General features: G+C 69.8%; 55 protein-coding genes and 2 pseudogenes (1 of these 57 only partly in view). 15 read left to right on the top strand and 42 right to left on the bottom strand.

Annotation, left to right across the window (positions count from 1 at the left end):
• Positions 1–265 precede the first annotated feature (265 nt).
• Positions 266–1,591 carry a PhoH family protein gene (locus ABZT04_RS06675; RefSeq protein WP_356053673.1) on the bottom strand — a complete coding sequence of 442 codons (1,326 nt, stop codon included), beginning with the start codon at positions 1,589–1,591 and terminating at the stop codon, positions 266–268.
• 320 nt (positions 1,592–1,911) lie between these two features.
• Complete coding sequence (locus ABZT04_RS06670) at positions 1,912–2,685, bottom strand: isoprenyl transferase (RefSeq protein ID WP_355903549.1); 774 nt, start codon at positions 2,683–2,685, stop codon at positions 1,912–1,914.
• A gap of 623 nt (positions 2,686–3,308) precedes the next feature.
• Here ABZT04_RS06670 and ABZT04_RS06665 point away from each other — a divergent pair.
• Complete coding sequence (locus ABZT04_RS06665; RefSeq protein ID WP_356053670.1) at positions 3,309–4,469, top strand: winged helix DNA-binding domain-containing protein; 1,161 nt, start codon at positions 3,309–3,311, stop codon at positions 4,467–4,469.
• 765 nt (positions 4,470–5,234) lie between these two features.
• On the opposite strand, the gene ABZT04_RS06660 is transcribed toward ABZT04_RS06665, so the two are convergent.
• Entirely contained in the window at positions 5,235–6,020 is a 786-nt protein-coding gene (locus tag ABZT04_RS06660) for a class I SAM-dependent methyltransferase (protein WP_356053668.1), read from the bottom strand.
• Positions 6,021–6,070: 50 nt separating this feature from the next.
• Here ABZT04_RS06660 and ABZT04_RS06655 point away from each other — a divergent pair, with 50 nt between their 5' ends.
• Complete coding sequence (locus tag ABZT04_RS06655) at positions 6,071–6,601, top strand: DinB family protein (RefSeq protein WP_356053666.1); 531 nt, start codon at positions 6,071–6,073, stop codon at positions 6,599–6,601.
• 8 nt (positions 6,602–6,609) lie between these two features.
• On the opposite strand, the gene ABZT04_RS06650 is transcribed toward ABZT04_RS06655, so the two are convergent.
• Genes ABZT04_RS06650 through ABZT04_RS06640 form a run of 3 tightly spaced genes read right to left on the bottom strand, consistent with a single transcriptional unit; the run spans position 6,610 to position 8,889 of the window.
• Positions 6,610–7,482, bottom strand: coding sequence for an LLM class flavin-dependent oxidoreductase (locus tag ABZT04_RS06650; protein WP_356053664.1), 873 nt, complete (start codon positions 7,480–7,482; stop codon positions 6,610–6,612).
• 36 nt (positions 7,483–7,518) lie between these two features.
• Entirely contained in the window at positions 7,519–8,100 is a 582-nt protein-coding gene (locus ABZT04_RS06645; RefSeq protein WP_356053662.1) for a dihydrofolate reductase family protein, read from the bottom strand.
• Between the two features lie 57 nt (positions 8,101–8,157).
• Complete coding sequence (locus tag ABZT04_RS06640; protein WP_356053660.1) at positions 8,158–8,889, bottom strand: A24 family peptidase; 732 nt, start codon at positions 8,887–8,889, stop codon at positions 8,158–8,160.
• Between the two features lie 122 nt (positions 8,890–9,011).
• Between ABZT04_RS06640 and ABZT04_RS06635 the strand changes: the two genes are divergently transcribed.
• Positions 9,012–9,383, top strand: coding sequence for a DUF192 domain-containing protein (locus tag ABZT04_RS06635; protein ID WP_356053658.1), 372 nt, complete (start codon positions 9,012–9,014; stop codon positions 9,381–9,383).
• Here ABZT04_RS06635 and ABZT04_RS06630 read toward each other — a convergent pair.
• From ABZT04_RS06630 to ABZT04_RS06545, 18 genes are all read right to left on the bottom strand, one after another.
• Positions 9,322–9,876, bottom strand: a complete 555-nt coding sequence (locus ABZT04_RS06630) for a hypothetical protein (RefSeq protein WP_356053656.1) — start codon at positions 9,874–9,876, stop codon at positions 9,322–9,324. The two genes, ABZT04_RS06635 and ABZT04_RS06630, sit on opposite strands and share 62 nt — an antisense overlap.
• Positions 9,873–10,883, bottom strand: coding sequence for a hypothetical protein (locus tag ABZT04_RS06625; protein WP_356053655.1), 1,011 nt, complete (start codon positions 10,881–10,883; stop codon positions 9,873–9,875). The genes ABZT04_RS06630 and ABZT04_RS06625 overlap by 4 nt, the downstream gene beginning before the upstream one ends.
• Entirely contained in the window at positions 10,880–12,154 is a 1,275-nt protein-coding gene (locus ABZT04_RS06620; protein WP_356053654.1) for a hypothetical protein, read from the bottom strand. The genes ABZT04_RS06625 and ABZT04_RS06620 overlap by 4 nt, the downstream gene beginning before the upstream one ends.
• Positions 12,155–12,201: 47 nt before the next feature.
• Positions 12,202–14,697: a hypothetical protein gene (locus tag ABZT04_RS06615; protein ID WP_356053653.1), complete on the bottom strand. Its 2,496-nt coding sequence runs from the start codon at positions 14,695–14,697 to the stop codon at positions 12,202–12,204.
• Between the two features lie 543 nt (positions 14,698–15,240).
• Positions 15,241–15,876, bottom strand: coding sequence for an OmpA family protein (locus tag ABZT04_RS06610; protein ID WP_356053652.1), 636 nt, complete (start codon positions 15,874–15,876; stop codon positions 15,241–15,243).
• A gap of 7 nt (positions 15,877–15,883) precedes the next feature.
• Positions 15,884–16,462, bottom strand: a complete 579-nt coding sequence (locus ABZT04_RS06605) for a hypothetical protein (protein WP_356053650.1) — start codon at positions 16,460–16,462, stop codon at positions 15,884–15,886.
• A 34-nt stretch (positions 16,463–16,496) separates the two neighbouring features.
• Complete coding sequence (locus ABZT04_RS06600) at positions 16,497–17,099, bottom strand: pilus assembly protein TadG-related protein (RefSeq protein WP_356053648.1); 603 nt, start codon at positions 17,097–17,099, stop codon at positions 16,497–16,499.
• Complete coding sequence (locus tag ABZT04_RS06595; RefSeq protein ID WP_356053646.1) at positions 17,096–17,329, bottom strand: hypothetical protein; 234 nt, start codon at positions 17,327–17,329, stop codon at positions 17,096–17,098. Before ABZT04_RS06595 ends, ABZT04_RS06600 begins: the two co-directional genes overlap by 4 nt.
• Before the next feature lie 160 nt (positions 17,330–17,489).
• Positions 17,490–18,344 (bottom strand): response regulator transcription factor, encoded by an 855-nt coding sequence (locus ABZT04_RS06590; RefSeq protein WP_356053644.1) that lies wholly within the window; start codon positions 18,342–18,344, stop codon positions 17,490–17,492.
• 59 nt (positions 18,345–18,403) lie between these two features.
• Positions 18,404–19,954, bottom strand: coding sequence for a histidine kinase (locus ABZT04_RS06585; protein WP_356053642.1), 1,551 nt, complete (start codon positions 19,952–19,954; stop codon positions 18,404–18,406).
• 24 nt (positions 19,955–19,978) lie between these two features.
• On the bottom strand, positions 19,979–20,866 hold the full coding sequence (locus tag ABZT04_RS06580) for a DUF5936 domain-containing protein (RefSeq protein ID WP_356053640.1): 888 nt from the start codon (positions 20,864–20,866) through the stop codon (positions 19,979–19,981).
• A gap of 13 nt (positions 20,867–20,879) precedes the next feature.
• Complete coding sequence (locus tag ABZT04_RS06575) at positions 20,880–21,821, bottom strand: type II secretion system F family protein (protein ID WP_356053638.1); 942 nt, start codon at positions 21,819–21,821, stop codon at positions 20,880–20,882.
• A gap of 11 nt (positions 21,822–21,832) precedes the next feature.
• Positions 21,833–23,173, bottom strand: a complete 1,341-nt coding sequence (locus tag ABZT04_RS06570) for a CpaF family protein (RefSeq protein WP_355903502.1) — start codon at positions 23,171–23,173, stop codon at positions 21,833–21,835.
• A gap of 25 nt (positions 23,174–23,198) precedes the next feature.
• The gene (locus ABZT04_RS06565) at positions 23,199–23,552 is read right to left on the bottom strand and encodes a TadE family protein (protein WP_356053636.1); all 354 of its coding nucleotides are present in this window, start codon (positions 23,550–23,552) and stop codon (positions 23,199–23,201) included.
• Between the two features lies 1 nt (position 23,553).
• A complete protein-coding gene (locus tag ABZT04_RS06560; protein WP_356053634.1) occupies positions 23,554–23,958 on the bottom strand; it encodes a TadE family protein in 405 nt (134 codons plus the stop codon).
• Between the two features lie 4 nt (positions 23,959–23,962).
• Entirely contained in the window at positions 23,963–25,213 is a 1,251-nt protein-coding gene (locus ABZT04_RS06555) for an AAA family ATPase (protein ID WP_355903494.1), read from the bottom strand.
• A 9-nt stretch (positions 25,214–25,222) separates the two neighbouring features.
• The gene (gene cpaB, locus ABZT04_RS06550; protein ID WP_356053632.1) at positions 25,223–25,936 is read right to left on the bottom strand and encodes a Flp pilus assembly protein CpaB; all 714 of its coding nucleotides are present in this window, start codon (positions 25,934–25,936) and stop codon (positions 25,223–25,225) included.
• Positions 25,937–26,058: 122 nt separating this feature from the next.
• Positions 26,059–26,868: a hypothetical protein gene (locus tag ABZT04_RS06545; protein WP_356053856.1), complete on the bottom strand. Its 810-nt coding sequence runs from the start codon at positions 26,866–26,868 to the stop codon at positions 26,059–26,061.
• Positions 26,869–27,279: 411 nt separating this feature from the next.
• Between ABZT04_RS06545 and ABZT04_RS06540 the strand changes: the two genes are divergently transcribed.
• The gene (locus tag ABZT04_RS06540; protein ID WP_356053854.1) at positions 27,280–28,926 is read left to right on the top strand and encodes a glycoside hydrolase family 18 protein; all 1,647 of its coding nucleotides are present in this window, start codon (positions 27,280–27,282) and stop codon (positions 28,924–28,926) included.
• A gap of 91 nt (positions 28,927–29,017) precedes the next feature.
• Here ABZT04_RS06540 and ABZT04_RS06535 read toward each other — a convergent pair whose 3' ends face one another.
• The 4 genes and pseudogenes from ABZT04_RS06535 to ABZT04_RS06520 form a co-directional block, all read right to left on the bottom strand.
• Positions 29,018–29,548 carry a hypothetical protein gene (locus tag ABZT04_RS06535; RefSeq protein WP_356053630.1) on the bottom strand — a complete coding sequence of 177 codons (531 nt, stop codon included), beginning with the start codon at positions 29,546–29,548 and terminating at the stop codon, positions 29,018–29,020.
• Between the two features lie 30 nt (positions 29,549–29,578).
• Positions 29,579–31,384 (bottom strand): alpha/beta hydrolase, encoded by a 1,806-nt coding sequence (locus tag ABZT04_RS06530; protein WP_356053628.1) that lies wholly within the window; start codon positions 31,382–31,384, stop codon positions 29,579–29,581.
• A gap of 9 nt (positions 31,385–31,393) precedes the next feature.
• Complete coding sequence (locus ABZT04_RS06525; RefSeq protein WP_356053626.1) at positions 31,394–31,837, bottom strand: hypothetical protein; 444 nt, start codon at positions 31,835–31,837, stop codon at positions 31,394–31,396.
• A gap of 206 nt (positions 31,838–32,043) precedes the next feature.
• Positions 32,044–32,474 (bottom strand): annotated as a pseudogene (locus tag ABZT04_RS06520) (ATP-binding protein).
• Between the two features lie 215 nt (positions 32,475–32,689).
• On the opposite strand from ABZT04_RS06520, the pseudogene ABZT04_RS06515 reads away from it, so the two are divergent.
• Positions 32,690–33,071: pseudogene (locus tag ABZT04_RS06515) on the top strand (Scr1 family TA system antitoxin-like transcriptional regulator); the annotation flags it as partial.
• 48 nt (positions 33,072–33,119) lie between these two features.
• On the opposite strand, the gene ABZT04_RS06510 reads toward ABZT04_RS06515, so the two are convergent.
• Positions 33,120–33,626, bottom strand: coding sequence for an SMI1/KNR4 family protein (locus ABZT04_RS06510; protein ID WP_356053868.1), 507 nt, complete (start codon positions 33,624–33,626; stop codon positions 33,120–33,122).
• 153 nt (positions 33,627–33,779) lie between these two features.
• Between ABZT04_RS06510 and ABZT04_RS06505 the strand changes: the two genes are divergently transcribed.
• Together ABZT04_RS06505 and ABZT04_RS06500 are read left to right on the top strand one after the other, a co-directional pair.
• Positions 33,780–34,298 (top strand): SigE family RNA polymerase sigma factor, encoded by a 519-nt coding sequence (locus ABZT04_RS06505; protein ID WP_356053624.1) that lies wholly within the window; start codon positions 33,780–33,782, stop codon positions 34,296–34,298.
• Positions 34,299–34,347: 49 nt separating this feature from the next.
• The gene (locus tag ABZT04_RS06500) at positions 34,348–35,604 is read left to right on the top strand and encodes a hypothetical protein (protein ID WP_356053622.1); all 1,257 of its coding nucleotides are present in this window, start codon (positions 34,348–34,350) and stop codon (positions 35,602–35,604) included.
• A gap of 14 nt (positions 35,605–35,618) precedes the next feature.
• Here ABZT04_RS06500 and ABZT04_RS06495 read toward each other — a convergent pair whose 3' ends face one another.
• From ABZT04_RS06495 to ABZT04_RS06475, 5 genes are all read right to left on the bottom strand, one after another.
• Positions 35,619–36,245: a hypothetical protein gene (locus ABZT04_RS06495; protein WP_356053620.1), complete on the bottom strand. Its 627-nt coding sequence runs from the start codon at positions 36,243–36,245 to the stop codon at positions 35,619–35,621.
• Positions 36,246–36,336: 91 nt separating this feature from the next.
• On the bottom strand, positions 36,337–37,812 hold the full coding sequence (locus ABZT04_RS06490; RefSeq protein WP_356053618.1) for a gluconate:H+ symporter: 1,476 nt from the start codon (positions 37,810–37,812) through the stop codon (positions 36,337–36,339).
• Between the two features lie 111 nt (positions 37,813–37,923).
• Positions 37,924–38,334, bottom strand: coding sequence for a RidA family protein (locus ABZT04_RS06485; RefSeq protein ID WP_356053615.1), 411 nt, complete (start codon positions 38,332–38,334; stop codon positions 37,924–37,926).
• Positions 38,331–39,095, bottom strand: coding sequence for an IclR family transcriptional regulator (locus tag ABZT04_RS06480; protein ID WP_356053613.1), 765 nt, complete (start codon positions 39,093–39,095; stop codon positions 38,331–38,333). The genes ABZT04_RS06485 and ABZT04_RS06480 overlap by 4 nt, the downstream gene beginning before the upstream one ends.
• The gene (locus tag ABZT04_RS06475; RefSeq protein ID WP_356053611.1) at positions 39,092–40,138 is read right to left on the bottom strand and encodes a sugar kinase; all 1,047 of its coding nucleotides are present in this window, start codon (positions 40,136–40,138) and stop codon (positions 39,092–39,094) included. The genes ABZT04_RS06480 and ABZT04_RS06475 overlap by 4 nt, the downstream gene beginning before the upstream one ends.
• Positions 40,139–40,297: 159 nt before the next feature.
• On the opposite strand from ABZT04_RS06475, the gene ABZT04_RS06470 reads away from it, so the two are divergent.
• Both ABZT04_RS06470 and ABZT04_RS06465 read left to right on the top strand, forming a co-directional pair.
• Complete coding sequence (locus ABZT04_RS06470; RefSeq protein WP_356053609.1) at positions 40,298–41,581, top strand: amino acid deaminase; 1,284 nt, start codon at positions 40,298–40,300, stop codon at positions 41,579–41,581.
• A gap of 25 nt (positions 41,582–41,606) precedes the next feature.
• Positions 41,607–43,214: a D-aminoacylase gene (locus ABZT04_RS06465; protein WP_356053607.1), complete on the top strand. Its 1,608-nt coding sequence runs from the start codon at positions 41,607–41,609 to the stop codon at positions 43,212–43,214.
• A gap of 1 nt (position 43,215) precedes the next feature.
• Here the strand turns inward: ABZT04_RS06465 and ABZT04_RS06460 are convergent, their stop codons facing one another.
• Positions 43,216–44,040 carry a serine protease gene (locus ABZT04_RS06460; protein WP_356053605.1) on the bottom strand — a complete coding sequence of 275 codons (825 nt, stop codon included), beginning with the start codon at positions 44,038–44,040 and terminating at the stop codon, positions 43,216–43,218.
• A gap of 119 nt (positions 44,041–44,159) precedes the next feature.
• Complete coding sequence (locus ABZT04_RS06455) at positions 44,160–44,822, bottom strand: hypothetical protein (protein WP_356053603.1); 663 nt, start codon at positions 44,820–44,822, stop codon at positions 44,160–44,162.
• A 126-nt stretch (positions 44,823–44,948) separates the two neighbouring features.
• Between ABZT04_RS06455 and ABZT04_RS06450 the strand changes: the two genes are divergently transcribed.
• From ABZT04_RS06450 to ABZT04_RS06425, 6 genes are all read left to right on the top strand, one after another.
• Positions 44,949–46,160, top strand: a complete 1,212-nt coding sequence (locus ABZT04_RS06450; protein ID WP_356053581.1) for a pyridoxal phosphate-dependent aminotransferase — start codon at positions 44,949–44,951, stop codon at positions 46,158–46,160.
• A gap of 112 nt (positions 46,161–46,272) precedes the next feature.
• Positions 46,273–46,671, top strand: a complete 399-nt coding sequence (locus ABZT04_RS06445) for a hypothetical protein (RefSeq protein ID WP_356053564.1) — start codon at positions 46,273–46,275, stop codon at positions 46,669–46,671.
• 114 nt (positions 46,672–46,785) lie between these two features.
• Positions 46,786–47,865 carry a substrate-binding domain-containing protein gene (locus ABZT04_RS06440; protein ID WP_356053563.1) on the top strand — a complete coding sequence of 360 codons (1,080 nt, stop codon included), beginning with the start codon at positions 46,786–46,788 and terminating at the stop codon, positions 47,863–47,865.
• A gap of 13 nt (positions 47,866–47,878) precedes the next feature.
• Positions 47,879–49,096, top strand: coding sequence for a toxic anion resistance protein (locus ABZT04_RS06435; RefSeq protein ID WP_356053561.1), 1,218 nt, complete (start codon positions 47,879–47,881; stop codon positions 49,094–49,096).
• The gene (locus ABZT04_RS06430) at positions 49,093–50,631 is read left to right on the top strand and encodes a VWA domain-containing protein (RefSeq protein WP_356053559.1); all 1,539 of its coding nucleotides are present in this window, start codon (positions 49,093–49,095) and stop codon (positions 50,629–50,631) included. The genes ABZT04_RS06435 and ABZT04_RS06430 overlap by 4 nt, the downstream gene beginning before the upstream one ends.
• Complete coding sequence (locus tag ABZT04_RS06425; RefSeq protein WP_356053557.1) at positions 50,618–51,229, top strand: hypothetical protein; 612 nt, start codon at positions 50,618–50,620, stop codon at positions 51,227–51,229. The genes ABZT04_RS06430 and ABZT04_RS06425 overlap by 14 nt, the downstream gene beginning before the upstream one ends.
• Here the strand turns inward: ABZT04_RS06425 and ABZT04_RS06420 are convergent.
• The 6 genes from ABZT04_RS06420 to ABZT04_RS06395 form a co-directional block, all read right to left on the bottom strand.
• The gene (locus ABZT04_RS06420; RefSeq protein ID WP_356053555.1) at positions 51,217–52,383 is read right to left on the bottom strand and encodes a hypothetical protein; all 1,167 of its coding nucleotides are present in this window, start codon (positions 52,381–52,383) and stop codon (positions 51,217–51,219) included. The two genes, ABZT04_RS06425 and ABZT04_RS06420, sit on opposite strands and share 13 nt — an antisense overlap.
• A complete protein-coding gene (locus ABZT04_RS06415; protein ID WP_356053553.1) occupies positions 52,380–53,171 on the bottom strand; it encodes a PP2C family serine/threonine-protein phosphatase in 792 nt (263 codons plus the stop codon). The genes ABZT04_RS06420 and ABZT04_RS06415 overlap by 4 nt, the downstream gene beginning before the upstream one ends.
• A 3-nt stretch (positions 53,172–53,174) precedes the next feature.
• On the bottom strand, positions 53,175–53,936 hold the full coding sequence (locus ABZT04_RS06410) for a VWA domain-containing protein (protein WP_355903431.1): 762 nt from the start codon (positions 53,934–53,936) through the stop codon (positions 53,175–53,177).
• Between the two features lie 24 nt (positions 53,937–53,960).
• On the bottom strand, positions 53,961–54,869 hold the full coding sequence (locus ABZT04_RS06405; RefSeq protein ID WP_356053551.1) for a hypothetical protein: 909 nt from the start codon (positions 54,867–54,869) through the stop codon (positions 53,961–53,963).
• Between the two features lie 80 nt (positions 54,870–54,949).
• Positions 54,950–55,411, bottom strand: a complete 462-nt coding sequence (locus tag ABZT04_RS06400; RefSeq protein WP_356053549.1) for a hypothetical protein — start codon at positions 55,409–55,411, stop codon at positions 54,950–54,952.
• On the bottom strand, positions 55,398–56,031 hold the 3' portion of the coding sequence (locus tag ABZT04_RS06395) for a serine/threonine-protein kinase (RefSeq protein ID WP_356053546.1). It continues 350 nt past the right edge of the window; 634 of the gene's 984 nt are visible here — the last part of the coding sequence; its start codon lies off the right edge, out of view — the gene reads right to left on this strand; it ends in the stop codon at positions 55,398–55,400. Before ABZT04_RS06395 ends, ABZT04_RS06400 begins: the two co-directional genes overlap by 14 nt.

Genomic DNA, 56,031 nt, shown 5'->3' with positions numbered 1-56,031 from the left:
GGAGAGCGGGCGGCATACGACTTCGCTGTGGAGTTGGTGGTGGTGCCTATGTGGTGCGTACCGCTGGGGGTACACGTGTGTCGTATGCGGGGCCTGACAGGAGTGAGACTCTGCCGTAACCGGACGCCGGGTGGCAATTCTGAGTTGCGTGTGAAAGCTCACATCCCGTTTGCCCCCTGGGATTTGGAGAAACAGCGGGACGCGAAAGCGCCGCCCCGCTAAGCTTTTCGGCTTCGCGGGACGGCGCCAACTGGTCAGGAACGGCTCAGATTTGGCCGTCCTCCAGCATTTCGGTCACAAGCGCCGCGATCTGGGACCTCTCGGACCTCGTCAGGGTCACATGCGCGAAGAGCGGATGGCCCTTGAGCTTCTCGACCACGGCGACGACCCCGTCGTAGCGGCCGACCCTCAGGTTGTCCCGCTGGGCCACGTCATGGGTGAGGACCACCCGTGAGTTGGCGCCGATCCGGGACAGCACGGTCAGCAGGACGTTCCGCTCCAGGGACTGCGCCTCGTCCACGATCACGAACGCGTCGTGCAGCGAACGGCCGCGGATGTGGGTGAGCGGCAGGACCTCCAGCATCCCGCGGGCGGTGACCTCCTCGATGACCTCGCGGCTGGTGACCGCGGACAGCGTGTCGAAGACCGCCTGGGCCCAGGGGCCCATCTTGTCGGCCTCGGAGCCGGGCAGATAGCCCAACTCCTGCCCGCCCACCGCGTACAGCGGCCGGAAGACCATCACCTTCTTGTGCTGGCGGCGCTCCAGGACCGCCTCCAGGCCCGCGCAGAGCGCGAGCGCGGACTTGCCGGTGCCTGCCCGGCCTCCCATGGACAGGATCCCGATGTCCGGGTCGAGCAGCAGATCCAGCGCGATGCGCTGCTCCGCGCTGCGGCCCTTGATGCCGAACGCCTCCCGGTCGCCGCGGACGAGGCGGACATTGCCCTCGGCCGTGATCCGGCCCAGCGCCTTGCCGCGCTCGGATTGGATGGTGAGACCGGTGTGGACGGGAAGGTCGGCCGCCTCCGGGACGTAGACGTGGCCGTCCTCGAAGAGGATGTCCACCTGTTCGCCCGGCAGGGTCAGTTCGGTCATTCCGGTCCAGCCGGAGGAGCCCGTGATGGCGAGTTCCGCGCGGTACTCCTCGGCGAGGAGTCCGACGGACGATGCCTTGATCCTGAGCGGAAGGTCCTTCGACACGACAGTGACGTCGTACCCCTCGGCCTGCAGGTTGCGGGCGACCGCGAGGATGCGGGAGTCGTTGTCCCCCAGGCGGTACCCACTGGGCAGCACGCTGGGGTCCGAGTGGTTGAGCTCGACCCTGACGGTGCCGCCGAGTTCCCCGATCGGGATGGGGGCGTCGAGGCGACCGTGCCGGACCCGGAACTCGTCCAGCAGGCGCAGGGCCTGGCGGGCGAAGTAGCCGAGCTCGGGATGGTGCCGTTTGGCCTCCAGCTCTGTGACCACGACGATCGGCAGCACGACTTCGTGCTCGTCGAAGCGGCTCAGTGCGTTCGGGTCGGCCAGCAGGACGCTGGTGTCGAGAACATAGGTGCGCCGGTCAGGCATACGGCGCTTTGTGCTGGTCACCACGGAAGGACGTACCCCCTCGGAAGAGGTCGGGGAGCGACGGAGAGGAGCTGGACCGGTCCAGGCCGCATTGCGCGGGCCGGGGACCGGCCCTCCGTCTCGCCCGTACTGACCGCACGGTCGGGCTGGTGCAAAGGGCCTCCCGGGCGGGTGGCCCCGTGCCACCCGCTGAGATCCGACACCCGTGGTTCGGGCGTCGACCTGCTTGGCTTATGCCCTCGAACATGCGCCGCCATGCCACGGCATATGACGGCGCCCCGGTGAACTCCTTGTTACGCGTGCACCAAACGGGGTAGTCGGGGCGGGCTCGGGCGACTCGCCCGTCACCCGCCGTAACGCCGGTGTCGCGCCGCGTAGTCACGCATCGCGCGCAGGAAGTCGACCTTGCGGAAGGCCGGCCAGAAGACCTCACAGAAGTAGTACTCGGAGTGGGCCGTCTGCCAGAGCATGAATCCGGACAGCCGCTGCTCGCCGCTGGTACGGATCACCAGGTCGGGGTCGGGCTGGTCGCCCGTGTAGAGGTGCCTGCCGATGAGGTCGACGTCCACGTGCTCGGCGAGCTCCTCCATCGAGGTGCCCTTGTCGGCGGCGTCCAGGATCATCGAGCGGACCGCGTCGGCGATCTCCTGGCGGCCGCCGTAGCCGATGGCGACGTTGACGAGTATCCCGTCGACGTGCGCGGTGGACTCCTCCGCCTCCTTGAGGACGGACTGCATCCGCGAGGGCAGGAGGTCGAGGGTGCCGACGTGGTGCACGCGCCAACGGCCGTCCGCGGCGAGGGAACTGACGACGTTCTCGATGATGCCGAGCAGCGGGCCGAGTTCTTCCGCGGGGCGGTCGAAGTTGTCCGTCGACAGCAGCCACAGGGTGACGACCTCGACGTCCGTCTCGCTGCACCAGCCGAGAAACTCCTCGATCTTGTCGCCGCCGGCCTGGTGCCCCTGGACGGTGGTGGAGCCGGCTGCCTTCGCCCAGCGTCGATTGCCGTCCATGATGACGCCGATGTGCTTGGGCACCTGGGCGTGGTCGAGATGGCCTCCCACCCTGCGTACGTAGAACCTGACCAGCAGGCGGCGCAGGGTGTCGCGCAGGTTCACGTGTTGTCAGCCCCTCCGTGGATGGCAGTCCCCGGCTGTGCAGCCTACCCCCGCTGGAGCCCTGTTCCCCCAAGGGGTGTCTGGGCTCATCCCGGTTCGGCACGAAGGTCGGGCTCGGGGTCGCACGGCATCGCGCGGCACCGCACCGCACGGCACAAAAAATCGGGCCGGTCCGTGGGGGGGATACGGACCGGCCCGAGGGGGGGTTTCCACCATAACCCTTCGTAAGTGATGCTGCGTGCATCGGCGTGCCACAACTACTCTCCGGAGTCGGCCGACAACGCGTCGAGGGGTCCGGAAGCCCTGATTCCGGCCCCGATCATGGCTGGTTCACAGCGGATTCCAAGGAGAACGTGGAGGCTTTCCGCCGCGCGTCGGCGCTTCACTCTCATGGGTGACACCGTCAGCGAACGTCCGCTTGACGGGCAGGGGCACCGCGCAGCCCCCTCCGCCGCGCGGTGCCGACCGCGCAGCTTTGCTCACGCGAATTACCTTGGTCTGAACTTACGTGAGAAGCCTGGCGGGACGCGAGTCGATCTCGATAACGATGTGGAAACCGCGTGCACATCGGGTGCGCGTATGGCGGACGCGGTACGACCTACTTCGGCCCTAGCGTGCGCGGCATGACCTCGACGATCACGTGGAGTCGGGCGAGCGCCCGCCGACTCGAACGACAGTTCCTGGACACACCGGCCGAGACCGGCACACCGGTCGCCGACGTGGTGTCCGCGATGCTCGGCGCACATGCGCAAGTGCTGTCCGCGGCAGAGGTGTCGGTAGGGGTGCGGGCGGCGGACCGCACCAGGGCGGACGTACGTACGGCGCTCCGTCCGGACGACGGTTCCCCCGCCTCCCTCCTGAAGACCCACGGCCCGCGCGGCACCGTCCATCTGCTGCCCACGCGCGAACTGCCCCTGTGGAGCGCCGCGTTGCCCGCGATCCCGGGCACGGGCCGGTTCGCCCCCGACATCCGCCTCACCGACGAGCAGGCCACGGAGGTGGTCGAGGCCATCGCCGACGCCCTGACCGACTCGACGCTGACCATCGACGAACTGGACGAGGAGGTCGTCGCCCGCACCGGCCCATGGGCGGGCGACCGCGTCATGCCGGCCTTCCAGGACATGTGGCCCCGCTGGCGCCAGGTCCTGCACCGGGCCGGCCAGTCCGGCGCCCTCTGCTTCGGCCCGAACCGAGGCCGCAAAGTCACGTACACCCGCCCACCCCGCTTCACCCCCCTCCCCACGACCGAGGCCCTACGAACCCTGGTCCACCGCTACCTGCACGCCTACGGCCCGGCGACCCCACGGGATTTCGCCAAATGGCTGGCGGCGCCGGTCACTTGGGCGACGGCCCTCTTCGAGACCGCCACCGCCGAGGCCGCCATCGAGGAGGTCGACTTCGATGGCACCCGCGCGTGGGTGGCGGCGGGCGACACGGAGTTCCCCGACCGCCCGGTCCAGGGCGTACGACTGCTGCCCTACTTCGATGCCTACGCCATCGCCGCCCAGCCCCGCGAAAAACTGTTCCCGGGCACCGCATACGAACGGGCCCTGGCGGGCGGCCAGGCCGGCAACTACCCCGTGCTGCTGCTGGACGGGGTGGTCGCGGGGGTCTGGCACCAACGCCGGCGGGGGCGGCGGACGACGGTCACGGTGGAGCCCCTGGGGGAGCTCACGACGCGGCAGGTACGGGAGTTGGGGGTGCGGGTGGAGCGGGTGGGTGAAGTGCTGGAGGCTCGGGCGGAGTTGGTGATCGGGGAGGTGAAGTCTGGGGCGCATGCGTGAGGTTGGGGGGCTTGGGCGAGGTGGGTGCAGGGCGGTCGGGCGGCACGGCTATGCGGGCAGGCGGGAGAACGACGGGAGCGGCTGGGGGTGCTTGGACGACTCGGCGTCGGTGGGGGCGCTCAGGGGCGGTGGCGGCGGGGGCTCGCTGAGGCACGGCGGCGGTAGGGCGGTCGGGCCGTGTGTCGGAGCCGGGGCGCTCCGGGGGCATCACGGGCGCGGGCCGGCCGGTGGCTTGCGGACACCCGATCGTTCAGGCGACTCGCGAACGCCGGGGCGGGCCGGACGGCTCGCGGGCCCCTGGGGCGCTCAGACGGCACGCGGGCGCCGAGCCGGCCAGGAACCCGGAACTCCGACATGCGACCACTCGGACGGCACGTGTAGGTGCCGAGGCGCTATGGCGGCTCCTGGGCACCGAATTACCCGGGCGGCCCACGGACGCCGCAGCCAACCGGGGCCTCTCAGGCACCGGACGCAGGGACGGCTCACGGACCCGGGGCGCTCAGAGGGCCTGCGGGCGCCGAAGCGATCGGGCGGCTCACAGGCACGAGGTGAGTCGGGTGGCCGGCGGGCACCGGGGCAGCCAAAGGCCTGCTACTGCCGGGGCACTCAGACGGTCTTCGGACCACAGGCCCGGCCGCAGGCTCACGGGCACCGGATCGCTCCAACCGCTGCCAAGCACCGGGCAACCGGACGGCTCGCGGGGGCCGAGGTGCTTCGGCCGGTCCCGGGGCACCGGGCCAGTGCGACGCCTGCCTCACGCCTGAGTCACCCGATCGGTTTGCGGGCGTCGAACAGGTGGCGGGTGCTGTGGGCCACGAACGGGCCCTTGGTCTGGATCTGGTCGTGCAGTGTGCGCAGTTGGGGCTCGTAGGACTCGACCGTGAAGTCGGGGACCATCCAGATGACCTTGCGGAGGAAGTGGACGACGGCCGCGATGTCGTAGAACTCCATGCGCAGGCGCTCCGCGCGCAGGTCGGCGATCTGGAGGCCCGCGGACTCGGCGTCCGTCCGTTCGCGTTCGGGGTCGCGGGCGCTGCTCACGTCCTCCGGCTGACGGCCGAGGAAGTGCTCGACGAGTTCGACAGCGCTGCGGGGGCCGACGTGTTGGGCGAAGTAGGTGCCGCCGGGGCGCAGGACGCGGGCGATCTCGGGCCAGTTGGCGCGGACCGGGTGGCGGCTCAGGACGAGGTCGAAGGAGGCGTCGGCGAAGGGCAGCGGGGCGTCCTCGGTCGCGGCGACCACCACGACACCGCGCGAGCGGAGCAAGGCGGTGGCCCTGGCGACGTTCGGCGGCCAGCCCTCGGTGGCGGCGACGAGCATCGGGGGCTGCGCGGCGGCCCGGCCCAGCGCGAAGTCGAGGACCTCCCCGCCCCCGGTCTGGACGTCCAGGGCGGTCGTCGCGCGGGTGAGGCGGTCCCCGGCCGAGCGCGCGTACCCCCACGAGGGGCGTGCCTCGGTGGCCCGGCCCTCGAACCAGGAGAAGTCCCAGCCCTCGGTGGGGACGGCGGCGCCTTCCGCGACGAGGTCCTCGAAGCTCCTGTTGTTGTCCATGGGGCGATGGTCGCAGGGCGTTGTCAGTGGGCGCTGCTAATTTCCGAGGCATGGCCAACGACGGAGCTGACGGCATGCCGTACCACGGCGACGAGAAGGCGATGCTGCGCGCGAGCCTGGACCGGGTCCGGGACGCGGTGCTGTGGAAGCTCGACGGGCTGGACGAGGAGCAGGTCAGACGGCCGATGACGCCGTCCGGTACGAGTCTGCTCGGGCTGGTCAAACATCTGGCGTCGGTGGAGTACGGCTGGTTCGTGGAGAGCTTCGGACGCGAGGTCGAGCCGCTGTGGTTCGACCCGTACAAGGACGAGGACATGAGGGCCGCGCCGGACGAGACGACCGAACAGATCGTCGCCTTGTACGGCCGTGCGCGCGCCGCCGCCGACCGCGTGATCGCGGAACTGCCGCTGGACGCGGTCGGCCGGCCGGTGTGGCGCGAGCACTCGGTGTCGCTGCGCTGGGTGCTGGTCGATCTGATCGAGGAGACGGCGAGACACGCGGGCCACATGGACATCGTGCGGGAGCTCATCGACGGCGCGGCCGGGGACCATCGGCCTGCGGATCAGTCTTCGCAGGCGTAGCGCGCGGGTCAGGGGACCAGCGCCCTGACCTCCTCCGCCGCGAAGCGTACGAAGCCCTCCGGGTCGGGTTCGTCGCCGGTGGGCTGGAGGACGACCGTGTCGGCGCCGGCCTCCGCGAGCCGTTCGACCGCCTTCGCGACCGTGCCCGCGTCACCGGCGACACCGAGGTCGGGGACCGACTCCAGTCCCTCGTCGGCGAGTTCGGCACGGAGTCGGGCGGCGGCGTCGGGCCCGGTGGCGGTGAGGAGATAGACGACGACCTTGTGCGGCTCGGTGCGGCCGGCCGACTCCCGCCCCTCGTCGATGAGTTGACGGGCCCTGCGGACGCCGTCCGGTGCGGTGGACGCGGTGAGGATCGTGCCGTCGGCCGCGGCCCCGGAGAGGCGGAGGGTACGGGGGCCGCCGGCACCGGCGAGGATCTCGACGGGACCGTCCGGCGGCCAGTCGAGGCCGACGTCGTCGAGATGGACGTAGCGTCCCTCGGTCGTGAGCCGCTCGCCGCGCAACAGGGCGCGCAGCACGTCGAGATGCTCATGCAGCAGGGTCACCGGGGACTCGACGCGCGCCCCGATCTGCCCCATCCAGTCCTGTACGCCGTGCCCGACGCCGAGGATCGCGCGCCCCGGGAACAGCCGGTACAGCGTGGCCGCCTCCATCGCGGTGATGGCGACGTTCCGCAGCGGGACCGGCAGCAGCCCGACCCCGACCCGCACCCGCTCGCTCCAGGCGAGCGCCGCCGCGGCGGCGGAGATCCCGCCCTCGCGGAAACAGTCCTCCCAGAGCCACAGCTCTTCGAGCCCCGAGGCGTCGGCGAGCCGCACCACCTCTCGGAGCCGCTCGGGAGGTAGTTGGGGCCGGAACACCGCGCCGAGTCCAGTCATGGGTCTCTTCCTACCGGTCGGAGGCACGGCGGACAACTACGCGTCGCCGTCGCGTGCCCGCTCGTAGCGCAGCAGCACGACCCCGTTGCCGAAGGTGCGGTTCTCGACGAGGCGGAGGGCGATGCGGGTGTCGGCGACGGGGAACATCGGTTTGCCGCGGCCGAGGAGGATGGGGTCGACGTACACCTTGATCTCGTCGACGAGGTCCAGCCGGAGGAAGGTGGCGGCGAGGTCGGCGCCGCCGAGGCCCAGGTCGCCGCCGGGTTGTTCCTTGAGGGCCCGCACCTCCTCCGCGACGACCTCGGGCACGATGGTCGTGTTCCAGTCGGCGGGGCCGGGTGGCAGGGTCCGCGAGTACACGATCTTCGGCTTGTCCCGCCAGATGGCGGCGAACTCCTTGATGGGCGCGGGGGCTTCGGGGTCGGCGTCGGCGGTGGGCCAGAAGTCGGCCATCAGTTCGTGGGTGACACGGCCGTCGAGAAAGGCGCCCAGGGGCCTGAGGGTGTCGTTGAAGTGCTGGTGGAGTTCCTCGTCGACCATGTGCCAGCCGATGTCGCGGTCGGGGCCCTCCATATAGCCGTCGAGGGACATGGTCATCATCAGACTGATCTTCCGCACGCTCAGATCACCTCGTTCGTCGCCGACCGCTACCCGGGATGCGGGTTCGCCACCGTCTCACGCCGCCGCGAACGCGCCCAGCACCAGGCCCGTGAACGCGCCGCCGAGCATGAACGGCCCCAACGGAATCGCAGTCTTACGGCCCGCCCGGCGCAGGGCGACCATGCCGAGGCCGTAGAGCGCGCCGTACAGCACCCCCGCGAAGGCGCCCGCGACGAGCACCGGCCAGCCGTACCAGCCGAGGGCCGTGCCGAGGGCGAGGGCCAGCTTCACATCGCCGAAGCCCATGCCGGCCGGGTTGATGAGGTACAGCACCAAGTACCCGGCTCCGAGGGCGAGTCCGCCGAACAGCGCGGTGGGCCAGGAGCCGGCGTCGGCGGGCAGCGCGGCCGCGATGCCGAGGAGGGCGAGGGTGGCGGCGGCGAGCGGGAGCGTGAGGATGTCGGGGAGCCGGTGGACCCGGTAGTCGACCAGCGCGAGCAGGACGGCGACGGGGGCGGCGAGCAGCCAGACGACGAGTTCGGGGCGGGGGCCGGTGGCCGCGGCGAGGGCCGCGCAGATGAGGGCGGTCGCGGTGGACACGGCGGGGGTGCTGGGGCCGTAGCCACCGCAGGAGCAGCGGGCCCGACCCAGCCACCCGCCGAACCTGCCGGTGATCGGATGACCGTCGGGGCACTCCCCGCTCCAGGGTTCCTCGGGTTCCACGGCGAGGCGGTGGGCGGCGCGGGGCAGCAGCAGGCCCGACCACGCGCCCCACAGGGCACCCACGACGATCAGAATCAGGCGCACGCGGGGACGATATCCGGGGTGCGGCGGGCGGGCATGGGTCCGTGGGCCCATGTGGGGCCCACTGCCGGGTGGATACGGTCGGTCGACACCGGATCCGTTGTGGCGCAGGAGGGGGACCCGACATGGGACGACACTGGAGTGACGGGCGGGGGAAGCTGGTTGTGCAGGGGGCCTCGGGCGCGGTCACCGTTCCGCTGGAGCTCGCGACCTCGTACCGGGCCCGCGCGAAGGGGCTGCTCGGCCGGGACGCCATCGACGGGGCGATGCTGCTGTCACCGGCGAGCAGCGTGCACACCTTCCGGATGCGGTTCCCGATCGACGTGGCGTACCTGGACCGGAACTTGAAGGTGATCGCCGTCCGCACGATGAGGCCGGGGCGGCTGGGGTTGCCTCGGCTGCGGTCGCGGCATGTGGTGGAGGCGGGGGCGGGGGTCATGGCGGGGTGGGGGGTGAGGGTGGGGGTGGAGGTTCTGGTGTCGGTGGAGAGGGAGTAGGCGGAGTGGGTGGAATGTGGGGTGGGGGCGGCAGGTCCGGCACCGGTTCTGCCGTCTCGTACACGCGGAACGGGAAGAGGGCGGCGTCCGTGCCGTACCCCGTCTCGATCGGCTCGATGCTGCACCTGACCGAGCGCCCGTCGGGGACCGCCGCCCAATACGCGCTCGGCGGGTACGACTCCGCGGGGTAGAGCACCGAACTCCCCACTCCGGCCGCGATACCGCGGGCGAGGTCCGCCTCCGTGAGGTCGCCGGCGGCGGAGGCGGTGACGCTGATGTCCAGGGAGAGCGCCAGGTCGCCCGGCGGCAGCGGGCAGTAGGTGCAGAGCACGGGGGCTGCCCAGTTACGGCCTTCCATATCCCAGTCCTGGTGCGCCACGTCGACCGCCTCCTCGGGCAGGCCGAGCAACTCGGCGAGGGCGCGGCGGAGTTCGGCGGGGTGCGGCTCCGCCACTACGAAGAGGTTCGCCAGGAGCAACTCCAACAACTTCATCCGTCCAGGCCGGGTTGAGTGGGGTCGGGCAGGACTTCGGTGACCGGGTGGTCGGCGACGACGGCGCACAGGATCATGGGGGCGTCGCCGTCGGACTGGTTGAGGGAGACGGCCAGCCAGCGTGTGGGGATCGGCCCCCAGACCGTCAGGTCGCCCAACAGATCCTCGTCGCACAATGCTTGGAAGAGGGCGGGCATCGGAGTTCCCGCGATGTGGCGGAAGAGCGGTTCGCGCATGCCGACTTGGCGGTGCGGGCCGTATCGCGCATCCAACTCGCCTACGAGGGAAGCCAGTTGGGTCTCAGCAGCCTCCTCCGCCTTGTTCCACTCGGGTGCGTACACACCGGTGAGGGCCCTGCCCACAAGGAGCGGTGCGATCACGAAGCCCTCGCCTCGCGTGGCGGTCCACTCCCCCGTGACCGGATCGCCCTCGCTCGTCGTCGGCCCGGTCGTCGGAAGGAGTCCGGCGAGCAGCGCGTCGATGTCCCGAAGCAGCCCATCAGCCGTACCGGTCTGCCCTCCGTACTCCGACTCCCACCGGCGTATGTCCTCGGCGTTGCCGACTCTGATGCCGAAGGGCCACGTCGGGTCGAAGAACAGCCAGTAACGGGACTCCAGTTCGAGGGCGAGGCACTTGACCACACCCTCCTCGGGCCTGGAGTCGGCGTCCGTGACGGGGCGGACGGTCGTGCAGAGGCGGTCCCAACTGTCGCCGAAGAGCTGCTCGCTCTGGGAGGCGAGGGCGAGTTCGTCCTCCTCTTGCTCCTCGATGGCTGCGAAGAGTTCGACACCGTCCAGGGTGACCGAGTTGACCACCCTGACCTCCAACTGGCCGAACCCCCCGACCGATTCCAGCCGCAGGGCTCCGTCGTCGAGGAGGACGAAGACGACGAGCGGCTGCGGGGCGAAGCGGGGGATCGTCCCATCCCGGTCGATCCGTCCCGGGATCAGGACGTCGGTGACGTACCGCTCCCGCAGGACGTCCGCGATCCGCTGCCAGGAGGTCATCGCTCCTCCGGCGGCAGTAAGCCCTCGGCCACCAGCCGGGCCAGGGCCTCACGGCTCGCGGGTACGGTGCCGTGCCAGCGCAGCATCGCCACGGCCCGCTCGGTGGCGACGCCGTAGCGGGCGTACCGCTCGGCGAGTTCCATCGCCCACGGGGTGACGAGGGTCTCGTCGTCGACGCATTTGCCGAGCCAGGTGAAGACCTCCCCGGCGACCCAGTCGCCGATCCACCTCACCCACACCTCGACGAAACGCGCGGCCTCCGCGCTGTCGGGGTCGTGCGGTACTCCGGGGACACCGAGCAGCGCGCACTCCTCCAGGGCCTCGGCCATACGCTCCTGGGTGACCAGACGGGCGTAGGGCATCAACTCCCGCATGATTTGCCGGACTTCGAGCCAGGCGGGGGGCTCCTCGTCCTCGGCGCCGGTCCAGTCGGGGTCCGGGGCCGGGTCGGGCACGGGCTCGGTCGGTGCGCCGGCCTGGAGGATCGCGCGGGCGTGGGTGATGTTGTCGTCGGTCTCCGGGAGTTCGGCAGGCCACTGGAAGCCTGCGCCCCAGCTGTAGGGGAGTTCGCGTACGGCGGGGGGCAGCAGGGGGTGTTCGGCCTGCGCCGGTTGCCGTGCGCGGGCCTCATAGCCGGGGCGGCGCAGCAGCATCAGGGAGTCCCTCGCCCAGGCGCGACTGTCCTCGCTCACTCTGCCGTCCCGGACGAGACGCAGCAAGGACCGCTCACCGTGGGGCGTACCGAGGTGCCGCAGGAGGCTCACCGCGTCGTGGGCCGCGAGCCCGTTCACAACACACCGCTCGGCGGCCGCGGCGATACCTGCCTCGTCGTAGGGCTGCTGTTGGAGCCAGTGCAGCACGTCATGGGTCCAGCCTGAGAGTACGCCGCGGGTCAACTCACCTGTGATCAGGTCGAGTTGGTCCTCGATCCACCAGGTCGGCACCGGCGGCCGCGCCGTGACCGCCCATTCCCTCAGTACGGCGCTGACGCGCTCACGGGTGAACTGGTCCACCGTCGGCATGACTTGGGCCAGCCGGTGTCCGGCCTCCTGGCGGATACGGTCGTAGAGTTCCCATGACTCATCGCTCCAGACGCGCGCGGGCGACGGCGACGGGTCGACGAGCGCGGCGGCCAGCGCGTCGAGAGCGGCACGCTCGTTCGTCTCCGTGTGCGCCAGGTCGTGCAGCTTCTGCCGCCGCCCCCGGGTCAGGTCGTTCCACGGGGGCGGCAGCCGACGCATGGCCGAGGGCAGCAGGTGTTGTGCGGTCACGGTCCGGCCGCTCCGTTCCTCTCGTCGTCCGCTGTGTCCACGCCGCATCAGGAAACACCCAGGTACTGCATGGCGGTCTTCGGGTCCTTCATCTTGCCCGAGTCCCGTGCCGCCTGCCGTTCGGCCGGAGTCTTGCTGCTCCACGCGTCGTTCATCGCCCTGAGCTGCTGCGGCGAGATGTCCTGACCGGCGACGCGCAGGTCGAGGCCGTTGTCGGCGAGGGTCTGGGCCGGCGTACCGTCCGGAACGGTGCCGGTCTTCCTGTCCTTCTGGAAGCCGTCGAACACCTTGTCCCAGCCGTCCTGCGTCTCGATCTCGTAGCGGGCCCTGCGGCCGGGGTCCGCCTTCTGCCAGTCGGCCAGTTTCTGGGCCTGGGCACGGATCGAGGCCTGCGTGGCGGCCTGTCCCGTGTTCTTGACCTCGACGACGTTGAGGGTGCCGTCCTTGCCCTTGTAGACCACGTCGGCGTCGTCGACGCCGCTGAGATCGGCGGTGGTGCCGTCGCCCATGTCCACCGTCTGGCGGCCCTTCTTCGCACCGACTCCGGCGTAGACCTTGGTGCCCTCGGCGGCGTCGTCCGCGGCGCGCGTCGCGGCCTTCACCTCAGCCATGGCTTCAGCCAGTTGGTGGCGGTCGCCGGCCCTGAGCACGGGGCCGCCGAGCGAACCACGGCTCTGGCTGTCGATGGTCGTGTTCTTCAGCATGTCCGCCAAGTCCTTGAGGGACTGGGTGAGTTCGACCTTCCCGATCTCCCCCTTGCTCAGGTCCGGGCTGTCCTTGGCCTTGGCGACGAGGTCGTCGATCTTCTTCTCGTCGAGCTGGAACCGGTCGCCCTTGGGCGTCTTCGCCTTGTCCTTGGCATCCGTGATGACCTTCTTCGCCTCGTCGGCGGCATGTTGCAAGTCCGCGGTACGGGCTGCCGCGTCGGCCTCGTCCGCCTGCTTACGGGCCTCCTCGGCCTCCTTCTTCGCGTCCTCGTCGCAGCCGTCCTCGGCGAGTACGACGTACGGGGAGCCGCCGGCGGCGAGGACGGTGGTGCCTGTGCCGGAGGAACCGGTGAGGCCGCCGTCGCTCTTCGGGCCGTTGCCCTCGTACGGGATCCGGCGGCTGGGCGCGCCGATCGTGCAGCCGGTCTTCTCGGCCTTCTTCTCCGCTTCCTCGGCGGCGGCGTCGGCTTCCTTGGCCGCCTTCTCGGCGCCCTCCACGTCACCGACCTTGGCCGCCTTCTTAGCGTCGTCCGCCGCCTTGGCCGCCTTCTCGGCGAGTTCGCCGAGCTTCCCCAACTTGCCGATCTTGCCGAGGTCGCCGACCTTTTCGACGATCTTGGCGCCGTCGTAGCCCGGAATGAAGATTGAGCCGACGTTCCAGAGGACGTGGCTGACGGCGCGGGTCTTGTGGCCGTTCTTCCAGTCCTTGGCGACGTCGTCGCCGATGAACACGTCGTAGAGAACCGTGCCACCGGTCTTCACCGAGGCACTGCCCCAGTCCCACAGGGCCCCGCCGTAGTCGCCGTCGGACCACTTCTTGCCGGCGTCCTTGGAGTTCTTCACCCAGTCGTCGCCGAGCTGCTTGCCGTAGTCGCCGATGCCCTTCACGGTGTCGATCGGGTGGCGGACCATGTCGTAGATGCCGGTGAGGTCGCCCCAGACACCGTCGACGAACAGACCTTGGCCGACTTGTTTGACCTGGTCGCCTGCGCAGCCGAAGAAGGCACCGACGCCGGAGAAGCAGCCGTCGTCTTTGTCTTTGTCCTTGTCCTTCTTGTCGTCGCCCGGGTCGGTGGTGGTGGTCGTACCTGTGCCCGTATCTGTGCCTGTGCCGTCTGTGGTTCCGGTGCCGCCCGTGGAGCCGCCGTTGCTGTTGCCATTGCCGTTGCCGTTCTGGGCGGTCGCGTCCGTGGTACCGCCGGTCGGAGCCGGGCAGGCCATGCCGGTGACCTTGCAGACCTCCGACTGGATGCCGCTGAAGATCTGCGTGCCGAGGCCGGTGACGAGCAGGGCGGTGATGATGGCGGCGACGATGGCTATGAACCCGGCGTACTCGACCGCCGTCTGCCCCTCGTCCCGCCGCCAACGGATCAGCCGGGCCAGGGAGAACGGGCGGCGCTCGACGCGTTCCAGTCTGGCGAGGCCGTACCACTGACGGCTTTCCGGGCGGAACAGGAAGGAGAGGATGACGATCGGGAGGAAGAGCTGGAGGCCGCCGCGGGCGGATCCGGAGGCGAGGTTGACGACACCGCCGAGGATCAACCAGCCCTGTACGGCGACGAGTCCGAGCCTGACCCGGACCCCGCCCTCCCAACTCCGCCGGGCCAGCCACCCGCCGAGGACACCGGGTGCGGCGGCGTACGCGACGAGGGCGATGACCTGTCCGTCGAGCACGTCGTACGACGCGGCGGTCATCAGCAGACCGAGCCCGCCGACGACGGTGACCGCGAGGAGCGCGTACACCAGCACCAGCGCGGTGGCGAGCGGCACCGGCATCTCCTGCCGCCCACCCGTCCCACCACGCCCGCCGACTCCGACTCCCCCGATCGAGGCCATGACTCCCCCGTCCTCTGCCATCGCTCGACTTCGCTCGACTTCGCTCACAAGTCCACTGGAGCTTCCAGAGGTTAGGGACGGGACGGATGCCCGGGATGGGCCCGTGGGCCCAAATCGGTACCCAAGTCTTGGGCGGGCCTGGAGTGGTACGACCGTGTGGCGGGGCGGCGTTGCTCGGTCTCAACCGGTCCGAGGTTCCGTGCCTCGTCCGTTACGGCGGCGGTGAGCAGGGCGACCTACTGGCGGAGTGGCGGTTGACGGAACCCGCCTGGGAGCAGGTTTTCGTCCGGTCCCAGATCACTCAAGCCGTCCGGATCAGGATGCGGCTGGACGACAAGGAGCACGAGGTGCGTGCTCTTGAGGAGCAGTGGGAGCTGAGTCGGGTCGGAAGTTCGGCGAGGCTTCAGGTGACGTCGGAGCCAACGGTCGTCTTGAGGCGGCGGAGACCCTTCGTTTCGAGTGGTCTTCGGGGAGTTGTGATGTCCTCAGGCGCGGCAAAGGCGCCCTCGTCGTGAGCGAGAGCGCCTGTTCGCGGGGGTCCGGTCAGCTCTCCGTGCGTGGGAACGTCACCTCGACCCTTCGGTTCTTCTTGCGGCCGGCCTCCGTGGAGTTGTCGGCGATCGGGTACTGCTCGCCGTAGCCGCGTACCTCGAAGGTGATGCTCGGGTTGTTCAAGTCCGAGTCCAGGACCGCCTGTACGGCGTCCGCGCGCTGCTTGGACAGGACGTCGCCGTGTGCGGACGAGCCGAGGTTGTCCGTGAAGCCGAAGACGCGGACCGTGGTCGCGTTCTGCTTCTTGATCTCCTCGGCGATCGCGTCGATACGGGACTTCGCCTCGGCGCTCAGTTTGGCGCTGTCCTTGCTGAAGAGGACCTCGGCCTGGAGGGCGAAGGTGACGTCCGAGTTGGTGTCCTCCCGGCGTTCCTCACCGCCCTGGTCCTCCACGACGGACTTGATGTCCAGGACCTTGGGGTCGGCGAGCGTCGCGCCTTCGGGGAGTTTCAGGTCGGGGTCGTTCGGGTCGACCTTCACCGGGGCGGAGGCGGAGACCTCGGTGCCGGGTGGGACGCTCGGGCTCGGGGTGTCGTCGGCGTGGGCCGCGACCGCGCCGACGATGTTCGCGGCGACCATGATGGTGGCGGCGGTGACGACGAGGGCGAGGCGGGGAGTGGTGGTCACTGTGGCCTCACCCGGAGATCTTGATGGTGCCGCTGGCGAAGGTGGGCAATTGCAGGGTGACTTCGGACGTGGTCGACGGCGGCGCCGGGAACTGCATGAAGACGGGGAGGGTCTGACCCGCGTCGAGGGTCCCGAAGTCCGTCGTCGTCAGCGGCCGGCCGTCCGTGTCGCGCAGTACGTAGTAGCGCTTCTTCTCCTTGGAGTCCACCAAGGTCGCACCGCCGAGCGACGTTCCGTGCTGAAGGATCTCGGTTTCGTCGCCCCGCAGCGCCACGGGGATCACCACGGACTTGTCGCCGTCGTTCTTCATGATGCCGTTCACCGTGATGAACCCGCCCGAGTCGCGAGCGGCGGAGGTGATCTGGAGGAGCAGCCCGTCCGGGCCGTTGAGTTCGGCCAGCGGCGCCTGGGATTGCCCTTCCTGAGCACTCGGCTGGGATCCACCGGTCTTCGACGAGGGCGACGCCGAAGTCTCCGGCTTTTTGGCGTCGTTCCCGCCGCAGCCGGCCACCCCGATGGCCAGTCCGGCCGCGACAGCCAACGCGACCATCCCCCTGCGGGCCTTCGCAGTGAACCGAATGCTCATCACTCTGCTTCCTTCGTCACTCGTCGTTCGCTTGTCAGTCGGCCAGATGGACGTCGAAGAGGTCCTCGGGCCCCGGGAGATCGGTCAGATCGGCCGGGTCCAAGTCCCAGTTCCTGCCGTCCTTGCAGGTGAGTTGAGGCAGCACATCGTCCCCGGCGTCCGCACCGGGGAGCTTGAACGTACAGAGCGGCTCGATGACCGCTGCGGCGAAAGCCTTCGACTTCTTGCTCGCCGTGACGGGGACGATGGACTCTCCCATCGTCTTCCTGGTCTGCACGTTGACGTCGTAGCGCAGAAGGGACGGGTTCCCCGCGCACGTCAGCACATCGGCGTCGTTCTGGGCCGCGAGTTGGTCGGCCCGGTTGCACCCGCCGAACGCCACGCCCTGACCGCCGAAAATGGCCTGCCACTGGGTGGGGTCGAGTACGTCCTGCACCCACTCGCCCGCGAGTTTGTCCCGGGTGTCCTGCGCCGCCGCGAGCGCCGCGGCGTCAGCGGCTGTCTGGGCGCCATTCCGGTTCACTGCGGCCTGGCCGACCGCGAAATACGCCAACGCAAGGAAGAGCAGACCCCCCACCACCGTGATGTAGATGGGGAAAGCCTGCCCTGCATCGCCGTACCGACGCGGTCGCGTCAATTGCCGACCTTGTTGATCAGACCGGTGATCTTGCCCAGGATCGTCGACCCGATGGACGTACCCGTGATCGCCAGCACAATAGCCACCACCACCGCGATGATGCCCAGGTACTCCACCGCGGTCTGCCCCTTGTCGCCCGCGCGCCGCTGCACCGCCGTGACGGTGGTGTTCTTCCAGCCGTTCACCCGCACCTTGGTCGCAACGGCGGTCTTCAGCATCAGGTCGCTCATGGTGTTCCCCTCCGAATGACGCGTAACCGGCTTCCTCGTCGCCGGTGCCGCTTTCGACACCAGAACGGTATTCCCGGAAACCCGGTGCGCAAGAGGGCCCCAGGGCCCAATCCCGGGCCCAATAAGCGTCCCGACCGGTGTGCCGTCCCCTCATCGCCGCTCACCCCAGCCCTCGGGCCGAACCCGGCGCCGTACCGAGCCACTTGGCGGCGGCCTCGGAGCGGCTGGTGCTGTGGAGTTTGGCGAAGATGCGGTTGATGTGGTTCTTGACGGTCTTCTCGGAGATGAAGCAGGTGGCGGCGATCTGCTGGTTGTTCATGCCGGACGCGATGTGGTCCATGATCTCCGCCTCCCTCGTGCTCAGTTGGAACCTCGCCCTGTATGACGACGACTGTCCCACATCTGGTTGCACTTGCGAAAGGTTTTCCGAAGAACTTGATGGCGCGAATGTGGAGCCAACGGCCATGGAGCCCAAGCCTTCCGGCAAAAGACCGACCGAACCTTGCGCTTGCCTGAGTTGCGCCAGCAACGCCCCCGCCGCCGACGGTGTGAAGTGGGCCCTGCCCTGCTTGATGTCCCTTACGGCGGCGACCAGTTCGTCCGCCGTGAACTCGCCGTGGACCAGATAGCCGCCCGCCCCTCGGCGCAGCGCCTCCTGGACGATCTCCGACTCCCTGCTGTACGTGAGCATCACGACCGGGGCGATCCGCACCAGGTACGGGAGCGCCGAGATACCGTCCACGCCCGGCATCCGTACGTCCAGCAGGACCACGTCGGGGCGTTGGAGATGAGTCGCCTCGTACGCCTCGCGGCCGTCCGCCGCCTCCGCTACGACCGTGATGTCCGCGCGGCCCGACAACAGGGCCGTCAGCCCGGCCCGGACCACCGGGTTGTCGTCGGCCACCACGACCCGGAGGGGCGAAGTCGGCGTCGGGGGCGGGAAGTTCGGGAACGGGTTCGGTGGTGTCGGTGGCGGCTGCGGAGCGCCGGGGTGGGGCGTCGTCTGGTCCGGCATGGCTGCCTCCTCTCGGGTCGGCTGTGGGGGGATGAGTACGGTTTGCTACGGCTTCCTGCTCATGTCATCGCTGTTATCGCTGTCGTCGCTGATGTCAGCGCTCCGAGGGGGAGTTCGAGGCGGACCTCCGTGCCGCTCGCGTGGCCGCCCCTGCCGATCCGGATGCGGGCGCCCACCGACGCCGCCCGCTCGACCATGCCGACCAGGCCGAAGTGGCCTGCTCTGCGGAGCTGTTCGAGGGTGGTGCCCGGGGGCAGGCCGCGGCCGTCGTCGTAGACGCTGATGCGGAGGAGGTTGTCGTGGACTCCGGCCCGTACGTCGACCTTGGTGGGGGCCGCGTGGCGGTGGGCGTTCTCCATCGCCTCCGTCGCGATGGTGAGGAGTTGGCGGGCCACGGCGGGCGGGACCGGGGGTACGCCGTGGTCGCCGGTGGGGCGGTAGGTGGTGGGGAGGCCCGTTCGGGTGTTGAAGTCCCTTGTGCGGGCGGCCAGTTCCACCAGGACGTCCGTTCCCTGGTCGGGGTCTGCCTCGCGGCGTAGGTCCGCCAGGAGTTCACGGGATTCCGCCGCCGCCCTGCGGGCCGAGCGGGCCACCAGTTCGGCCTGTTGTCTGATCAGGGTCGGGTTCATGCGGTCCGCGCCCGCCGAGCCCGCCAGGCCGTCCGCCGCGAGCGCCACGCCGTGCAGGGTCTTCGCCACCGAGTCGTGCAACTCGCGGGCCAGGCGCGCCCGTTCGGCCCCCACCGCCTCCGTCACGGCGAGCCGGGCCTGGACGGTCGTCAGGGCGGTCGTGGCCTCGCCGAAGCGGAGCATCAGGTTGCGCAGGGTGACCCCCACCGCGCCGGCGATGACGCACAGGCCGGGGAGCAGGAACGTCTGCGCCACGACCCGGTGGGCGTCGGCCGCGGCGGTCTGGGCCAGCAGCAGGATCAGGGCCTGGAGGCTCGCGAAGCAGCCGGCGCCCCGCCAGCCGTAGACGATGCCGGCGAGCAGCGGGGTGCAGACGCTGACGTAGGCGAGGGTGCTGGTGGGGCCCGCGGAGACCAGGAGCAGGGAGCCGAAGAGGGTGTCCAGGGCGAGGAGGGAGGGGTGGCGCAGGAGGAGGGGGCCGAAGCGTTCCCAGTCCCGGAAGAGGACGTAGGAGGCCATGAAGGTGACCACCACGGCCGCGCCCACCAGGCGGGTGGCGAGGCCCGGGTTGGCGTTGAGGAGGGCGGAGGGGGCGGCCAGAGCGATCATCGCGAGGCGGAAGCCGAAGACCTGCCTGCACATCGCCTGCAGGGCGCTGACCTGGATGGGGAGAGCGATCCGGTCGTCGGCGTCCGGGCCGGGTGCGGTGAGCGGCTCCGGTGGGGCGGGAGCGGGAGCGGCTTCGGCGGGCAACTGTTCCAGCTGTGGCTGGGCCGGTGGTCTCGGGACCCCGGGGAGCTTGGACCCTGCCGGTACCCAGCCCGGCGGCAGCGCGGGCGTGACCGTCGTGACCGGGATGTCCGACGCCCCCGAGCGCACATGGTCGGGGAGGACGGTGCCGGCCGGGGGTGTGGTGATCTCCGGCGGTTTCGGGCGCCGTCGCAGCAGTCCCGTCCGTTCACGTTCGTCCGTCGTCGCCATCGTTGAAGTCGCCCCCGTTCCCGTCTACTTGCCCGTGATCGTGCTGAAGTCCGTGCCGGAGCCGAGGAGCAGGCCCGCGCCGAGGAGGAGCATGGTGGCCGGGACCATGAAGGTCGTGATCATCATGGTGGCCTTGGGGACCGCCCTGGCGGCCTTGCGGCGGGCGTTCTGCGCGTCCGTGCGGCGCATGTCCTTCGCCAGGGCGACCAGGGTGTCGACGATCGGCGCGCCCAGTTCCTCGCCCTGCTGGAGTGCCGTGACGAACATCGCGACCTGCTCGCTGTCGTTGCGCCGCCGCAGCTCCGCGAAGGCGGCGCGGCGGCTCATGCCCAGGTCCATCTGGCGTAGGGTGATGCGGAGTTCGTCCGCCCAGGGGCCCTCGTACTTCGACGCGACGCGGTCGAGCGCCTGGCGGAAGCCGAGGCCGGCGCTCACCACCACCGCGAGGACGTCGAGGAAGTCGGGCAGGGTGCGTTCGATGACGTCCTTGCGGATGCGGATCGCCGACCAGATGCCGACCTCGGTCCAGAACGCGGCGAAGGCGAACAGGATGAGGGCGAGGAGGTAGTTCCCCTTCACCAGGAACACCAGGCCGCCGACTCCGCCGAGGAAGCCGTAGACCGCCCGCCGGGCCGCGTAGCGGTCGATGGTCAGGCCGCCCGGGTTGCCCGCGAGGTCGATCTTGCGGCGGTACTTGGCGACCTGCTTGGGGCCCATCAGGCGCAGGACCATGGGCGCGTAGCGCATGCCGAGGCGGTCGACGAGGGAGTCGACGGCGCCCGTGCGGGTCGAGCCGACCTCCAGGGCCAGCACCAGGTCGGTGGGGAGTTTCGCGTCCGCGCGGTACATGCGGATGCCCGCGAAGATGCCCCACACGCTGAGGCCCATGACCAGTCCGAGTACGAGTGCCATCAGGTCTCCTTCCTCAGACGTCGATGCGGGACAGGCGGCGGATGAGGACGAAGCCGACCGCGTACAGCCCGAAGGCGATGATCACGCAGCCCTGGCCGATCGGGGAGCCCGTCATCCGTTCCAGGGCACCGGGTTTGACGCTGTTCATCAGGAAGAGGGCACCTACGCCCATCACCGGAACGGCGTACGACGTCATGTTGACCTGGGAGAGCTGGGTGCGGACCTCGCGTCGGGTCTCCTTACGCTCCTCCAGGGTCTCGGTGAGGTTGCGCAGGGCGCTGACGACCTGGCCGCCAGCCCGGTTGGAGAGCACCAACGTCGTGACGAGGACGACGAGTTCGCGGGACGGCAGCCGGTCCGCCAGCTCGCTCAGCGCGTCGTCCATGGAGGCGCCGACCGCCAACTGGTTGGCGACCTTGCCGAGTTCCTCGCCTGCCGGTGCCTCCAGCTCCTCCGCGGCCATGCTGATCGAGGTGCGCAGCGCGAGGCCGGCGTGGGTGGCGTTGGCCATGATGCGGGCCAGCTCCGGGAGTTGGTTGATGAACTTCTCGATGCGCTTCTGGCGCTGCCAGTTGAGGAACTGGATCGCCACCCCGATGCCCAACAGCCCCGCTATGGGGCCGAAGAAGGGGGCCAGGGACGCCTGGCCGATCAGCCAGAGGGCCGCCACCGTGGCCATCATGTAGACGAAGAACTCGCCCGGGGTCATGTCCAACCCCGTTGCCGCGAGCCGCAGTTCGAGCTTCCGGCCGAGCCTGGTGCGGCGCAGCCGGCGGTCCAGGTTGCGGAAGCGGCGGGTGCGGCCCATCTGGATCTGGCCGGTCGACGACAGCCGGTCGACCAGGGCCGCGCGCTGCGCCTTGCCCATCGCGTAGGCGTGCAGACCGGCCACGCCCAGGACGCAGGTCAGCAGGGTGACGCCGGTGGTGAGCGTGACGATCGTCTGGAGTTCCATGGAGTCGGTCCCTACCTACTGGCTTCTCGGAGGGCTAGCTGTTCCGCGGTGTGGGCCACGCCGAAGGCCTGTGGGAGGGGCTGGCTCGCCATGTAGAGGCGGTCGGCGGTGCGCCGCGAGAGCGGGAAGTACTCGAAGGCGCCGTAGACCCGGCCGTCGGCGGAGATGGGCTGGGGGGTGAACCGGGCCACCGTCGCCAGCCGGTACGGCTCGCTGCCGTGGCTGTCGAGGAGGGCGATCTCGGTGATGCGGCGGGCGCCGTCGGTGAAGCGGGTGAGCTGGATGATGACGTCGATGGCGCTGTTGATCTGGTCGTGCAGCGCCTCGAAGGGGATCTCGACCTCGGACATGGACGCCAGGGTCTTCAGGCGCATCAGCGCGTCCTCGGCGCTGTTGGCGTGGACGGTGGCGAGGGAGCCGTCGTGGCCGGTGGACATCGCCTGGAGCATGTCGAGGGACTCGCCGCCGCGGACCTCACCGACCACGATCCGGTCGGGGCGCATCCGCAGCGAGTTGCGGACCAGGTCGCGGATGGTGACCTGGCCTTTGCCCTCGACGTTCGGGGGCCGTGCCTCCAGCCGGATCACATGCGACTGCTGGAGCTGGAGTTCGGCCGAGTCCTCGATGGTGATGATGCGTTCGGTCTCCGGGATCAGGCCGGAGAGCGCGTTGAGGAGGGTGGTCTTCCCGGTGCCCGTCGCGCCCGACACGATGATGTTGAACTTGGCGTGCACCAGGCCCGCGAGGAGATACAGCATGTGCTCGTCCAGCGAGCCGAAGCCGACCATCTCCTGGAGCGTGAAGGAGCGCGGGAAGCGGCGGATGGTGAGGGTCGCGCCGGTCAGCGAGAGCGGCGGGATGATCACGTTGACGCGCTCGCCGGACGGCAGCCGCGCGTCGACCATCGGATTCGACTCGTCCACCCGGCGGTTGACCGTCGACACGATCCGCTCGATGGTCTGCATGAGCTGGTCGTGGGAGGGGAAGCGGAGGGGCAACTGCTCGACGCGGCCGCCGCGTTCGACGAAGATCGCGTCCGGGCCGTTGACCATGATCTCGGTGATCGAGGCGTCTTCGAGGAGCGGTTCGAGGATGCCGAGGCCGAGCGCCTCGTCGACGACCCGGCGGATCAACTGGGAGCGCTCGACGGTCGAGAGGACCGGTCCCTCACGGCTGATGATGTGCCCGAGCACCCGCTCAAGCCGGGCCCTGCGCTCGGCGGCGGCCAGCGCGCTCATCTCCGCGAGGTCGATCTCCTCCAGGAGTTTGGCGCGGTAGGAGGCGACCATGTGGCCGTCCTCGCCCCGATGGCCGTTCTCCTCGGGATGGTTGACGCGTTCCCGCAGACCCATGAGTCCTGTGCTCCTTGCTCCGCGTTCAGTGGTCGAGCGGCATGGTGGCGGTCTTGTGGGCATCACCGAAGCCGTCGTAGCCGGGGAAGACGGACGGGATGTGGACGGTGGAGGTCACCTGAACCGAGTCCCCCAGATCCGCCCGGCTGCAACTGGTGCCGCTCGCCAGGAAACTGCTGACCGCGTTCCGGCAGTCCTGCTGGTAGTCCTGCTCCAGCGAGGCGCTCCGGGCCCCGGTCCTGGCCGCCGTACCGGCCTGCTGCGCGGCGAACGCGATCAGCCCGAGCTGGACACCCGCCAAGGCGACGAGGATCAGGATCGGGATGAACCCCAGGTATTCGACGGCTACTTGGCCACGGTCTCTCCTGCCGCTGGACATCTCAGTTCGTCGCCTCCTCGACCGCGCCCGCGTGACCGTGCACCTCGAAGGGGAAGGCGATCGAGCCCGGGAAGAGGACGGGCACCTTGAGGGTGACGTCGGCCGTGACGAACCCCGTGCCCCCGCAGGTCACCGTGGCGTCCCCCCTCCACGCGTCGGACAGGTCGTCCAGGCCCGCCTGTTGGCAGGCGGCCTGCCGCTCGCCCCGGGTGGCGGCCGTGCCCGCCCGCACCGCCTCGTCGGCAGCATTCCCCGCGAGCGTGTAGGTGTACCCCACCAGCACGAACTGCCACATCAGCACCAGCGTCACAATGATCAGCGGTGTCATGCCGAGGAACTCGATGGTGACCTGGCCCCGGTCCCGCCCGCGCGAGGACTTCACAGAAGCGATCACGGACATACGCATCCCCTCACTCCCTACGACGCCGGAAGCTCACCGAGCCGCGGTCGCCGCCGCCCCGTGACCGGCCGCCCCGCTGGGCGACTTCGGGCACCTTGACCAGTCCGAGTTCGCCCGCGAGACCCCACAGTGCCTGTTTGACCACGCTCTTGTTGTCGAGTTCGTGCAGGCGGCCCGCGTCCACCGCGCCCTGGAGTTCCTTGAAGTTGGCGGGGATCGCGGTGGCGGCGACCGCCGTGCCGGTGATCCGCTGGATCAGCGGGGGCTGGATCTCCGTACCGCGTGTGTGCCGGTTGACGACGATGGTCGTCTCCTCGGCCTTGCGGATCTGGAGCCGGTCCCACATGCGGACGGTGCGCTTCGCGGCGCGTACGGCGACCACGTCCGGGGTGGTGAACAGCAGGGCCGTGTCGGCCATTTCGACGGCCGCCGCGCTCGCGCCGCTCATCTGGGCGCCGCAGTCGATGACGACGACCTCGTAGCGGGAGCGCAGCGCGCTGACGATCTGGCGGGCGGAGCGGTCGGTGACCTCCTCGCCGCGTTCGCCCTCGCCGGGGGCGAGCAGCAGCGCGACCCCGGTGTCGTGCCGGAACACGGCGTCGGCCAGGACCCGCGGCGAGATGTCGGTGATCGCGGCGAGGTCGACGACCGAGCGGCGGAACTGGACGTCCAGGTAGGAGGCGATGTCACCGGTCTGGAGGTCCATGTCGACGAGCGCGGCGCTACGGCCCGACGCCTGTGCGGCGAGGGCGAGTTGGATCGCGGCGAGGGTGGCGCCGACCCCGCCCTTGGCGCCGCTGACCGTGACGACGGTGCCGCCGACGCCGGTGAACACATCGCCGCCGTGGCCCAGATGACGCCGTACGCCCACGGACCAGGCGGCGACCGCCTGGACCCGGTTGGCCAACTCCTCGTAGCTCAGCGGCAGGGCGATGAGACCGCGGGCGCCGGAGTCCATGGCGGCCTGGAAGAGGCCGGGGCTGGCGTCCGTGGTGACGAGGATGACGCCCACCGCGGGGAAGCGCAGCGCGACCTCGCGGACCAGTTCCAGGGCGGGGACGGGACCGATGCGCTCATGCACCACCACGACCTCGGGCAGCTCGTCGACGGACTCGGCGGCGAGCCGGGCCAGGGTGTCGATGAGCTGGGTCGAGTCGGCCACCGGGGCCACCGGGTCGGCGTCCGGGAGCTGGCTGAGCAGGGTCGTGATGGCGCGGATGGCATCCGCGTCACCGACCGCCGGGAGAATCCTGGTGGGCATGCGGGCCTCTCACTTGTCCTTCGCGAGTTCGTACGTCCGGTCCTGCTCGGGCACGGTCGTATCACTGCCGGGCGCCACCAGCGCGAGCCGCACCCGCTCGGCGAACGACTCGGCGTAGGTGATCCGCTGGGCGTCGAGCGTGGTCAGCGCGAAGGTGATCGGGACGGCGTCGGTGGACTGCTGCTGGTTGCGGTCGCTGCTGTTGCCCGGGTCCAGCGCGGTGATGTGGCCGACGTCGATGACCTTCGCGTTGGTGACGATGATCTTGGACTGGTCGGGATCACCCTCTTTGGCGCCCGCGAAGGTGGCGTACACGTTGACCGTGGAGCCCGGGGTGATCTTGCCGGCGACGCCGGTCGCCGCGTCGATCATGATGGCGACCTCCTGCTGCCCGGGCTGCAGGGCCGGCTGGTCCACGATCATGTCGCTCTGCAGCAGGGAGCCCTTGCGCAGGGTGGTCACCGCGATCTTGCCCGAGATCTGCCGGAGGTCCGTCACGGCGTTGTCCGAGAGCCACCGTTTGGGCATCTCGATCTTCTCGAACTGGCCGGCGCTGAGGGCCGTGTAGGGCGCCACGTTGTTCTTGACCTGGTAGGCGGCGACCTCGGGGCCCACCTTGGACTTCACGTCGCTGATGACGGAGAGGACGCCGGCGAACGCGCCGAGGGCGCACAGGACCGACAGGAGCAGGAGTATCACGCCGCGGCGCTGACGGGAGTTCATGAACCGTACAACCTCATTGGGGATATCGGTCGAGCGGAAATGAGCGGATCGAGCGAGATCGAGCGGGATGGAGCGAGATCAAGCAGATCGTGTGCTGTAAGCGTGTCCTGTGAGTTGAGGACTTATCCGGCGGGTGTTTGGTTCTCGTGAACGGGTGGTGTCGCCGAGCAGAAGACACAACGGTCGCCGATGACGTCGATACCGCACCAATGGCACACGGACTGCCGTACCGAGGTGACCAGTTGGTAGAGCACCGACAGGTCGGGCAGATAGGTGCAGAACTCGATCAGCCTGCCCGTGCCCCACCAACTCGCCGACTCGGCGGGCAGGGTGGCCTCGCGCAGCCCCATCACGTTCCACGCCGGGGCGAGGGTGGTGCCGATCCAGTCGGACTGCAACTGGCCCTTGGCGACCAGCATCCAGGTGCCGAACTCCGGGCCTTCGAGGGTGACTCCGGGGCCGATCCGGACGAGCTGGGGCGTGGGGTGGGCCAGCACCGCGAACTGGCTGCCGGGCACCCAGGACTTGGCGTGCGACCTGAGGCCCACGGGGACCCGGTCCAGCTTGGCGACCGAGCCGAGGACCGCGCCGGCGTGGATGTAGTGCGTGAGCAGCCGGCCGGCCGAGGCGAGCACTCCGGGGCTGAGGTCGCAGGACGCGAGCTGCCTCAACTGGCGGGCCAGTACGGCGAGTCCGAGCGGGGGGAGATGCGGACGGAACAGGGCGATCCGGTCGCTCTCCAGGATGGACCGGATGGTGTGCAGCCGTCGGTCCACGCCTTCGGACACGGCCTGCGAGGACACGACGACGACATGCCCGTGCTGGTCGATGAGGGCCTGCATCTCCGACAGCGCCTGGTCCAGCGGTCGTTGATCCAGGTCCCGCAGGACGACGGCGGGCAGGGTCCGTTCGTCCTGTGGTGGCAGCGCCATGTCGGCGCTGGTCACGGCAATGGCAGTTGGCACGCGCAGCTCCCCGTCTCACGCCTGTCGGCTTGCCGGTATTACTCCGGCACACCGAGTCGACTTCATTGCGTGACTACCTCAGCACTGTAACCACGCCCCAGTGACCGGAGAACAGCGTTTGTGCAGCCGTACCGCAACTGTCATCGCGCACAACACGTCAAAACGGGGCAGGTCGAGCAGTTGATCGGGGGCCGGATACCGAAACCCGTGCGGGGGAAGTTGGTCTGGACCTCTTGACAGCGCAATTGGTCTGGACCAACTCTGGACTCCAGCGGTGGCCACCGTCCCCAGTCCCCTCCAACTCCCCCACCGGAGGCATCAGTGGACCGCGCATCAGGCAAGCTCAGCAGAAACAGACGCCTGTGGGCCGGGGTCGCCATGGCCGCCCTGGCTCTCTCCTTCGCGGGCACCGGCCAGGCGTCCGCCGCCGACATCAACAACGCGAAGAACTCCGGCTTCGAGTCTGGCCTGACCAACTGGACCTGTACGGCGGGCAGCGGCACGACCGTCTCCTCCCCGGTGCACAGCGGCGCGTCCGCGCTGAAGGGCACCCCGGCCGGGCAGGACAACGCCCAGTGCACCCAGTCGGTCGCGGTCAAGCCCAACTCGACGTACACGCTGAGCGCTTGGGTGCAGGGCGGCTACTCCTACCTCGGCGTGACGGGCACCGGCACGACGGACGTGTCGACGTGGACCCCCGACACCTCGGCCTGGAAGCAACTGTCGACGACGTTCACGACGGGCGCCTCGACCACCTCCGTCACGGTGTACACGCACGGCTGGTACGGACAGGCCGCCTACTACGCGGACGACATCTCGGTCTACGGCCCGGACGGCGGCGGTGGCGGCGACCCCGCGCCGACGGTCCCGGCGACACCGACGGGTCTGACGGTCGCGTCCACGACGTCCTCGTCGGTCTCCCTGGCCTGGAGCGCGGTCTCGGGAGCCACCGGCTACAACGTCTACCGCGACGGCGCGAAGATCACGGCGGTGACCGGAACGTCCGCCACGCTGACGGGACTTACGGCCTCCACCTCCTACTCCTTCCAGGTCACGGCGACCAACTCGGCCGGTGAGTCGGGGAAGTCGACGGCGGTGACGGGCACGACGACGGCCACGGGCGGCAACGGCGGCACCGCTCTGCCCAAGCACGCGGTGACCGGCTACTGGCAGAACTTCAACAACGGCGCGACCGTGCAGAAGCTCTCGGCCGTCTCCTCCCAGTACGACATCATCGCGGTGGCCTTCGCGGACGCGACCTCGACTCCGGGCGCGGTCTCCTTCACGCTCGACTCGGCCGGCCTCGGCGGCTACACGGTCGACCAGTTCAAGGCGGACATCGCCGCCAAGCACGCGGCCGGCAAGAAGGTCGTCATCTCGATCGGCGGCCAGAACGGCACGATCTCGGTGAGCGACTCGACGTCGGCGACGAACTTCGCCAACTCGGTCTACTCGCTGATGCAGACGTACGGCTTCGACGGCGTCGACATCGACCTGGAGAACGGTCTCAACGCGACCTATATGACACAGGCGTTGAGGTCCCTGTCGGCGAAGGCGGGCTCGTCGTTCATCCTCACGATGGCTCCGCAGACGATCGACATGCAGTCGACGTCGAACTCGTACTTCCAGACGGCCCTGAACGTGAAGGACATCCTCACGGTCGTCAACATGCAGTACTACAACAGCGGCACGATGCTGGGCTGCGACGGCAAGGTCTACGGCCAGGGCACGGTCGACTTCCTGACGGCCCTCGCCTGCATCCAGTTGCAGGGCGGCCTGGCCCCGTCGCAGGTGGGCCTCGGCCTGCCGGCCTCGACCAGCGCGGCGGGCAGCGGCTATGTCTCGCCGACCATCGTGAACAACGCCCTCGACTGCCTGACGGCCGGCACCAACTGCGGCACCTTCAAGCCGTCGAAGACCTATCCCGACCTGCGGGGCGCGATGACGTGGTCGACGAACTGGGATGCGGCCGCGGGCAGTTCGTGGTCGAACTCGGTGGGGGCGCATGTGCACGCGCTGCCGTAGGAATTGAGTCGAATTGATTCGATTCGCGAGTCGGGGTGGCGCCCCTGCCCACGGTGACATGGGTGGGGGCGCCGTTGGCCGCCGGAGCCGGTCAGAAGTGTTCGATCTCTTCGCCGTCCGGGATCTTGTAGCAGCCGGATACGACGTCCATGTCCAGCTTCGGAGGATCATTCTTCGGCATCTTAACGATATGTACGCCAGCCTTTATCTTGTCGTTGTCGGCAGTCATGCTGATGTTCTTGTTCTTGCTGGTGTCCGGCCCATAATTGACGATCTTCCACCCGTGCTTCGGCAGTTCCGTCTTCAGCTGCTCCAATGCCTCGTCGAGGTCGCCAGCCGAGGCGGGGTAAAAGCTCCACGGGTGAAGAATTTGAAAGTACGTCTCACGATCCTTGTTTGGACACTCCGCGACTGTCGGACGGTTGTCGGATGCCTTCCCTTTGACGCCGACCAGATCGTAGATACCGCTGGACACCTTTTCCATCGCGTCGGAGGCGTCACGCGAGGTGCTCGTGCCTGCGGACTTGATTTCATCAGAGTCTTTGTCAGTCATGCTGCATCCGGTGAGGGTGATGAGGGTAATGGATACGGTGAGCGCGAGAGGGCTCAGTCGGGTCTTCACGTCAAGGTGCCTTACGTCGTCGGACTGGTCCTACTTCACATGCGCCCACGGGTCGGGCGGCGGCTTCAGTTCCGCGTCATCGCCCTTTCCGACGATGACAAGGGCCTGATTGCGCAGGCTCGTGGAGCCCACGTTCCAGTAGCCGCCATGCCCCTCGGTGTCCGTGGTCATCTGGTTGGCGCCGAATCCCGGGTCGCTGGGAATGATGTAACGATCCCCGCCAAGCCCCCAGCGGCCGATGTCCGGAACCGGGTCTCCGTCGGCCTCCTCGTTCCACACATGCCCCCTGGGCACGTCCATCTCCTCGGCATCGGACACCTTGACCCCGGGACTGCCCGCGAAGACGATATCGTCGGCGTTGAGCTGCCCTGTCTCGGCCGCGGCACCGACAAGGGTCGTCCCGTACGAGTGGGCGATCACGGTGGTATGTGCCGGGGAATCGCCGGTATGCGATGCGTCGAGTCCGTCCATGAAATCGCGGAATGCCGGAGCACCGTCGTATGCGTAGTGCTCGAACGGTGCGTCCTTGACGACGCTGTCAGGTGCGTCGTAGCCGAGCCAGGTAATCGTGGAAACGGATTGTCCATCGGCATCTCGATCGGCTGTCTGCCACGTGCTGACCATCCGGTCGATGTTCCCCCCGATACTCCCCAGATCCGACGTAGTCCCCGGAACATAGACCGCCGTGTGATCCGCGGTATCCGGATTCCCGTTGGCGACGATCGCGCGGCCGTCTCCCTCGGCACTGAATCCCAACAGGTACGCCTCCGGAAGTCCGTTCGTACCGGTCGCATCGAAACGTGTCTGGATCGCGTCCATCCCGTCAAGGGACTTGCGAGCGTTCTTCCGCGCCGCGTCCCAGTCCTTCCAGGCCTGCGTCTCCATGTTGACGCCCTTCATCACAGTCCCGGTGTAGGGGTCGATGTAGGTCTGGAAACGCTCGGGTTCCGGATGCTGCTTCAGCCAGGTGCTGTACTCGCCCTGCGCGACACCGTGGGCCTCCGCGAGCACCATGCGGTTCGCCTCGTCCCGGACCGGGGACGGCAGTCCGTCGAGCGCGCCCACGGAGTCGGGGTGCAGGGAGACCCACGCGGCCTGCTGCTCCGGGGTCAGTGTCTTCCACCACTCCGCGTTGGCTTTCGGGCTGCCGTCCTTGGGAGGTTGCGGCAGCGAGTCGAGGTACTCCTTGCCCGCCGCCTGCACCCCCTTGGCGTCCGAGGCGGTGTCGGCCCAGTCCCCGTCGGAGACGGTCTGGTCGTCGTCCGCCTGCAACGCCCGCAGTTTCGGCGCCCACTCCACATCGGCCGCCGTCGCCTCCTTGAGGGCAGCGGCGATACGGTCCGCGCAATCCTGCGCGAGGCGGTGATGGGGGTTGGGGTCGACGTTGGCAGCCTGACGGCCGATGGCGGCGGCCGTGCCGTCGGTCAGGCCGCTCGCCGTGCCGCCCACGGGCGTCGTGCCGTCCTCGCCCTTCTCTCCGCCCGGCGGATAGGTGACCGAGCCGTCGGCGTTCACGGTGAGATGTGCCGCCTGGGCATCTTCGACGGCCGCGTCGAGCTTCCTCTTGGCCGCCGCCATCTCGTAGGCGAACGCGTCGAGAGCCGTGCCGACGAGACCGCATTCGATCTGGACGTAGTGGAAGTTCTTTCCCAGCTCCGTCAGTTGGACGATCGCCGCGTCCGATGCCTCGCCCTTCAGGGACTTCCGCATGGCCGCGGCTATCCGGGTCTCGATGTTGTCCTTGGCCTTGCTCGCCATGTCGGCGGTGGTGCGGTATCCGTCGGCCGCTTCCGTGTACTCGGCCTGGCGGAACGCTCTGAGTGTCGCGAGGTCCATGGCTTCCGGTCACCGCCCCTCGTCCTGGCCGCCGACAGCGGGCGTGTCGCCGTACTCCACCTTCAGGTTGCCGACCTCGACCATGATCGACTCATCGGTCCGCAGTAGGGCACTTCCCGCTCCCTGCAACAGATCCGCCAGCTTTTCACACCGGCCGCGCATATCCTTGACGTAGCGCTGCCAGGAGTCGTGGACCAGTTTCTGGGCGCTGGCGGTCTGGCAGCCGAAGTCCGCGCCGAGGCCTTCCTGACCGTCCGAGAGCGCCGTCAACGCCTTGTCGATGCCCTCACGGAGTGAGCCGACGTCCTGGCCGGCCTTGGACCAGACGGGCCTGTGCGACACCAGGGTGCCCGTGCCACCACCAGGGTCGTCTGGTACATGGTTCAGCTGCATCTGCGCGGAACTCCGCTCGACCGCCGCGGCCTTGAGCTGCTCCCACTCGTCCCACGCCATGCGCGGCTCCCCCCCCCCGTTTCCCGTCGTACGCCGTGGAGTCGTCGGTTTCCGTGGGCCCCCGCGACGCCGTGGCGTTCGAGTCGTACGGTAATACCCCTGCCTCTGCCGCCCCATCCGTTCCGGCTACCACGGGCTCTGAGTATCCGTACTCAGGCTGAATCCGTACTCAGGTGAAATCCGGTCCTAGGCCGAACCATGGGCACTCACCTCGTCCCGTACGCCGCCGCACCCTCCCTCGGCAGCGTCGCCCACATCCGCGTCCCGCCGCCCGGTTCGCGTGACTCACCGAAGCCCCAACTGCCGTCGCAGGCACGGCAGACGCAGTCAAGGACCCGGAGGGCCGCGCGGCGGCGGGTGTCGCAGGCCGTGGCGAGGCGGGGTTGGGTGTGGCGGGGGTGGCTGTCGTAGGCGGTCAGGCGGAGGGCGGACGCGCGGTAGCGGAGGGAGAGGTAGACGTTCGTGGATTCGGCGAACTGGGCTGCGGTCGCCGCGAGTTCACCGACCGCTGCAGCGCCGGGTCCAGCAGGTCATGCAGGTTGTGCGCCTTGAGGATCTCCCGCGTCGCCGCCCTCGCGAGGGCCGGGCTGGCCAGGGCCGCAGGGAGCGTAAGGCTGTAGGCGAGGGTTTCGCGGATGGGTGGGGTGGGGTCTGCCGTGAAGGTGGGGGCAACGGGGCATGGGCGAGGCTCCGTTTCTGTGGGTACGGCGATGGGGTTCGCGTCGGCGGCTTTCGGTGGCCTGTCTCCCTGGCGCGGGCCCGCCCCTCCGAGGGCAGAAGGTTGCGGGCAGGCCCGCGCGATGCGCTTCCGACTGCCGTGGGTAGCTCGTTCATTAGCGTACGGCTGCCGGCATGACCGGCGAGTACGCGGCGGGGCTGCTCGGCGTGGATCGCGGCAAGATCTCCAACATCGAGTCGGGCACACGAGCCATCAGCCCCGAACGGCTGCGCACCCTGGCCTGCAACTGCGACTGCGACGACGAGGCGTACCTCGACGCCTTGGTCGAGATGGCCCAACCCACCCAGCGGGGGCTGGTGGGAGAAGTACCGGGGCAGCCTTCCCGCCGGAATCCTCGATATCGCAGAGTTGGAACACCACGCCGTACGTATCCGCAGCGTGCACCTGATCCACATGCCGGGGCTGCTTCAATCCAGCGACCATGCCCAAGCCGTCTTCAAGGCGGCACTGCCGCCGTTGCCCGAGCACGAGGTCGCCCTCAGGCTCGCACACCGGCGGTCGGAGTCGCGGGGCGGGGCGCGTCCGGGGCGCACGCGTCCCGGGTCAGCCTTCCGTGCAGTACGCGTCCGGCCCGACGGGCGCCGCCGGAAAGACCTCGTCGCCGTCCAGCCACCCCTGAAGCCGCTCGGCCAGGGTGAAGTCCTCGGGGAACAGCGCCTCCCCGTGCCAGGGGCACCGGGCGTTGGGATCCCAGCCCCACATCCGGCCCTCCGGGGTACTGAAGTCGACGAGGGACCAAATCGCACAGCCCCACGTCAACAGCGGTACGACGGAGGGCGGGTGGCCGGGGGTTCGGCGCCAGCGCAGGTACTCCTCCACCAGTCGGCCGCTGTCACTGAACCGGTACTCCCTGTCCGTGAGGGACAGCGCCTCACCCCGGCGGCCGAACCCACCATCGGCTACTTCGAGATGGATCCGTCTGAGGAGCGCGGGCATCGGATAGCCGACCGCGCCTTCCAGCTCGGTCACGGCCTCCGGCGGGGCGGTCGGCGGCCGTTCGCCTGCCCGATACCGTGCCCGGACAGCATGGATGATCGCGTCCTCGGTCATGCCTTCATTCGTAACAGCCGTCACTGACAACGGGCCCGGGCCGACCTTGCGCCCCACCGGTCGGCGCAACCTGAAACATTTCTGTGGGTCCACCGCATCAGTACAAGTGAGGGCGCGGCAGGCAGCAACCCGCGGGGGTCAGGGGGAACGGGTATGAGACGACAGGGACGGGACGATGCGTACGAGGAGTTCGCCGCCGCGCGGGCCGGGCATCTCTATCGGTCGGCCTGTCTGCTGACCGCCGGGGACACGCATCTCGCCGAGGATCTGGTGCAGGAGACCCTCGGCCGGCTGTACGTCGGCTGGGGACGGATGGCCCGGGTCGGCAACCCCGCCGGGTACGCGCAGACCGTCCTCACCCGGACCTTCCTCGCCCATCAGCGGCGCCGCAGCAGCACCGAGCGCGCCACCGACGTACTCCCGGACCTGCCCGACCCCGGCGGCTCGGGCCGTGACACCCCGTTGCGGCTGACCCTGCTCCAGGCCCTCTCCCGGCTGCCCGCCAAGGACCGGGCCGTGATCGTCCTGCGGTACTGGGAGGACCGGTCCGTGGAGGAGACCGCCGACGTCATGCACGTCAGCTCGGCCGCCGTACGCACCCGGTGCGTCCGCGCGCTCGGCCGGCTGCGGGAGCTGCTCGGCGAGAGCCTCGACGAATACGCGCGCCCGTAATCCCTTCATCTCAACTCCCTTTCCTCCCCAGCGAAAACGGTGGTCCGCCATGCCCGACGTCCAACACAGCGAATCCCTCGACCCCTTCGAGGAACGGCTCGCCGCCGGCCTGCACCACACGGCCGACGCCTTCGAGACCGACCGGGCCGCGCTCGCCACCGCCGGTGCCCTCAAGGGACGCCGGCGCCTGCTGCGGCGCCGGAACGCCGCGGTCATGGGCGGTGCCGCCGGTATCGCCCTCGTCGGAGTCGGCGGGGCCCTGCTGCTGCCGAGCGGACACTCCCCGGAGGCGCAGGGCTCAGCGGCCACCTCCACCCGGGCCTCCGCCTCCGCCCCGGCACCCGTCCCTGCGAACACCTTGATCAGTACGCTCGAAATGCTGCTCCCGGACGGCAAGTTCTCCAAGGCCGTCGCCCGCGGCACCGACGAGGAACCGGGGCCGTACGTCCAACTCGTCTACGACGACGGGAAGGGCGCGTCGGCCGTCAGCGTCAGCCTGGGCCGGGTGCAGCCGGGGAGCGACCAGGCGCGGCAGACGACGACGTGCCCGGGGAAGGCGTTCGCGCACTACGACGCGTGCGGCACCAGCCGGTTGGCGGACGGGTCGGTGGTCATGGTCCTTCAGGGGTACGAGTATCCGGACCGCCGGGTGGACACCAAGTGGTGGAGCGCCGAACTGGTCACCCCGCAGGGGCAGCACGTCGGTGTCAGCGAGTGGAACGCCGCCGCCGAGAAGGACGCGCCCGTGAGTAGGAGTCGACCGCCGCTGTCCGCAGGGCAGTTGAGGAAACTGGCCGCCGCGCGGGAGTGGCGGGACGCGATCGACGCTATTCCGGCCGATCCCAACACGCCGACCACGCCCACCAGTTCGGGCTCCAGCGGTACGACCGGCCTGCTGTCCGTGACCTCCACCCTCAAGACCCTGCTGCCGAAGGGCCTCACGGTGTCCGAGGCCGGCGCCACCGACGACGCCGGGTTCGGCTATCTCGTCGTCGACGACGGCAAGGGCAAGAGCCTCGTGCAGGTCAACGTGCAGGCGAACATGTCGGACGTCGAGGGCGACCTCTTCGGCTCCGGCGCGGAGGTCCTGTCGGACGGCACGAAGGTCGCCGTACACCAGGGGGCGGGCGAGAAGGGCGGCGCCGGGGTCGTGATGTGGACCGTCGACACCATCCGGACCGACGGGACGCGGGTGGTGGTCAGCGCCTTCAACTCCGGCGCCCAGGACACCACCGCGACCCGCACGACCCCGGCCCTGACGGTGCAACAGCTTCGGCAGATCGCCCTGAGCCCCGACTGGCTCTGAGCCCGGGAGACGGGCTAGTCCTTGCGGACCTCGGCCTCCGCCTCCGCCAGCTCCGCCTCGTCTATCTCCGCCGACTCGTCGTCCTCGTCGTCGGCGTCCGCGCCGTCCTCGAAGTAGGCGTCGAGAACCGCGTCGAGCCGCGTCTCCCATTCGGCGAACCTGCTCCGGGCCGCCGCCTCGATCTCGATCGGGTACCAGCGGCGGTCGGGAGTGTGCACCGTGATGGTGAAACGCTTGCCGAAGCGCGGGGTCTCGGTCTCGACCGCACCGATCTCGTCCCAGCGGAACTCGCAGCTCTGGTCGTCCAGGCGCAGTCGTACGCCCTTCGCGTCCGCGACGATCTCCGCACGACGGTCGGACGCCTCGAAGACGGGACCGTCGCCTTCGCCGTCGTCCTCGGACGACTCGGCGTCGGCTTCACCGACCGCTTCGTCATCCGTTTCATCGGCATCATCGCCCTCGGCGACGACGTCCTCGACCTCGGCCTTCTCGGCGTCGACCTTCGGGGCCGGGGACTCCTCGCCCTCGGGCTCCTCGGGCTCCTCCGAGGACACGGCGGGTGCGGTGAGCCCGGGGATGAAGGCCGGGTCGAATCCGGCGCCCTCCAGGGGCTGGCTGCTCGAACCTATGCGCTGCTCCACAGCGGGAAGTATGGTCGACGATCCTGTGTCGGGCACAGCCAGCCCCAACTTCGTTATCAGACTCCTACAACAGAGCCTGGACCACGAAGTGCTAGACGAACACGCTCAGCACCGCCGCCACCGCGAACCCGGCGACCGACAGCACCGACTCCAGTACGGTCCACGTCTTCAACGTGTCCCGCTCGCTGATCCCGAAGTACTTCGCCACCATCCAGAAACCGCCGTCGTTGACGTGCGAGGCGAAGATCGAGCCCGCCGAGATGGCCATGATGACGAGCGCGACGAAGGCCTGGGAGTGGTCGCCCTCCGCGAGGAGCGGGGCCACGATGCCCGCCGTCGTCACGATCGCGACCGTCGCCGAACCCTGGGCCACGCGCAGGACCAGCGAAATCAGGTACGACAGCACGAGCACTGGCAGGCCCACGTCGTGGAAGGTGTCCGAGAGGGCCTGGGCGACGCCGCTCGCCTTGAGGACGGCGCCGAAGATCCCGCCCGCGCCGACGACCAGCAGGATGTTGCCGACCGGTTTGAGGGAGGCGGTGGAGACGGTCTCCAGGGACTTGCGGGACCAGCCTCGCCGTAGACCGAGGAGGTAGTACGCGAGGAGCAGCGCGATGGTCAGGGCGACGAAGGGGCTGCCGAAGAATTCGAGCACCGAGCGGCCGGTGGACGGGTCGAAGGCGATCGAGGAGAAGGTGGCCGCCAGGATCAGGACGAGGGGTGTGCCGATGATCGCGAGGACCGTGGCCAGCGGTACCGGCTTCTCCTGCGGTTCGACGCCGGCCGCGCGCTGTTCGTCGATGACCGCCTGCTTGGCCTCGGCCGCCGCCTCGACCATGTCCTGCGGTACGGCGACGAAGATCCGCTTGCCGATCCAGGCGGCGTAGGCCCAGGCGGCGAGCACGGCGGGGAGGCCGCAGACGATGCCCATGAGGATGACCCAGCCGAGCTGGACGTGCAGGAGGCCGGCGGCCGCCACGGGACCGGGGTGCGGCGGCAGGAACGCGTGGGTCATCGACAGACCGGCGAGCAGCGGCAGGCAGTAGAGCAGGATCGACTTGCCGCCGCGCTTGGCGGCGGCGTACACGATCGGCGCGAGGACGAAGATGCCGACGTCGAAGAAGACCGGGATGCCGAAGATCAGTCCGGTGAGGCCCATGGCGAGGGGCGCTCGCTTCTCGCCGAAGAGGTTGAGCAGTCGGGACGCCAACACCTCTGCGCCGCCGCTGACTTCGAGGATCGCGCCGAGCATGGTGCCGAGGCCGATGATGATAGCGACATGGCCGAGGATGCCGCCCATGCCGGACTCGATGGTGGAGACGGCGTCCGAGCGCTGGACCGTGCCGAAGAGTTCGGTGACCGACAGGCCGGAGAGCAGGCCGACGGTTATGGAGACGGCGAGGAGGGCCACGAACGGCTGGAGTCTGACCTTGATGATCAGGAACAGCAGGAGCGCGATGCCGAGGGCGGCGACCGTGAGCAGACCTGCGGTGCCGTCGAGGAGGAGGAGCAGGCCTCCGGTGTGGGGTGGGGTCGCGGGGGCGGTGGCGGCGAGCGGTAGGGACATGAGGGGGTCCTCGTGGTCGTAAAGGCATGGGACTTTCGGGCGTGGGGGATCGCGGTTCGGCACCCCGAGGGGTGCCGAACCGTCGTACGATGTGCGGGAGTTGAGTGAGCGTCAGGCGTCGAGGACGGCCAGTGCGTCGATCTCGATCAGCAGCCCGGCGGGCAGGCCGACGTAGACCGTCGTGCGCGCGGCCGGTGCCCCGGTGAGGTGGTGCTCGAAGTACTCGTTGTAGATCGCGTTCATCTCGGCGAAGTGGTCCACGTCCGTCAGATAGACGCGCAGCATCATCACGTCGTCCCAGCTCGCACCGCCCTCTTCCAGGATCGCCTTGACGTTGGCGAGGGTCTGGAGGGTCTGTTCGCGCAGGGTGGGCCCGGCGGGTGTCGGGGGCTGCCCCTCGACCGCGGGCAGGAAGCCGACCTGGCCCGCGACCTGGAGGATGTTGCCCTTCCGGACGCCGTGCGAGAACTTCGCGGGCGGGGTGGTGTGGGTCTTCGGGGTGAGGGCGATCTTCTCGGTCATGTGGTGGCTTCCTTGACGGGTGTTCGGCCGGAGTACTCGCCGCTGATGGCGTCCGCCGTACGACGGACCAGCGGGAGCAGGGTGAGGAGTTCGTCGGCGGTGACGACGACATTGGGCGCGGAGACCGACATCGCGGCGACCACGCGTCCGTCGGCGCCCCGGATCGGCGCGGCGACGCAGTTGATGGACTCTTCGTGGCCGCCGAGGTCGGTGGCCCAGCCCTGTTCCCGCACCTTCTCCAACTCCCGTACGAAAGCGGGGGCGTTGGGCGTGGAGCGAGCGGTGTACATCGGGTAGTCGAGCTTGTCGGCGAGTACCCGGCGCTCGCTCTCCGGGAGGTCGGCGAGCAGCAGCTTCGCTACGGCGGCGACGGTGATGGCGACCGGCTTGCCGATCCGTGAGTACATGCGCACCGGGTAGCGGCTCTCCACCTTGTCGATGTAGAGGACCTCGTTCTCCTCGTACACCGCGAGGTGGACGGTATGCCCGCACTGTTCGTTCAGCCGTACGAGATGGGGGTGGGCGATCTCGCGGATGTCGAGGTTCTCCATCGCCTCCTGGGCGAGGGCGATGAGGCGGGCGCCGAGGCGGTAGCGCTGGTCGGACTGGCGGTAGACGAGCCCGTGTTCGTGCAGGGTGCGCAGCAGCCGCAGGGCCGTCGACTTGTGGACGTCGAGGCGGTCGGCGACCTGGCCGAGGTCGGCGGGGCCCTCGGCGAGCAGCGGCAGGATGCTGAGCGCGCGGTCGACGGTCTGACTCATGGCGTACATACCTCCTCGTCGGCCCAGTCGGCGGCGTCGGTCCAGCCGGGGCCGAGTCGAAGTCTCCCCCACGCCTGGTCGTCGAGGGCGACCAGGCGGTCGGCGTGGTCGCGGGCCGGGGGCGGGGCGAGGTCGCCGGGGACGGTGAGGGCGGCGGCGGCCGTGAGGTGGCCGTGCCGCAGCCGGTCCCGTACGGGAAGTCCCCGCAGGGTCGCGGAGAGAAAACCGGCGGCGAAGGCGTCCCCGGCGCCGACCGCGGCCACGACGTCGACGTGCGGCGCGGGCACGAAGGTGACCTGCCGCCTGTGGAAGACGGTGGCCCCGCGTCCGCCCTGCTTGACGACGAGCGTCTCCGGGTCGGGAAAGGCGGCCCGGACCGCCTCCGCCCCCACCAGCCCCCACACCTCGGCGGCCTCGTCCTCGCCGACGAAGACGAGGTCGGCGCCGCGCGCCAGTTCAAGGAGCACGCTTGGCCCGTCGGCCGAACGGCCCAGCGCGGGGCGGTGGTTGACGTCGAAGGAGAGCAGCGGGCGGCCGGCCCGGATCGCGGTCAGCTCGCGGACCAGGCCGAGGCAGCCCTCGGACAGCATCGGGGTGATCCCGGACAGGTGCAGCACGCGGGCCGCCCGCACCGCGTCCAGGTCGACGGTGTCGACGGCCATCGCGGAGGCGGCGGATCCGGCCCGGTAGTAGGCCACCTCGTGTGCGTCGGTGGCCCGGTCCCCGGCGGTGCGGAAGTAGACGCCGGTCGGACGCGCGGGATCACGTCGCACGGCGGACACGTCCACGCCGTAGCCGCCGATCGTCTCGACGAGATGGTCGCCGAAGCCGTCGGCCCCGACCCGGCTGACCCAGCGGACGCTGTGCCCGGCCGCGGCCAGCACACAGGCGACGTTCGACTCGGCACCGCCGATGGCGCGGTCGAAGGACGGTACGTCGGCGAGGCGGCCGGGGCGGCTGGGTAGGAAGGTGACCATGGACTCGCCCAGCGCTACGACGTCCACGACGTCACGGGCGGCGGTCGACTGTCCGTCGGCGGTCACGATGCTGATGGCTCCTCGTCGGTGCGCCGGGGGCGGTGGCTCCGTTGACCCGGTGTTGGGCGAGATGTTAGACAGCGGTAAGCGATATACGCAATGAAGGTTGCAGTTATTGCAACGGTCCAGATCAGATGCAGTTCAGGTCCTGTTCAGGGAGGCCCCATGGTCCGCGCCACCGGTACCGAAGCGCTCGCCCGGCTCGCCGGGGAACGCGTCGACCACCGTTTCAAGGGCCTCCCCCCGGGCGCGGCCGGCCGCACCCTCGCCGAGCTGGCGGCCGAGCGCCGCAACCTCTTCACCGGCGGCTTCACCACCCCCGTCCTCGCCCTCTCCGCCGAGCACCTGGAGCACAACCTCCGCCTCATGGAGACCTACGCGACCCGCCACGGCCTCGCCTTCGCCCCACACGGCAAGACCTCCATGGCCCCTCAGCTCTTCCACCGCCAACTCGCCCACGGGGCCTGGGGCATCACCCTCGCGGTCCCCCACCAGGTGCGCGTGGCAAGGGAGTTCGGGATCGAGCGGATCTTCCTGGCGAACGAACTCGTCGACACCGCCGCCCTGAGGTGGATCTCCGCCGAACAGGACACGGACCCCGACTTCCGCCTCATCTGCTACGTCGACTCCGTGCGCGGAGTGGAGTCGATGGACGCGGCCCTGCGCGGCGCCGCCCGCCCGCTGGACGTCGTCGTCGAACTGGCCGCCGGTGAGGGCGCCCGCACCGGCGTGCGCACGGAGGCGGAGTGCGCGGCGGTCGCGGACGCGGTGGCCGCCGCGGAGACACTGCGGCTGGTCGGGGTCGCGGGCTACGAGGGTGAGGTGCCGCAGGCCGACCCGGAGCGCGTGCACACCTGGCTGCGCCGACTGACCTCGCTCGCCGTGGAGTTCGACAAGGCGGGGCGGTTCGCCGGGACCGGGCTCGACGAGATCGTGGTCAGCGCGGGCGGCAGCGCCTGGTTCGACGCGGTGGCCGACGTCTTCGCCGAACTGCCCGAACTCTCCCTCCCCGCACTGAAGTTGCTGCGCTCGGGCGCCTACGTCTCGCACGACGACGGCCACTACCGCAAGCTGACCCCCTTCACCCGGGTCCCCGAGGAGGGCGCGCTGGAGCCCGCCTTCCGGCTCTGGGCGCAGATCGTCTCCCGCCCCTCCCCCGAGCAGGCCTTCGCCAACGCGGGCAAGCGGGACGCGGCCTACGACCTCGACCTCCCGCTCGCCCAGGTCGTGCGCCGGGACGGCACCGAACGCCCGGCGGCCGGCGTCGCGGTCACCGGCCTGTCCGACCAGCACGCCTGGCTGCGGACGACGCCCGAGGCGGACCTGGAGGTGGGCGACTGGCTCGGGATGGGTCTGTCCCACCCCTGCACGTCCTTCGACAAGTGGCAGTTGATCCCGGTGGCGGAGGCGGACGGGACGGTCGTCGACTACATCCGTACGTTCTTCTAGTCCGTACGTTCTTCCAGGAGGAGTCGTGGAGCAGCTCGTCATCCGGGACGCGGACGTCGTCGACGGCAGCGGTGGTCCGTCGTACCGCGCCGACGTCGTGATCGACCACGGACGGATCGTCTCGATCGTGCAGGAGGCAGCGGCGGCGGGCTGTCAACGCCCCGAGGCGCGGCGGGAGTTGGACGCGGAGGGGCTGGTCCTCTCCCCCGGCTTCATCGACATGCACGCCCACAGCGACCTGGCCCTGCTGCGCGACCCGGACCACAGCGCGAAGGCGGCGCAGGGGGTGACTCTCGAAGTCCTCGGCCAGGACGGGCTGTCGTACGCCCCGGTGGACGACCGCACTCTCGCTGAGGTCCGCCGGGCGATCACCGGGTGGAACGGGTACGGCGACGACATCGACTTCGACTGGCGCTCGGTCGGCGAGTACCTGGACCGCCTGGACCGGGGCATCGCGGTGAACGCCGCCTATCTGATCCCCCAGGGGACGGTCCGGATGCTGGCCGTCGGCTGGGAGGACCGGGCGGCGACTCCTCAAGAGCTGGACCGGATGAGGCAGTTGGTCGCCGAGGGCATGGAGCAGGGCGCGGTCGGCATGTCGTCCGGGCTGACGTACACGCCCGGAATGTACGCGAAGGACGCCGAACTGACCGAGCTGTGCCGAGTGGTGGCGTCGTACGACGGCTATTACTGCCCGCACCACCGCTCGTACGGCGCGGGCGCGCTGGAGGCCTACCAGGAGATGGTGGAGCTGACCCGCGAGGCGGACTGCTCCCTCCATCTCGCCCACGCCACCATGAACTTCGGCGTGAACGAGGGCCGGGCACCGGAGCTGATCGCGTTGCTGGACGAGGCACTGGCGGCCGGCGCGGACATCAGCCTGGACACCTACCCCTACACCCCCGGCTGCACAACGCTCGTGGCGATGCTGCCGAGTTGGGCGAGCGAGGGCGGCCCGGAGGCGATCCTGAAGCGGCTGGCGGACGACGACACCGCCGAGCGGATCCGCCACCACCTGGAGGTGATCGGGGCGGACGGCTGCCACGGGGTGCCGATCGAGTGGGACACGATCGAGATCTCGGGTGTCGCCGATCCCGCGCTGGCGGAACACGTCGGCCGCCGCCTCGACAGCTGGACCACCGCCCGCCGCCTGCTCCTGGCCGACCGGCTCGGCTCGACGATCCTCCAGCACGTGGGCCACGAGGAGAACGTCCGCACGATCATGCGGCACCGCGTCCATACGGGTGGCTCGGACGGCGTACTCCAGGGCAGCAAGCCGCATCCGCGGGCGTACGGCACGTTCCCGCGCTATCTCGGCCACTACGTAAGGGAGTTGGGGATCCTGTCCCTGGAGGAGTGCGTCGCGCACCTCACCTCGCGCCCGGCGGCGCGCCTGCGCCTGCCGGACCGGGGCCTGATCCGCGAGGGATACCGCGCCGACCTGGTCCTGTTCGACCCGGCGACGGTGGCGGCGGACGCGACATTCGAGGAGCCGCGCAGGCTGCCCACCGGCATCCCCCATGTCCTGGTCGACGGCCGTTTCGTGATCGAGGACGGCCGGCGGACGGACGTACTGGCGGGGCGGTCGGTCCGTCGCAGTCCCGTGCGACGGAACGCCAACCTCCGCCCCTGACCTACGGCTTGGGCAGCGTGCAGGTACTCGCGCTGAGGTTCAGCACGTTGGCCGAGGTGAAGCAGGCCGGGATGTTGTAGGTCTCCTCGGCGTAGTTGATGCCCTCACGGACGGTCACCGTGCCGTTCGCATCGACCTCGCACGGGTTGTTCTCCGTGCAGGTCTCGCCGTCCTCGTTGCCCGTGTTGTTGACGGCGACGACCTGGCCGGTGCTGGTGTCGATCACCGGCGACCCGGAGGTACCGCCGATGGTGTTGCAGGCGGAGGTGTAGCGGACCGAGTCCTTCCAGGTCCAGTCGCCCTCCTTCAGCCGGTACACGAACCCGTCGATGTTGCAGCTGTAGATCGTCTTCCAGTAGCCGGAGACCACCTTGATGGCACTGCCGGCGGTCGGGTGCGTGGCGCTCACGGTGAGCGGGCTGATGTTGTACGCGCTCTTGATCGCCGCGTACGTGGTGGTGGTGCGGTAGATCGTCACGTCCGTGTCGGTCATCGTCGAGTAGACGACCTGGTTGGCGCGGAGCGTGGCGACCTTGGTGCCGGCCGAGTTCAGCAGCCCGAAGGTACGGCTGGAGGACTGCCCGGTGATGACCTCACCGGGGTCCGGGAAGCCGGTCTCCAGGCAGTGGCCGTTGGTCATGACCAGCGCCGGGGCGGTGTCGGTCGAGTTGGGGAAGCGGATGACCGAACCGGAGCAGTTGCTGAGCGAGACGGTCCCGGCGAAGTCGACGGTCACCGCCGCCGCCCGCGGCGCGGCGACCGCGGGTGCCACACCGGTCCCGGCGATGGCCAGGACGGAGAGTGCGGCAAGGAGAGGCTTGTTCATGTGGGGGTCCCCTCTTACAGACACGAGCGACCGGAGATCTTCCGGCCGCCTACGGTCTTGTCATGCGCATTGTGAAGGGGTGAGTGCGCGAGGGGCAAGCAACTGTTTCCGGCCGCAGGTCACTTGGGCCGTTTGGTCGCGCCGTGGCCGCGGCCCTGACTGCCGGGCTTGGGGCCGGTGGTGGGTGTGGTCGACGGTGCGACCGACGTGGCGGCAGGAGACGTGGTCGCGGGGGCGGAGGACACCGGGCGGCTCGCCGACGTACCCGCACCGGAGGTCGGCGACGGGGAGGCAGGGGAAGAAGCGGGGGAGGCTGCGGTTGTCGCGGACGCGGAGCCCTCAGGGGACGCCGAGGCGTCCTCCTCCGCCGGAGCACCCGTGGATTCCCCGGCCGTCGACACCTTCACGCGGTCACCCTTCCCCGGCGACCCGTCCGAGGACGACCCGGAGGGGGTGAGGCTCACGACCAGAGCGGCAACGGACAGGACCCCCGCCGCGCCCGCGGCGACGGCGACACGGCGTGGTCGGCGAGCATCCCGCCGGGCGTCCCGACGGGTACGCGCCCGCCCGCCCGGCGCCTCCGGGCCTTCCGCCGGTACCGGTGCCGGTACGGGTACCGGAGGCAGCTCGCGGGTCTCGTCGTAGGCGTTCTGCCAGCCGTGGGCGGTCGCGGGGTCGGCGTACGCGTCGTAGGACGGCACCGAATCGGCCTGCGGGTGGTACACGTTCGGCGGCTCGGGCGCGCCGTGTACCCCGTTCTCGGACTGAGTTGGCCTGGACATGACCGCGCATTCTAGGGACAGGTGGGGCCTCCGAGACAGTTACCGGCGATAACGACCCAATCCGCCACGTCCCACGTGGTGGAAAACACGACGCGACAGGCGTTACCGCGCCGTAAGCTCACCGACATGCAGGTGATCCAGTCGACGAAGCTCTCCAATGTCTGTTACGAGATCCGGGGCCCGGTTCTCGAAGAGGCGATGCGTCTGGAGGCGGCAGGCCACCGCATCCTGAAGCTGAACACGGGGAACCCGGCCGCGTTCGGGTTCGAGTGTCCGCCCGAGATCCTGGAGGACATCCTCCGGAACGTGTCGTCGGCGCACGGGTATGGCGATGCGAAGGGGCTGCTGGCCGCCCGGCGCGCGGTGGTGATGCACAACCAGACGCTGGGCATCGAGACGGACGTCGAGCATGTCTTCATCGGCAACGGCGTCTCCGAGCTGATCGTCATGGCGATGCAGGGGCTGCTCGACGACGGGGACGAGGTCCTCGTACCGTCCCCGGACTACCCGCTGTGGACCGCCGCCGTCTCGCTCTCCGGCGGGACCGCCGTCCACTACCGCTGCGACGAGCAGTCCGACTGGATGCCCGACCTCGCCGACGTGGAGCGCAAGGTCACCGACCGCACCAAGGCGATCGTCATCATCAACCCCAACAACCCGACGGGGGCCGTGTACGACGAGGCGATGCTGCGCGGGCTGACCGACATCGCCCGCCGCCACAACCTGCTCGTCTGCTCCGACGAGATCTACGACAAGATCCTCTACGACGGCGCCACACACACCCCGACCGCGAAGATCGCCCCGGACCTGCTGACGCTCACCTTCAACGGCATGTCCAAGGCCTACCGGGTGGCCGGTTACCGCGTCGGGTGGATGTCGATCTCCGGGCCGCGCGCGCACGCCGAGTCCTATATCGAGGGTCTGACGATCCTGGCCAACATGCGGCTGTGCGCCAACATGCCCGGCCAGCACGGAGTGGTCGCCGCGCTCAGCGGCCGGCAGACCATCCAGGACCTGGTGCTGCCGGGCGGGCGGCTCAAGGAGCAACGGGATGTCGCATACGAGCTGCTGACCCAGATCCCGGGGGTGAGCTGCGTGAAGCCGAAGGGCGCGCTGTATCTGTTCCCGCGGCTCGATCCACAGGTCTTCAAGGTCAAGGACGACCGGCAGATGGTGCTCGACCTGCTGCGCCAGGAGAAGATCATGGTCGTCCAGGGCACCGGCTTCAACTGGTCCGAGCCCGACCACTTCCGCGTCGTGACACTGCCCTCGGTCGGGGATCTGCGGGACGCGGTGACCCGGATCGGGAACTTCCTGGACGGGTACAGCCAGCTCTAAACCTCACGGCCCGTGGTTTCGGCCACTTCTTCCGGTCGCTTTTCGGTCTCGCACAACTTTAGACGGAATCTAAGCTAGGATGGTTTCCTGTCAGAGCACAGGAGACCATGCCATGTACGAACCGATCCGCACCAAGTCGGTCCACACCACGCTGGCCCGCACCCCCTCCGACTTCCCCCACCGGTCGCGCGAGGAGGAACTGGACATCCAGCTCGCGGGTCACCTCGCCGCGCTGCTCGCGGTCACCGACGAGCTGCGCGCGCTGGCGCCGTCCGCCGATCTCGACGCGGCGGCCGAGCGCCTCGCCGGTCAGCTCACGCGCCTGCGCGGCGGCACCACGCCGAGGCTCGCGTCCGACGCCTCCTCCGGGTCCCACCTGGCGAGCCTGCACCAACGCGCGCATGTCCTCGCCGGGCGCGCCCTGGTGGTCGCGGCGTCCCGCGCGGACACCGCCGCCGCGATCCTGTCCGCCGAGCGGATGGACGCCCACCGGGCCAGTGCGCTGACCTGAGCCGGGGCGCCCAAGTGGGCGGCACCTCAAGCGTGTTGATCCGGGACCGGCATGACACGTGCCGTTCATCCGTTCTCGCGAGGAATGTTGGGTTCCGCGAGCACGCTGCCCCTCGTGAGACGTATCGCGGGAATCGTCCTCGCGGTGTTGCTGATCGGCGGAGTGGTGGCAGCCGTCGTAGCGGGCCGGGACAACGGGGACAAGGGCACGGCAACGAAGACCGTGCACGGTGTGATCGGTTCGGAGAAGGCGGACTTCTTCGCCGATCCCGATGTGGTGAAGGCCCTCGCCGCCAAGGGCTTCACCGTCAAGACGGAGACCTCCGGCTCCTGGGCCATGGAGGGGCTCGACCTCAAGGGCTACGACTTCGCCTTCCCCTCCAGCCAGGCGCCCGCCGACGCGCTCGCCGACAAGTACAAGGTGCGGCAGCCGTTGCCGCGGCCCTTCTACTCGCCGCTCGTCGTCGTCGCGCACCGCAGCGCCGCCCAGGTCCTCGCGGCCAACGGGCTCGCCACGCTGGACAAGAGCCAGGACCGGGGCACGCTGAAGATGGCCGCCTATCTGGACGCGGCGAAGCGGGACCGGACCTGGCAGCAGCTCAAGGGGGCCGAAAAGCACGGGGAGTTGACCGGCACCCTCTACATCGCGTCCACCGACCCGGAGACCTCCAACTCGGGTGCGCTGTACCTCGCGGCCGCTTCCTACGTCGCCAACGGGGGCCGGGTGGCGGCCAGTAGCGCCGATGTCGATCGCACCGCGCCCCTGATGCACAAGCTGATCAGCGTGCAGGGCGCCCAACAGTCCAGCTCTGACGCCCCGTTCCGGGACTTCATCAGCGGCGCCGGCAATCCGCTGGTCCTCGTGTACGAGTCCCAGGTGGCCTCCCTGCTCCTCGACAAGCAGCCGGTCGGCGACCTCGTCGTCCTCTACCCGGACACCACGGCCAACAGCGACCACACCGTCGTACCGCTCACGCCCGAGGGCCGGGAACTCGGTCAACTCCTCAGCAGCGACCCGACGTTGCGCAGGTTGGCGGTACGGCACGGGTTCCGGCCGCAGGGCGACACCGCCGAGTTCGTCGCGGCCACCGCCGCCCACTCCAGCTATCTCAACCAGACACTGACCGGCGTCCGGCAGGCGCCCGTGCCCACCTCCAAGGTGCTGCACGACATGGCGCGCCGGGCGCGCGGTTGACCGGGGGGACCATATGAGCAGCAGTTTCAACACCAGCCAGAACAGCAGTCAGCACACCCTCAGCGGTGAGGACGTCTTCACGCTCACCCCGCCCGAGGCGGTGAAGCCGGTCCCGAAGGAGAAGGCCGGCGGGCTGGTGCCGGTCGACGACAGTGTCCGTACGGACATGGAGCGCAAGGCCACCGCCTACGTCGAGGGGCTCGCCGCCCTGGACGCCCGCTCGCCCGAGTTCGCGGGCAAGGTCGGGGAGATCACCGCGCTCGGCGCCGGGGAGATGCGCAGCGCGACGGCGCAGTCCAACCGCATGCTGGAGCGGACCGTGCGGAGCCTGCCCGCGAAGGGCGGGGACGCGCAGTCGCAGGTGGCGGGCTCGCTCGTCGAACTGCGGCGCGTGGTCGAGGACCTGGACCCGCGCGACCTGCCCGCCTCGAAGGGACGCAAGCTGCTGTCCCGGCTCCCGGGCGGCAACAAGCTGCGCGACCACGTCGCCAAGTACGCCTCCGCACAGGGCACGTTGAACAAGATCGTGGGCTCGCTGCGCGGCGGCCAGGACGAACTCCGGCGCGACAACGCGGGGTTGCAGACCGAGCGGGTCCGCCTCTGGGAGACCATGGGCAAGCTCCAGGAGTACGTGGTCCTCACCCAGGCCCTCGACACGGCCGTCGAACAGCACATCGCCGGCGTCGAGTCCACCGACCCCGCACAGGCCGACACCCTGCGCGCGGACGTCCTCTTCCCGGTCCGGCAGAAGCACCAGGACCTGCTGACCCAGCTCGCGGTCTGCGCGCAGGGCTACCTGGCGATGGACGTCGTACGGCGCAACAACGACGAGCTGATCAAGGGCGTGGACCGGGCGGCGACCACGACCGTCTCCGCCCTCCGCATCTCGGTGATGCTGGCGTCCGCCCTGGAGAACCAGCGCAAGGTCGTCGACCAGGTCAACGCCCTGCGCGGCACCACCGAGGACCTCATCCGGGGCAACGCGGAGATGCTCGCCACGCAGAGCGGCGAGATCCAGCGCATCGCGGCGGACCCGGCGGTGGGCGCCGAGACGCTGCGGACGGCCTTCCAGCAGATCTACCGCACGCTCGACGCGATCGACACCTACAAGGTCCAGGCGACCGAGGTGATGGCGGCGACCGTGGAGTCCCTGACCTCCGAACTCCAGCAGGCCAGCAGCTACTTGGAGCGGAGCCGGTCGCAGAGCGCGCTGGAGGGTGGCCTCGGATGAGACGCCTCCTCCCGCTCGCCCTCACCGCGGTCGCGCTGCTGACCGCCTGCACCTCGCAGCCGAAGCAGCCCGCGACCGACGACAACGCCCCGAAGCCCGGCACCCTGCGCGTCCTCGCCTCCAGCGAACTCAGCGACATGACCCCGGTGTTCGACCGGGTCCGCAAGGACACCGGCATCACCATCCGCCCCACCTACATGGGCACCCTGGACGCGGTCGACCTGCTGGCGAAGGGCAAGGTCGACGGGAAATACGACGCCCTGTGGCTGTCGTCCAACGACTATCTGCGGCTACGGCCCGACGCGGCGAAGAAGGTCGTGTCCGAGACGCCGATCATGTCGAGCCCGGTCGCGATCGGCGTGAAGACGGCCACCGTCAGGACGCTGGGCTGGCAGCCGGACAAGGTCAGTTGGTCGCAGATCGAGCAGGCCGTCCAGGACGGCAAGCTCACGTACGGCATGACGGATCCGGCGCGCTCCAACTCCGGTTTCTCCACGCTGATCTCGGTGGCCTCCGCCCTCTCCGACGCGCAGTCGGCGCTCACCGACGCGGACGTCGCGAAGGCGACTCCCCGGCTGAAGGAGTTCTTCAAGGGGCAGAAGCTGACGTCGGGTTCGTCGGGCTGGCTGGCCCAGGCCTACCAACGCCGGGGCAACGTCGACGCGTTGCTCAACTACGAGTCCGTCCTCAAGGGCATCCCGGGCCTGACCGTCATCCGCCCGAGCGACGGGGTCGTCACCGCCGACTACCCGCTGACCTCGCTCGCCTCGACGGACGCCACGACCCGCGAGAACGTCCGCCGGGTGACGACGGACCTGCGCACGGACGCCCTGCAGAAACTGATCACCACCCGCACCCACCGCCGCCCGGTGGTCGCCTCCGTGCCGCCCGCCTCCGGCCTCGACACCAGTCGACGGCGTGAACTCCCCTTCCCGGGCAGTCAGTCCGTGGCCGACGGTCTCCTCGACTCGTACGAGAACAAGCTGCGCCGCCCCTCGCGGACCGTGTACGTCCTGGACACCTCGGGCTCGATGGCCGGCGACCGGCTGTCCCGGCTGAAGAAGGCCCTCACCGCTCTGACCGGCGACTTCCGGCAGCGCGAGGAGGTCACGCTGATGCCCTTCGGGTCGGCCGTGAAGAGTGTGCGGACCCATGTCGTGAGCCCGGGCGATCCACAGGCCGGGCTGAACGCGATCCGCGAGGACACCAAGGCGCTCAGCGCCGACGGCAACACCGCGATCTACACGTCGCTGGAGAAGGCGTACGAGCATCTCGGCACCGGTGGCGACACGTTCACGTCGATCGTGCTGATGACGGACGGCGAGAACACGACCGGCGCGAAGGCGACGGCATTCGACGGCTTCTACGGTGGACTGCCCGCCGCCCAGCGGGACATCCCCGTGTTCCCCATCCTCTTCGGCGACTCGGACAAGGCGGAGCTCCAGCACATCGCCGACCTGACCGGCGGCCGGCTCTTCGACGCCCAACAGGGCTCGCTGGACGGCGCCTTCGAGGAGATCCGTGGCTACCAGTAAGTTCCTGGGCTACTTGGAGTCCCGCAAGAACCTCACCGGCAGCGCCTGCGGACTCGTCGGCCTGGTGCTGACGTTCGTGGGCGTGGCGGGGCCGTACTGGCCGGTCGTGGTCGTGGGGTTGTACGGCGCGGGCGCGCTGATCGCCCCGCCGGAGCGGCCGGCGCCGCCCGACTTCCCGGACCCGTCGGCCCAACTGGAGGAACTGCGCGACGACTTCGAGAAGCTGGGCGGCTACCTCACCGGCGTCGACCTGCCCCCGGCCGCCGCGGGCCGGCTCACCGAGCTGACCCAGCTCCTTGCCGCGCTCCTCGATCCGCAGGTAACCCACCATCTCGCGCAGGATCCGGAGGGCGTGCACATCCTGTCGCGGGCGATCCGCCAAGACGTGCCGGAGGCGGTCGACACGTACGTACGGACCCGGTGGTGGACGCGGCTGGCGCCGGGCGCCGAACCCCCGGAGCGGCACCTGGAACGGCAGTTGGCGGTCCTCCAGGAGGAGGCTCAGGGCCTGGCGCGGGGACTGCGCGAGGCCGAGGAGCGGCGGCAGGAGACGCACACCAGGTTCCTGGAGGAGCGCGGGCGTTCTCAGGACAGGTGATCCAGCACGATCAGCAGCACGACGAGCAGGACCAGGGCGACCACCACCTTCAGCGGGCCGTACTGGACGCCCTGACCGGCCGCCGGTGGCACCGGTGGCGGTGCGGGCACGGTCGGCCGTACCGGTGGGTTGAACACGTCGTGGCCGGTGACCGCGGCCCGGGTGCACCACGGGCAGGTCGGGAGGTGGGAGCCGTAGGTGTGCAGGGGGCGGCCCTGGCAGACCTGGACGCGGGAGCGCTCCTGGTCGAGGGCGCGTAGCCAACTCTCCGCGTTGGGGCGGGCGTTCGGCGTGTGGACGCCCGCGCCGAAGGCGGTGTGAGCCAGGGTCAGCAGACCGGGCGGGAGGACCGAGGGGTCGACCGTGCCGCGCGGGATGACGACCAGCTCGGGACGGACGACGTAGGAGACGCTCGCCGCGATGTTGTCCTTGACCGTGGACTCGGGCGTGCTGTCGTGCGGGACGCCCCCGAAGGGGTGGTTGCCCGCGGTGAGAAGCTGGTAGATCAGCACGGCGAGCGCGAAGTCGTCGCTCTCCGGGGTGGCCGCGGCGCCCGACTGGCGTTCCGGTGAGGAGTAGTCGGTGGTGTGCATCAGGCACGGGAAGTGCTCGCCGGTGACCGGGTCGGTGAAGGCGATGGAGTCGCAGTCGAGGAACGTGACGAAGCCGTTGGCGTCGACGACGACGTTGCTGGACGAGAAGTCGCCGATGACGAGTTGGTCGTAGTGCATGCGGGCGGTCATGAAGGCGAGGTTCCAGGCGACGCCGAGCAGGAAGCGCCAGTCCGCGCGGTCCGGGAAGAGCCGCAGGCGCTGGACGCGGGTGAACAGGCCCACCAGTTGCACGTGTTGGGGCTCGCCGAAGCGGCGCATCGCGTAGCCGAGGAAGGCGTCGTCGGGGCCGCGGGCGATGGCGGTGGGCCAGGCGAGTTCGGGCGGCTGGTTGGCGTCGGTGGGGCGGGCGGCCAGGGGTGACATGGTCAGCATGCGGGCGAGGCGGCGTTCAAGGTCGGGGCCCGGGCGGTCGCGGTAGAGCTTGACGACGATGGTGTCGTCGCCCTCGACGGGGAAGACGGCCGCCTGGCCGCCGCCCTTGAGCGGGAGTTCGGCGAGGGTGACGGGCTTGCCGTCCAAGTAGACGGTACGGCCGGTCATTTGGCCACCGTGCGCACGGCCCGCAGGAGGGTCTTGTCGTCGGCGTTCAGGCTGGTCAGCCGGTCCGACCTGAGAAGGGCGGCGATGCCGTCGTGCGCGCTGTCGGTCACGGGTCCGGGGGCGTCCAGGGAGCGCAGGACTGCGTCGACGAAGGACACGTTGGGCTGCGGCGGGCCGCCGCCGGGGGTGGAGAGCGCGGCCTGGGCGAGGCCGTCGGTGGACAGCAGCACCCCGTCGACGCGCGGGTCCGCCACGCAGTCGGTGTGCAGTCGGCGGGGCGCGTCCGGGGAGGTGAGGAAGACGGTCTCGTTGCTGTACTCGCTGACGGCGGGCGGCTGCGGGAGGAGATGGAACTGCCGTTCCCCGTCCTCGGTTCCGGCCCGTACGACGACGAAGCCGTCGCCGACGCTGAGATGGCCCAGCCAACCGGGGGTGAGGACCACCACGGTGAGGGTGGTCGCGTAGTCGGGGGCGGCGGCGCCGTAGGTGTCCAGGAAGATCTTGCTGACGTCGTGGAAGGCGTCGGCGAGCAGGTCGTGGACCTCCTCGCCCGGCGGGCAGCCGGACGCGGCGGCGGCCCGGCGCCGGAAGTGCTCGGCCGCCAACTCGACGGCGTGCAGGGCCCCTTGGTCGGAGTGCGGACGGCTGCCCGCGCCGTCCGCGACCGCGAGGACGGTCACCGAAGCCGACGCCGCATACGTGCAGGCGTCCTGGCAGGGGGTGCCGGTACGGCGATGGCGGTAGCCCTCGACACTCAGGCCGTGGATGCGCCAGGGCGAGTCGGCCACCGGTCAGCTCTCCCAGGCCGGGCGCTGTGTCTTGAACTGGCTGAAGATCTTCTCGAAGACCTCGTCGCCCGCGCCCTTCTGCTCGGCGTTCGCGCTGGCCGACATCATCTGGAGCAGCTCGCGGAACGGGAAGCCCTGGATGCGCGCGTTGAACTTCGGTGCGAACGCCTGGAGGACCTGTTCGCCGCGGTCGGTGATGCCGCCGACGCCGATCGCGTAGAGCCGGAAGCGACGGGCCTGCTGCTCCTCGGCGAGGACGGGCAGCAGCCGGTGCCAGGAGTCGGTCATATGGCCGGTGCCGTCGGTGGGGAGGCCGTCGGTGACCAGGCAGATCTGCGGGCGGTAGTACTGGAGTCCGGAGGCGCGCAGCTCCGCCTTGCGGGCCGCGACGACATGCATGGCCAGCTCCAGCGCCTCCGTCATCAACGTCACGCCGGACGCGGTGAACCGGGGTGCCTGGAAGGCGTGCGCGGGCACGAAGGGGCTCATCGGGGTGCGCGGGTCGAGGAGTTGGGGCCCGCGCCAGGCGCCGACACCCCGGCCGCCGAAGGTGATCACGGCGACCTCGACGCTGTAGCTGAGCGAGACGTCGTCGTGGAGTTCCCGGGTCCACTCGGCGAGGGCGTCGTTCAGCGACTGGATCGGCGCGCCCGCCATGGAACTCGACGTGTCCAGGCACAGCACCAGCGGCAGCCGTTGCGCGTTGTTCTCGAACTCGATGTCGGCGTACTCCGCCGGCAGCGTGGGCGGGTATTCGCTGTGCATGGGCTTCTCCTGGTCGGACAGGCTCTAGCTGTTGCGGGCGTGGTGCCGGGCGGTCGGCGGAAAGGCGTAGAGGACGTCGGAGTCGGGTTCGCGGGCGTCGGTGACCTCGACGTACGCGCCGGGCTCGGGCGGGGTGCGGTCCGGTTCGGTCCACACCGCCCGGTAGAGGACGTGGTCGAGTTCGACATAGCCCTGCGGGTGAAGTGCCGTACGTACGACGGCTGTTCGGGATGGCCCGGTGCGGGGGCCGACCCGGCGTCCGGGGGACGCGGTGGGTGCGGGAGCGGGCGGGACGGGCCGGAGTCGGGCGGTGGTCTCCTCGGAGCGGACCTCCGCCGCGCCCGCCATGGCGACGGCCGGGGCGCGGGAGCGGCGGACGGCGAGGAGGAGGCCGAGGAGCAGGAGGAGGAGCACGGCGGTCAGGCCGAGGACCAAGGGGAGCGGGTAGCCCTTGGACTTGGGTTCTCCGACGGTGAAGGTGTGGGTGCCGAGGTCGGCGACGCCCACCTTTTTGGCGATGAGTTGGCGGCCGGTCAGCGTGTGACCCCGGAGTTCCCGGCACAATCCGCTGGTGCAGGGGCCGAGTTCAGCGAGTGTCTTCTTGTCCAGCCCGTCGATGTGGGCGTCCGGGTCGACGAGTGCGTGACCGGCCAGGACGATCAGCGCGCTGCCGCCCTGGCCGGTGTGGACGCCGGCCGGGACCCGCACCTCAAGGTTCCCGAGGCCCGGACGGGCCTGCTGACCGTCGTCGAGGTCCAGCGGCTTGTTCAGCGTGACCGTGACCACGGCCCCGTCGTCGAGCGCGTCCTTCCAGCAGTCCAGCCGCGCCGGAAAACCCTTGCCGCAGGGATCACCGTCGGCGGCCGCCGACCCCGCCGGAAGCACCGCGATCAACAAGCCGAACAGCAAGGCAGTGAACAACGTACGTCTCATGACGACCCCCCGTTGCCGCCCATAGTGGAGGCAACAGGGCTGTGGCCGAAAGGGGTTGACCGAGAATGCTCAATTGACTTCTACAGCTTGAAAACCTGATGGCAACGGGTGAACATCTGCCGCGCCCGTTCCACCCAATCACTGGCCAGAACATCAAAATCGGTCTGCGAGATCCGGCAGGTCAGCGGGAGGTCGCAGACCCCGGCGAGACACGGCCCGGGGCCGCGGACGTCCCACACGGACAGCATTGGATTCAGTTGTTCGGTGTTCCACGCGTTCGACGCGGCGGCGGCGATCGCCAATTGATCCTTGCGCAGGGAATGACCGTCGGTGACAAAGGCGACCAGGAGTCTTTTCGTGGTCATGAAACGCACGGTGAGGGTGCGCCCCGACGCCTCTAGATCGAATTGCAGGGAGACGGAATCGACATCGCTCTCCACGTGGTAATTCCGGCGGGCTCCCCAGTTGTGCACCAACTGCCGCCAGGAGGAGCCGATGTCGTAGTCCCGGCCGGGCGGGATCGAGGCCTCAGGCGTCGCCACGGACCACCGCCCGGGTGACCATCTCGTCGGTGAGGCCCGCGTCCAGCAGGGCCTGCGCGTGCAGCAGCAGACAGGACGGTACCGGCAGACTGGCGCCGCCCTCGCGCCGGGCCGCCAGCTCACCCCGGCGGACCTCGATCGTGCGGGCCACGGCGGGCGGCGGCCAGACGGCGGTGCGCGGCGGCGCCAGCAACTCGGCAAGGAGCACGTCCAGTCGCGGCCGGTCCGCGGGCCGCTTGGCCAGACACCGCGCGATCAGCGGCCGTATCCCCGGAGGTACGCCGTCCAGATCGGGCTCGCCGTGCACCACCCTGAGGCTCACCGCCTCCCCCGAGCCGAACGGCGGGCGGCCGGTGAGCGCGTACACCAGGACCCCGCCGAGGGAGAACACGTCGCTGGGCGGCCCGATGGGCGCCGCGGTCATCTGCTCCGGCGACATGAAGGGCGGGGTGCCCACCACGATCCCGGCCTGGGTGAGGCTCGGGGCGCCCTCGACGCGGGAGATGCCGAAGTCGATGACGCGGGGGCCGTCGGAGGCCAGCAGCACGTTGGCCGGCTTGAGGTCGCGGTGCACCAGGTTGGCCGCGTGGATCGCCTGAAGGGCCTCGACGAGGAACGCG

The sequence above is a fragment of the Streptomyces sp. NPDC005492 genome (assembly GCF_040605995.1).
GTDB lineage: Bacteria > Actinomycetota > Actinomycetes > Streptomycetales > Streptomycetaceae > Streptomyces.
The sequence above is the reverse complement of the archived record's forward strand: the minus strand, read 5'-3'. Positions and strand labels throughout refer to the sequence as shown.

Bases quoted from the DNA above. Each gene is read 5' to 3' on its own strand.
- ABZT04_RS06460 (WP_356053605.1), bottom strand. From the start codon at position 44,040: ATGAACAAGCCTCTCCTTGCCGCACTCTCCGTCCTGGCCATCGCCGGG.
- ABZT04_RS06480 (WP_356053613.1), bottom strand. From the start codon at position 39,095: ATGAGTCAGACCGTCGACCGCGCGCTCAGCATCCTGCCGCTGCTCGCC.
- ABZT04_RS06485 (WP_356053615.1), bottom strand. From the start codon at position 38,334: ATGACCGAGAAGATCGCCCTCACCCCGAAGACCCACACCACCCCGCCC.
- ABZT04_RS06665 (WP_356053670.1), top strand. From the start codon at position 3,309: ATGACCTCGACGATCACGTGGAGTCGGGCGAGCGCCCGCCGACTCGAA.
- ABZT04_RS06450 (WP_356053581.1), top strand. From the start codon at position 44,949: ATGCAGGTGATCCAGTCGACGAAGCTCTCCAATGTCTGTTACGAGATC.
- ABZT04_RS06500 (WP_356053622.1), top strand. From the start codon at position 34,348: ATGCCCGACGTCCAACACAGCGAATCCCTCGACCCCTTCGAGGAACGG.
- ABZT04_RS06585 (WP_356053642.1), bottom strand. From the start codon at position 19,954: ATGGCGACGACGGACGAACGTGAACGGACGGGACTGCTGCGACGGCGC.
- ABZT04_RS06530 (WP_356053628.1), bottom strand. From the start codon at position 31,384: ATGGACCTCGCGACACTCAGAGCGTTCCGCCAGGCCGAGTACACGGAA.
- ABZT04_RS06655 (WP_356053666.1), top strand. From the start codon at position 6,071: ATGGCCAACGACGGAGCTGACGGCATGCCGTACCACGGCGACGAGAAG.
- ABZT04_RS06630 (WP_356053656.1), bottom strand. From the start codon at position 9,876: ATGAAGTTGTTGGAGTTGCTCCTGGCGAACCTCTTCGTAGTGGCGGAG.
- ABZT04_RS06405 (WP_356053551.1), bottom strand. From the start codon at position 54,869: ATGAGACGTACGTTGTTCACTGCCTTGCTGTTCGGCTTGTTGATCGCG.
- ABZT04_RS06540 (WP_356053854.1), top strand. From the start codon at position 27,280: ATGGCCGCCCTGGCTCTCTCCTTCGCGGGCACCGGCCAGGCGTCCGCC.
- ABZT04_RS06650 (WP_356053664.1), bottom strand. From the start codon at position 7,482: ATGACTGGACTCGGCGCGGTGTTCCGGCCCCAACTACCTCCCGAGCGG.
- ABZT04_RS06580 (WP_356053640.1), bottom strand. From the start codon at position 20,866: ATGGCACTCGTACTCGGACTGGTCATGGGCCTCAGCGTGTGGGGCATC.
- ABZT04_RS06545 (WP_356053856.1), bottom strand. From the start codon at position 26,868: ATGGCGCTGCCACCACAGGACGAACGGACCCTGCCCGCCGTCGTCCTG.
- ABZT04_RS06505 (WP_356053624.1), top strand. From the start codon at position 33,780: ATGAGACGACAGGGACGGGACGATGCGTACGAGGAGTTCGCCGCCGCG.
- ABZT04_RS06605 (WP_356053650.1), bottom strand. From the start codon at position 16,462: ATGAGCATTCGGTTCACTGCGAAGGCCCGCAGGGGGATGGTCGCGTTG.
- ABZT04_RS06615 (WP_356053653.1), bottom strand. From the start codon at position 14,697: ATGGCCTCGATCGGGGGAGTCGGAGTCGGCGGGCGTGGTGGGACGGGT.
- ABZT04_RS06590 (WP_356053644.1), bottom strand. From the start codon at position 18,344: ATGCCGGACCAGACGACGCCCCACCCCGGCGCTCCGCAGCCGCCACCG.
- ABZT04_RS06555 (WP_355903494.1), bottom strand. From the start codon at position 25,213: ATGCCCACCAGGATTCTCCCGGCGGTCGGTGACGCGGATGCCATCCGC.
- ABZT04_RS06575 (WP_356053638.1), bottom strand. From the start codon at position 21,821: ATGGAACTCCAGACGATCGTCACGCTCACCACCGGCGTCACCCTGCTG.
- ABZT04_RS06565 (WP_356053636.1), bottom strand. From the start codon at position 23,552: ATGTCCAGCGGCAGGAGAGACCGTGGCCAAGTAGCCGTCGAATACCTG.
- ABZT04_RS06455 (WP_356053603.1), bottom strand. From the start codon at position 44,822: ATGTCCAGGCCAACTCAGTCCGAGAACGGGGTACACGGCGCGCCCGAG.
- ABZT04_RS06510 (WP_356053868.1), bottom strand. From the start codon at position 33,626: ATGACCGAGGACGCGATCATCCATGCTGTCCGGGCACGGTATCGGGCA.
- cpaB (WP_356053632.1), bottom strand. From the start codon at position 25,936: ATGAACTCCCGTCAGCGCCGCGGCGTGATACTCCTGCTCCTGTCGGTC.
- ABZT04_RS06430 (WP_356053559.1), top strand. From the start codon at position 49,093: ATGAGACGCCTCCTCCCGCTCGCCCTCACCGCGGTCGCGCTGCTGACC.
- ABZT04_RS06570 (WP_355903502.1), bottom strand. From the start codon at position 23,173: ATGGGTCTGCGGGAACGCGTCAACCATCCCGAGGAGAACGGCCATCGG.
- ABZT04_RS06490 (WP_356053618.1), bottom strand. From the start codon at position 37,812: ATGTCCCTACCGCTCGCCGCCACCGCCCCCGCGACCCCACCCCACACC.
- ABZT04_RS06560 (WP_356053634.1), bottom strand. From the start codon at position 23,958: ATGCGTATGTCCGTGATCGCTTCTGTGAAGTCCTCGCGCGGGCGGGAC.
- ABZT04_RS06470 (WP_356053609.1), top strand. From the start codon at position 40,298: ATGGTCCGCGCCACCGGTACCGAAGCGCTCGCCCGGCTCGCCGGGGAA.
- ABZT04_RS06435 (WP_356053561.1), top strand. From the start codon at position 47,879: ATGAGCAGCAGTTTCAACACCAGCCAGAACAGCAGTCAGCACACCCTC.
- ABZT04_RS06635 (WP_356053658.1), top strand. From the start codon at position 9,012: ATGGGACGACACTGGAGTGACGGGCGGGGGAAGCTGGTTGTGCAGGGG.
- ABZT04_RS06625 (WP_356053655.1), bottom strand. From the start codon at position 10,883: ATGACCTCCTGGCAGCGGATCGCGGACGTCCTGCGGGAGCGGTACGTC.
- ABZT04_RS06445 (WP_356053564.1), top strand. From the start codon at position 46,273: ATGTACGAACCGATCCGCACCAAGTCGGTCCACACCACGCTGGCCCGC.
- ABZT04_RS06595 (WP_356053646.1), bottom strand. From the start codon at position 17,329: ATGAGCGACCTGATGCTGAAGACCGCCGTTGCGACCAAGGTGCGGGTG.
- ABZT04_RS06525 (WP_356053626.1), bottom strand. From the start codon at position 31,837: ATGGCGTGGGACGAGTGGGAGCAGCTCAAGGCCGCGGCGGTCGAGCGG.
- ABZT04_RS06410 (WP_355903431.1), bottom strand. From the start codon at position 53,936: ATGCACAGCGAATACCCGCCCACGCTGCCGGCGGAGTACGCCGACATC.
- ABZT04_RS06420 (WP_356053555.1), bottom strand. From the start codon at position 52,383: ATGACCGGCCGTACCGTCTACTTGGACGGCAAGCCCGTCACCCTCGCC.
- ABZT04_RS06660 (WP_356053668.1), bottom strand. From the start codon at position 6,020: ATGGACAACAACAGGAGCTTCGAGGACCTCGTCGCGGAAGGCGCCGCC.